The sequence below is a fragment of the Streptomyces sp. NPDC107521 genome (assembly GCF_055598485.1).
The window spans coordinates 171147-218181 of record NZ_JBVKAT010000014.1 but is presented as its reverse complement, the minus strand read 5'-3'; the positions used below and the strand labels follow the sequence as shown (position 1 = coordinate 218181).

43 protein-coding genes and 4 pseudogenes (1 of these 47 running past the window's edge) are annotated in these 47035 nt (G+C 73.7%); 24 read left to right on the top strand and 23 right to left on the bottom strand.

The features are described 5' to 3' along the window. From ACZ7LB_RS21725 to ACZ7LB_RS21715, 3 genes and pseudogenes are all read right to left on the bottom strand, one after another. A pseudogene (locus ACZ7LB_RS21725) lies at window positions 1-85 on the bottom strand (TrkA family potassium uptake protein); the annotation flags it as partial. 38 nt (window positions 86-123) lie between these two features. Continuing rightward, on the bottom strand, window positions 124-327 hold the full coding sequence (locus tag ACZ7LB_RS21720) for a DUF5999 family protein (RefSeq protein ID WP_471470387.1): 204 nt from the start codon (window positions 325-327) through the stop codon (window positions 124-126). Window positions 328-652: 325 nt separating this feature from the next. Continuing rightward, window positions 653-1237, bottom strand: coding sequence for a hypothetical protein (locus tag ACZ7LB_RS21715; protein WP_471470385.1), 585 nt, complete (start codon window positions 1235-1237; stop codon window positions 653-655). Between the two features lie 564 nt (window positions 1238-1801). Between ACZ7LB_RS21715 and ACZ7LB_RS21710 the strand changes: the two genes are divergently transcribed. Then, on the top strand, window positions 1802-3319 hold the full coding sequence (locus ACZ7LB_RS21710; protein WP_471470384.1) for a glutamate-cysteine ligase family protein: 1518 nt from the start codon (window positions 1802-1804) through the stop codon (window positions 3317-3319). A 362-nt stretch (window positions 3320-3681) separates the two neighbouring features. After that, the gene (locus ACZ7LB_RS21705; RefSeq protein ID WP_471470406.1) at window positions 3682-4422 is read left to right on the top strand and encodes a CPBP family intramembrane glutamic endopeptidase; all 741 of its coding nucleotides are present in this window, start codon (window positions 3682-3684) and stop codon (window positions 4420-4422) included. 155 nt (window positions 4423-4577) lie between these two features. Here the strand turns inward: ACZ7LB_RS21705 and ACZ7LB_RS21700 are convergent, their stop codons facing one another. Further along, on the bottom strand, window positions 4578-5387 hold the full coding sequence (locus ACZ7LB_RS21700; RefSeq protein WP_471470382.1) for a PhzF family phenazine biosynthesis protein: 810 nt from the start codon (window positions 5385-5387) through the stop codon (window positions 4578-4580). A 240-nt stretch (window positions 5388-5627) separates the two neighbouring features. Here ACZ7LB_RS21700 and ACZ7LB_RS21695 point away from each other — a divergent pair, with 240 nt between their 5' ends. The 3 genes from ACZ7LB_RS21695 (at window position 5628) to ACZ7LB_RS21685 (ending at window position 7935) form a co-directional block, all read left to right on the top strand. Next, window positions 5628-6326 carry a HEAT repeat domain-containing protein gene (locus ACZ7LB_RS21695; protein WP_471470404.1) on the top strand — a complete coding sequence of 233 codons (699 nt, stop codon included), beginning with the start codon at window positions 5628-5630 and terminating at the stop codon, window positions 6324-6326. A gap of 6 nt (window positions 6327-6332) precedes the next feature. Then, complete coding sequence (locus tag ACZ7LB_RS21690) at window positions 6333-7337, top strand: MerR family transcriptional regulator (RefSeq protein ID WP_471470381.1); 1005 nt, start codon at window positions 6333-6335, stop codon at window positions 7335-7337. A 175-nt stretch (window positions 7338-7512) separates the two neighbouring features. After that, window positions 7513-7935, top strand: coding sequence for a VOC family protein (locus tag ACZ7LB_RS21685; protein WP_471470380.1), 423 nt, complete (start codon window positions 7513-7515; stop codon window positions 7933-7935). A 470-nt stretch (window positions 7936-8405) separates the two neighbouring features. Here ACZ7LB_RS21685 and ACZ7LB_RS21680 read toward each other — a convergent pair whose 3' ends face one another. After that, on the bottom strand, window positions 8406-8831 hold the full coding sequence (locus ACZ7LB_RS21680; RefSeq protein ID WP_471470402.1) for a VOC family protein: 426 nt from the start codon (window positions 8829-8831) through the stop codon (window positions 8406-8408). A 183-nt stretch (window positions 8832-9014) separates the two neighbouring features. Further along, a pseudogene (locus ACZ7LB_RS21675) lies at window positions 9015-9266 on the bottom strand (GNAT family N-acetyltransferase); the annotation flags it as partial. Window positions 9267-10671: 1405 nt separating this feature from the next. Between ACZ7LB_RS21675 and ACZ7LB_RS21670 the strand changes: the two are divergent. Further along, complete coding sequence (locus ACZ7LB_RS21670; protein ID WP_471470379.1) at window positions 10672-11229, top strand: DUF3291 domain-containing protein; 558 nt, start codon at window positions 10672-10674, stop codon at window positions 11227-11229. Window positions 11230-11383: 154 nt separating this feature from the next. Here ACZ7LB_RS21670 and ACZ7LB_RS21665 read toward each other — a convergent pair. Then, window positions 11384-11673 (bottom strand): annotated as a pseudogene (locus ACZ7LB_RS21665) (transposase); the annotation flags it as partial. A 96-nt stretch (window positions 11674-11769) separates the two neighbouring features. Then, window positions 11770-12360: a DUF2199 domain-containing protein gene (locus ACZ7LB_RS21660; RefSeq protein WP_471470378.1), complete on the bottom strand. Its 591-nt coding sequence runs from the start codon at window positions 12358-12360 to the stop codon at window positions 11770-11772. A 359-nt stretch (window positions 12361-12719) separates the two neighbouring features. Here ACZ7LB_RS21660 and ACZ7LB_RS21655 point away from each other — a divergent pair, with 359 nt between their 5' ends. The 3 genes from ACZ7LB_RS21655 to ACZ7LB_RS21645 all read left to right on the top strand — a co-directional run bounded on the left by ACZ7LB_RS21655 (window position 12720) and on the right by ACZ7LB_RS21645 (window position 15629). Continuing rightward, on the top strand, window positions 12720-13355 hold the full coding sequence (locus ACZ7LB_RS21655; RefSeq protein ID WP_471470377.1) for a PadR family transcriptional regulator: 636 nt from the start codon (window positions 12720-12722) through the stop codon (window positions 13353-13355). A gap of 657 nt (window positions 13356-14012) precedes the next feature. Beyond that, window positions 14013-14552, top strand: a complete 540-nt coding sequence (locus ACZ7LB_RS21650; protein WP_471470375.1) for a Clp protease N-terminal domain-containing protein — start codon at window positions 14013-14015, stop codon at window positions 14550-14552. Between the two features lie 72 nt (window positions 14553-14624). Then, the gene (locus ACZ7LB_RS21645) at window positions 14625-15629 is read left to right on the top strand and encodes an EamA family transporter (protein ID WP_471470374.1); all 1005 of its coding nucleotides are present in this window, start codon (window positions 14625-14627) and stop codon (window positions 15627-15629) included. 514 nt (window positions 15630-16143) lie between these two features. On the opposite strand, the gene ACZ7LB_RS21640 is transcribed toward ACZ7LB_RS21645, so the two are convergent. Next, window positions 16144-16923, bottom strand: coding sequence for a pyridoxamine 5'-phosphate oxidase family protein (locus tag ACZ7LB_RS21640; RefSeq protein ID WP_471470372.1), 780 nt, complete (start codon window positions 16921-16923; stop codon window positions 16144-16146). A gap of 35 nt (window positions 16924-16958) precedes the next feature. Between ACZ7LB_RS21640 and ACZ7LB_RS21635 the strand changes: the two genes are divergently transcribed. Beyond that, window positions 16959-18290 carry an aminotransferase class I/II-fold pyridoxal phosphate-dependent enzyme gene (locus ACZ7LB_RS21635; protein ID WP_471470371.1) on the top strand — a complete coding sequence of 444 codons (1332 nt, stop codon included), beginning with the start codon at window positions 16959-16961 and terminating at the stop codon, window positions 18288-18290. Window positions 18291-18335: 45 nt separating this feature from the next. On the opposite strand, the gene ACZ7LB_RS21630 is transcribed toward ACZ7LB_RS21635, so the two are convergent. Next, on the bottom strand, window positions 18336-19502 hold the full coding sequence (locus ACZ7LB_RS21630) for a DMT family transporter (RefSeq protein ID WP_471470370.1): 1167 nt from the start codon (window positions 19500-19502) through the stop codon (window positions 18336-18338). Between the two features lie 51 nt (window positions 19503-19553). Here ACZ7LB_RS21630 and ACZ7LB_RS21625 point away from each other — a divergent pair, with 51 nt between their 5' ends. Next, window positions 19554-20456 (top strand): LysR family transcriptional regulator, encoded by a 903-nt coding sequence (locus tag ACZ7LB_RS21625; RefSeq protein WP_471470369.1) that lies wholly within the window; start codon window positions 19554-19556, stop codon window positions 20454-20456. A gap of 112 nt (window positions 20457-20568) precedes the next feature. Here ACZ7LB_RS21625 and ACZ7LB_RS21620 read toward each other — a convergent pair whose 3' ends face one another. The 7 genes from ACZ7LB_RS21620 to ACZ7LB_RS21590 form a co-directional block, all read right to left on the bottom strand. Continuing rightward, window positions 20569-21084 (bottom strand): lytic polysaccharide monooxygenase auxiliary activity family 9 protein, encoded by a 516-nt coding sequence (locus ACZ7LB_RS21620; protein ID WP_161226699.1) that lies wholly within the window; start codon window positions 21082-21084, stop codon window positions 20569-20571. A 946-nt stretch (window positions 21085-22030) separates the two neighbouring features. After that, entirely contained in the window at window positions 22031-22384 is a 354-nt protein-coding gene (locus ACZ7LB_RS21615) for a hypothetical protein (protein WP_471470368.1), read from the bottom strand. Then, complete coding sequence (locus ACZ7LB_RS21610) at window positions 22381-23025, bottom strand: DUF6232 family protein (RefSeq protein ID WP_471470367.1); 645 nt, start codon at window positions 23023-23025, stop codon at window positions 22381-22383. Before ACZ7LB_RS21610 ends, ACZ7LB_RS21615 begins: the two co-directional genes overlap by 4 nt. Before the next feature lie 336 nt (window positions 23026-23361). Beyond that, window positions 23362-24117: an iron ABC transporter ATP-binding protein gene (locus ACZ7LB_RS21605; RefSeq protein WP_471470366.1), complete on the bottom strand. Its 756-nt coding sequence runs from the start codon at window positions 24115-24117 to the stop codon at window positions 23362-23364. Continuing rightward, window positions 24114-25172, bottom strand: a complete 1059-nt coding sequence (locus ACZ7LB_RS21600) for an iron chelate uptake ABC transporter family permease subunit (protein ID WP_471470365.1) — start codon at window positions 25170-25172, stop codon at window positions 24114-24116. Before ACZ7LB_RS21600 ends, ACZ7LB_RS21605 begins: the two co-directional genes overlap by 4 nt. Further along, entirely contained in the window at window positions 25165-26196 is a 1032-nt protein-coding gene (locus tag ACZ7LB_RS21595) for an ABC transporter permease (protein ID WP_471470364.1), read from the bottom strand. Before ACZ7LB_RS21595 ends, ACZ7LB_RS21600 begins: the two co-directional genes overlap by 8 nt. 144 nt (window positions 26197-26340) lie before the next feature. Beyond that, entirely contained in the window at window positions 26341-27348 is a 1008-nt protein-coding gene (locus tag ACZ7LB_RS21590) for a siderophore ABC transporter substrate-binding protein (RefSeq protein WP_471470363.1), read from the bottom strand. Between the two features lie 576 nt (window positions 27349-27924). On the opposite strand from ACZ7LB_RS21590, the gene ACZ7LB_RS21585 reads away from it, so the two are divergent. The 8 genes from ACZ7LB_RS21585 to ACZ7LB_RS21550 all read left to right on the top strand — a co-directional run bounded on the left by ACZ7LB_RS21585 (window position 27925) and on the right by ACZ7LB_RS21550 (window position 35084). Next, window positions 27925-28680 carry a HipA family kinase gene (locus tag ACZ7LB_RS21585; protein ID WP_471470400.1) on the top strand — a complete coding sequence of 252 codons (756 nt, stop codon included), beginning with the start codon at window positions 27925-27927 and terminating at the stop codon, window positions 28678-28680. Continuing rightward, on the top strand, window positions 28677-29060 hold the full coding sequence (locus ACZ7LB_RS21580) for a DUF3037 domain-containing protein (RefSeq protein ID WP_471470362.1): 384 nt from the start codon (window positions 28677-28679) through the stop codon (window positions 29058-29060). Before ACZ7LB_RS21585 ends, ACZ7LB_RS21580 begins: the two co-directional genes overlap by 4 nt. 170 nt (window positions 29061-29230) lie before the next feature. After that, entirely contained in the window at window positions 29231-29725 is a 495-nt protein-coding gene (locus ACZ7LB_RS21575; protein WP_471470360.1) for a hypothetical protein, read from the top strand. Between the two features lie 384 nt (window positions 29726-30109). Next, complete coding sequence (fabG, locus tag ACZ7LB_RS21570) at window positions 30110-30871, top strand: 3-oxoacyl-ACP reductase FabG (RefSeq protein WP_471470359.1); 762 nt, start codon at window positions 30110-30112, stop codon at window positions 30869-30871. Between the two features lie 12 nt (window positions 30872-30883). Beyond that, entirely contained in the window at window positions 30884-31651 is a 768-nt protein-coding gene (locus ACZ7LB_RS21565; protein ID WP_471470358.1) for an SDR family oxidoreductase, read from the top strand. Window positions 31652-31826: 175 nt separating this feature from the next. Beyond that, window positions 31827-33413, top strand: a complete 1587-nt coding sequence (locus tag ACZ7LB_RS21560) for an ABC transporter substrate-binding protein (RefSeq protein ID WP_471470356.1) — start codon at window positions 31827-31829, stop codon at window positions 33411-33413. Between the two features lie 127 nt (window positions 33414-33540). Beyond that, complete coding sequence (ung, locus tag ACZ7LB_RS21555; RefSeq protein ID WP_471470355.1) at window positions 33541-34224, top strand: uracil-DNA glycosylase; 684 nt, start codon at window positions 33541-33543, stop codon at window positions 34222-34224. A 236-nt stretch (window positions 34225-34460) separates the two neighbouring features. Then, window positions 34461-35084, top strand: coding sequence for a hypothetical protein (locus ACZ7LB_RS21550; RefSeq protein ID WP_471470353.1), 624 nt, complete (start codon window positions 34461-34463; stop codon window positions 35082-35084). A gap of 246 nt (window positions 35085-35330) precedes the next feature. On the opposite strand, the gene ACZ7LB_RS21545 is transcribed toward ACZ7LB_RS21550, so the two are convergent. After that, a complete protein-coding gene (locus tag ACZ7LB_RS21545; protein ID WP_471470352.1) occupies window positions 35331-35828 on the bottom strand; it encodes a hypothetical protein in 498 nt (165 codons plus the stop codon). A gap of 115 nt (window positions 35829-35943) precedes the next feature. Then, complete coding sequence (locus ACZ7LB_RS21540) at window positions 35944-36456, bottom strand: DinB family protein (RefSeq protein ID WP_471470350.1); 513 nt, start codon at window positions 36454-36456, stop codon at window positions 35944-35946. 777 nt (window positions 36457-37233) lie between these two features. Between ACZ7LB_RS21540 and ACZ7LB_RS21535 the strand changes: the two genes are divergently transcribed. After that, window positions 37234-38139: a Gfo/Idh/MocA family protein gene (locus ACZ7LB_RS21535; RefSeq protein ID WP_471470349.1), complete on the top strand. Its 906-nt coding sequence runs from the start codon at window positions 37234-37236 to the stop codon at window positions 38137-38139. On the opposite strand, the gene lnt is transcribed toward ACZ7LB_RS21535, so the two are convergent. Then, entirely contained in the window at window positions 38063-39637 is a 1575-nt protein-coding gene (lnt, locus tag ACZ7LB_RS21530) for an apolipoprotein N-acyltransferase (RefSeq protein WP_471470347.1), read from the bottom strand. The two genes, ACZ7LB_RS21535 and lnt, sit on opposite strands and share 77 nt — an antisense overlap. Before the next feature lie 250 nt (window positions 39638-39887). Here lnt and ACZ7LB_RS21525 point away from each other — a divergent pair, with 250 nt between their 5' ends. Beyond that, entirely contained in the window at window positions 39888-40628 is a 741-nt protein-coding gene (locus ACZ7LB_RS21525; protein ID WP_471470346.1) for an SDR family oxidoreductase, read from the top strand. 31 nt (window positions 40629-40659) lie between these two features. Here the strand turns inward: ACZ7LB_RS21525 and ACZ7LB_RS21520 are convergent, their stop codons facing one another. Next, a complete protein-coding gene (locus ACZ7LB_RS21520; RefSeq protein ID WP_471470344.1) occupies window positions 40660-40839 on the bottom strand; it encodes a hypothetical protein in 180 nt (59 codons plus the stop codon). Window positions 40840-41040: 201 nt separating this feature from the next. Here ACZ7LB_RS21520 and ACZ7LB_RS21515 point away from each other — a divergent pair. After that, a pseudogene (locus ACZ7LB_RS21515) lies at window positions 41041-42318 on the top strand (IS256 family transposase). Between the two features lie 364 nt (window positions 42319-42682). Here the strand turns inward: ACZ7LB_RS21515 and ACZ7LB_RS21510 are convergent. Continuing rightward, complete coding sequence (locus ACZ7LB_RS21510; protein ID WP_471470342.1) at window positions 42683-44476, bottom strand: LuxR C-terminal-related transcriptional regulator; 1794 nt, start codon at window positions 44474-44476, stop codon at window positions 42683-42685. 112 nt (window positions 44477-44588) lie between these two features. On the opposite strand from ACZ7LB_RS21510, the gene ACZ7LB_RS21505 reads away from it, so the two are divergent. Together ACZ7LB_RS21505 and ACZ7LB_RS21500 are read left to right on the top strand one after the other, a co-directional pair. After that, window positions 44589-45455 carry a nitrilase-related carbon-nitrogen hydrolase gene (locus tag ACZ7LB_RS21505; protein WP_471470341.1) on the top strand — a complete coding sequence of 289 codons (867 nt, stop codon included), beginning with the start codon at window positions 44589-44591 and terminating at the stop codon, window positions 45453-45455. A 46-nt stretch (window positions 45456-45501) separates the two neighbouring features. Then, window positions 45502-46350 carry a polysaccharide deacetylase family protein gene (locus ACZ7LB_RS21500; RefSeq protein ID WP_471470339.1) on the top strand — a complete coding sequence of 283 codons (849 nt, stop codon included), beginning with the start codon at window positions 45502-45504 and terminating at the stop codon, window positions 46348-46350. A 61-nt stretch (window positions 46351-46411) separates the two neighbouring features. Here the strand turns inward: ACZ7LB_RS21500 and ACZ7LB_RS21495 are convergent, their stop codons facing one another. Next, window positions 46412-47035 carry the 3' portion of a helix-turn-helix domain-containing protein gene (locus tag ACZ7LB_RS21495; protein WP_471470338.1) on the bottom strand. 480 nt of this gene lie beyond the right edge of the window, so the window shows 624 of its 1104 coding nt (coding positions 481-1104); the start codon falls outside the window, past its right edge; it ends in the stop codon at window positions 46412-46414.

The following is a 47035-nucleotide window of genomic DNA, read 5'->3' as shown; positions in this document are numbered from 1 at the left end:
GGCGGCGCAGCATCTGGTCGGACGTCCAGCGCACGGTGGCGACCGTGGGGATGCCCAGCCGCTGGTAGACCTCGGCGCGGCGGGGCCCTCACCCGTTCGGCGTGCCGGGCGGGAGCCCGGTGTTCAGGCGGCGGTCACCAGCCCCGTGCCGAGGGGCCGGTGCGGGGCGATGGCCCGTCCGTCCGGCAGCAGTTCGCCGGTGTCCTCGAAGAGGACGACCCCGTTGCACAGCAGGCTCCAGCCCTGTTCCGGGTGGTGCGCCACGAGGCGCGCGGACTCCCGGTCCGCGGAGTCGGCTGTCGGGCAGGCTGGCTGGTGCTGGCACATGGGCGGGATCTCTCGCTCCGAGGTGATGGGTGGGTGTGCTGTCCGGTCCGTTCCGCGGCGTGAAGCGTCGTTCATGGCCGCCACCCCCGTGGTGATGAGTCGGTCGGAACCCCAGTGTTGCCCCGCGGGCGCCGATCCGCAGGCATTTCGGCGGACCGCCTCCCACCCGTGGGGAACGTGTCACCCCGGCGGGCGTTCCGGTCCCGCCGTATCCTCCGTCCGGGTGGTCCGGGATGGCCCGGAGGGACTACGCCAGGCGGTCCGCCGGCCGCCGGGGACGTCGCCCCGCCGGCCGGCGCCGTGACCGGATCACCTCACCGCGGGCTCAGGCCGGGGTGTGCAGCAGGGGGGTCCGGGTCACCCGGTGGGTCAGGACCGGCAGCAGCTCGGCGACCTGGTGCGGCCGGTGGGCGGCGATGCCCGGAGGGGCCGGCGCCAGCGGGACGAGCAGGTCGGCGGGGGCGGGGCGGCCGGTGCCGGCGTCGGTGGCGCAGTCGCCGTGCAGCCACAGCGTGAGCATGTACAGGCCGGGCACGGACAGCAGCCGCGGCTGGTAGGGCTGGGGCAGCGACTCCGCCTGGCGCAGGGCGTGTTCGGTCGAGGTGACGTAGGGGCCCTCGAAGAAGTGCGAGAACCTCCAGCCGTCCGCGGTCAGGACGGTCTCCGCCGCCGCCACCGCGACCTCGCCCCGGCGGAGCAGGAAGCGCCAGCCGGTGAGCCGGGTCCGGGTCACGCCCTCGGCGGTGGCCGCCTCCAGGACGTGGACGGGCAGGGCCAGTTCGGGCACGGCCGGGCCCCGGCCGTCGAGCAGGGCGGGGGTGCGGGCCTCGCGGGCCGCGGCGGGCGACGTGAGCGCCGTCTGGACGGTGCGCAGGGCGGGCGCGGGAGCCGGGGGTACATGCAGCGGCATGATGGGTCGCCTCTCATTCGAAGGCACGGCGGCACGAGGGGAGAGCGGGGCGGACGACGCTGTCAGCTCACGAGGTGGGGACGGGAGGAGCCCGGGTCCGGGAGAGCGAAGGGGGACGGGGCCTGCCGGGCGCCGGTGCCGTCGACAGGATCGGTCCCTCGACCGCGGACGCCGGTCTGCTGCCGTATGCGCGAAGTTTATACGACACGTGTTCGGAACGGGTTTCGGGTAGCCGTTCCCGGTAAGGAGAACAAGTGCGTATCAGGTCGTCGATTTGCGGGATAAATCCAGATTTCTGAACGGGTGCGAGTCGATGACCTCGGGGAATGTTCACCGAACGGTCGGCCGAATATCGTCGGCTTTTTCCGCGGTTTACGGGTCGGGACCCCGGAATCCGCATCCCCGTCATGCCCGGTGAATGTGCCACCGGTCACCCGGACACAGCGTAGCGGCTGCCGGGGCCGCATGGGGACGTTATCGATCGCCCGGGCTGGGCATCATCCACCCTGACCGGCGCACCGGCCGCCGGATCAGCCCCGCACCGTCAGGAGAAGGGACGCTTCCATGGGCGAGAAGGTCGTGGCGGGTCAGTTCGACCTGTCCGATCGACAGCGCTACCGCGACAAGCTCCAGCGGTGCCTGACGGGTCTGGAACGGCTTCTGGCGGAGAAACGATTCGACCGCCCCAGGAACCTGATGGGGCTGGAGATCGAACTGAATCTCGTCGGCGCCGACGGGATGCCGAGAATGTTGAATGCGCAAGTCCTCGAACGGATCGCGAGCCGTGACTTCCAGACGGAACTCGCGATGTTCAATCTGGAAGTCAACGTGGCACCGCACCGGCTCGGCGGCCGGGTATTCGACCGGCTCGCCGAGGAGATCCGCACGTCACTGGCGTATGCGGACCGGAAGGCCGGGGAGATCGACGCGGGAATCGCGATGATCGGAATTCTGCCGACCCTCGACCGGGACGACCTGGTCTCCTCCAACCTCTCCGCCGTCGACCGCTACGCCCTGCTCAACGATCAGATGGTGGCGGCCCGCGGAGAGGAATTCACCCTCGACATCGACGGCATCGAGCGCCTCGTCTGCACATCGAAGTCCATCGCCCCCGAAGCCGCGTGTACCTCCGTACAACTCCATCTCCAGGTCACCCCCGACCGCTTCGCGGACGTGTGGAACGCGGCGCAGGCCGTCGCGGGCCCGCAGATCGCCCTCGGCGCCAACGCGCCGTTCCTGTTCGGCCGGGAGCTGTGGCGCGAGTCCCGGCCGCCGCTGTTCCAGCAGTCCACCGACACCCGGCCGCCGGAGCTCCAGGCCCAGGGGGTGCGCCCGCGCACCTGGTTCGGCGAGCGCTGGGTGACCTCGGCGTACGACCTGTTCGAGGAGAACCGGCGGTACTACCCGGCGCTGCTGCCGATCTGCGACGACGAGGACCCGCTGGAGGTGCTGGACGCGGGCGGCGTCCCCCGGCTCGCCGAACTCGTCCTGCACAACGGCACGGTCTACCGCTGGAACCGCCCGGTGTACGACATCGCCGACGGCGTGCCCCATCTGCGCGTCGAGAACCGGGTCCTGCCCGCGGGGCCGACCGTGGTCGACGTCATCGCCAACGCGGCCTTCTACTACGGCGTCGTGCGCGCCCTGGCGGAGGAGCCCCGGCCGGTGTGGACCCGGCTGCCCTTCGAGGCGGCGGCCGCCAACTTCGACGCCGCGTGCCGCCACGGCATCGAGGCCCGCTTCGAATGGCCCCGGCGGGGCAGGCTCGGCGGCACCACCCGGGTCGACGCGGCCGTCCTGGTCCGTGACGAACTGCTGCCGCTGGCCGCCGCCGGGCTGGACGCCTGGGGCGTGGAGCCCGCCGACCGGGACCTCTACCTCGGGGTGATCGAGGAGCGGTGCCGCCGCCGGGTCAACGGCGCGACCTGGCAGGCGGCCACCTTCCACCACGCCCGGGAGACCGGGCTGACCAGGGAGGACGCGCTGGCCGCCACGACACGGCGGTACCGGGAGCTGATGCACGACGGCGCGCCGGTGCACCAGTGGCCGGTGGGCGTCTTCGAGACGACCCCGTCGGGCTGAGGGCGGGCGGCGGGCGCGCGCCGCCCGGGGGCGGATGCCGGGCCCGTCCGCGCCCCCGCCCCCATGCCCGTCCCCGCCCCGCCACCGCACCCGCGCCTGGGCTCCGGGGCGGGCGCGGATGGCGCCCGGACGGGCCGCGTCGCCGGAGAGGCGCCCGGTGGCCCGGCCCGGCCGCGCCCTCGCGGGGCGGTGCCGGTGCGTTTCGCCGGGGCCCGGTGTCCGGCGGCCCATACTGATCGGGCAAGCTGTGATGCCCGGACGAGGCACGTGCGCATGGCGGAGGCGGAACGGTGGCGGAAACATCCCCTGGGCGGGCGTACCCGGAGGAGTCCCTCCCCGTGGACGGGACGGCCCGGCGCCGGATGCTGCGCGACGAGACGGTGCTGGTGCTGGCCCTCTCGCTCGGCGCGAGCGGCGTCTCCGCCCTGATCAGCTTCATCGGCTCGGTCACCCGGCCCGGCGGCCTCAAGGACCAGGCCGCCACCCTCAACGCCTCCGCCGCCCCGGGCCGCCCCTGGCTGGACCTGGCCTGGCAGCTGTTCGGGATCACCACGGCCCTCGTCCCCGTCGCGCTCGTCGCCCACTTCCTGCTGCGCGAACGGCAGAGCCTGCGCACCCTCGGCTTCGACCGCACCCGGCCCCGGCCCGACCTCGGCCGGGGCGCGCTGGTCGCCGCCGCCATCGGCAGCACCGGCATCGCCTTCTACCTGGCCGCCCGCGGCCTCGGCTTCAACCTCACCGTCGTGCCCGAGGCGCTGCCCCCCGTCTGGTGGAAGTACCCCGTGCTGATCCTCTCCGCGGTGCAGAACTCGGTGCTGGAGGAGGTCGTCGTCATCGGCTACCTGCTGCGCCGCCTCGACCAGCTCGGCTGGTCGCCGCGCGCGTCGATGGCGGGCAGCGCGGTGCTGCGCGGGTCCTACCACCTCTACCAGGGCATCGGCGGCTTCATCGGCAACGTGGTGATGGGCGTCGTCTTCGTGTACCTGTACCGCCGGTGGGGCCGGGTGGGCCCGCTCGTGGTGGCGCACTCGCTGCTCGACATCGGGGCCTTCGTGGGATACGGCCTGCTGGCCGGCAAGGTGGGCTGGCTGCCCACGGCCTGAGGGGGCGGGGCCGGGCGGCCGGCGGCGGGCCCGGCGGGGCGCGTACGGGCCCGCGGTGCTCCCCGGGGCGTACGCGCCGCACCGGCGTACGCCCCGTGCCCCGTTCACGGGTCCAGGGCTCCCGTCCCGCCGCCCGGCCCCTGCGGGGACGGCGCTCAGGCCAGGAGTTCGCCGTCGATGACCGTCACCGCGTGCCCGCCGAGCAGGGTGCGGTCGCCGCGCACCTCCGTGCGGACCCGGCCCGTGCGGGCCGAGAGCTGCACCCCGGTGAGCACCGGGCGGCGCAGGCGCTGGGACCAGTAGGGGGCGAGCGCCGTGTGGGCGCTGCCGGTGACGGGGTCCTCGTCGATGCCGACCTTGGGGAAGAAGCAGCGGGAGACGAAGTCGTGGTCCCCGGCGGGGTCCTGGGCGGCGGCGGTGACGATGACTCCGCGGTCCGAGAGCACCGCCAGCGCCCTGAGGTCCGGCGCCAGACCGCGCACCGTCCGCTCGTCCGCGACCTCGACCAGCAGGTCCCCGACGCCCGGCCCGGTGTCCAGGACGGTGAGGGGCTCGGCCCCCAGCGCCCCGGCGAGGCCGGGCGGTGCCGCGACGGGGGTGAGCGGGGCGGTCGGGAAGTCGAGGGTGATCATGCCGTCGTCCCCGGGGAGGGCGGCCACCACACCGCTGCGGGTGGCGAACCGCACCGGGCCCTCGTGGACGCCGGTGGTCCGCAGTACGTGGGCGGTGGCCAGCGTGGCGTGGCCGCACATCGCCACCTCGGTGACGGGCGTGAACCAGCGCAGCGCCCAGTCGGCGTCCCCGCCCTCGGGCAGACGGTGGGCGAACGCCGTCTCGGCGTGGTTGACCTCCCGCGCGATCCGCTGGAGGCGGTCGTCGTCGGGGAAGCCGTCCAGGAGCAGGACTCCGGCGGGGTTTCCGGTGAAGGGCCGGTCGGTGAAGGCGTCGACGATTCGAATGCGCATGCCCTGACGCTAGAGCCTGCGCGGCCGACCGTGCGGGGGAGGGTGCGTCCTCGCGCGTCCGGGGGTCCGGATCAGGCCGTGCGGCGCGGTCCCGTGGGCGCCGGTTGACCCTGACACCGTGACAAGGCCTTCACTGGGGTCCAGGAGGTGGTCCCGATGACCATGCCCCCACGGGGCCCGCGCCCGGACACCCGCACGGACCCGGACACGCACCACCGCACCGACTCGGACACGCACCACATGACCGGCACGGACACGCGGCGGGGCACTCCCGCGCACCGCCACACGGACGCCGACGTCCGGCGCGCGCTCCGGGCACTGGAGCACGGCGACCCGTCGGTCCGGCTGAAGGCGGCGATGGCGGTGGGCACCGCGCCGGACCCGCGGTTCGTGGAACCGCTCGTCGTCCGGTGCGGGACCGAACCCGAGTTCTTCGTGCGCGAGACCCTGACCTGGGCACTCACCCGGCACGCCGACGAGTCGACGGTGCCCCGGCTCATCACCGAACTCGGCTCGGACCGGCCGCGGGCGCGGAGCCAGGCGCTGCACACGCTGTCCAAGATCGGGGACCGGCGGGCCTGGCCCGCGCTCACCCGGGAACTGCTGGCCGACCCCGACGAGGAGGTGGCGCGGGCCGCCTGGCGCGCGGCGGTCGCCCTCGTGCCGGAGGGCGGGCAGGCGGAACTGGCCGGGATCCTCGCGACACGGCTGGGACGCGGGGAGCACCGGACGCGGGCGGGCCTCAGCCGGGCGCTGGTCGCCCTCGGGGAGGCGGTGCTGCCGCTGCTGGCCGCCGCGACGGCCGACCCCGACCCCCGGGTGCGGCGCCACGCCGTCGCGACGGAACGGCTGTGGCACGATCCCGAGACGGGGTTCGAGGCCGCCGTCGAGGAGGCGAAGCGCGTCGTGGCCCTCGGCGGGACCGGACGGGAGGAGTGACCGGGCGTGCTGATCGGTGAGGTGGCGCGGCGCTCCGGGGTGAGCGCCCGGATGCTCCGGCACTACGAGTCGCTGGGCCTGGTGCGGCCGAGCGGACGCACCGGCGGCGGCTACCGCGAGTACTCCGACGAGGACATCCGGCGGATCTTCCACGTGGAGAGCCTGCGGTCGCTCGGGATGTCCCTGCGGGACGTCGGCCGCGCGCTGGACGATCCCTCCTTCGAACCGTCCGCGCTGGTCGGCGACCTGGTCCGGCGCACGGCCGAGCGCGTCGCGGCGCAGACGGAACTGCTCGCCCTGCTGCGCCGGATCGACGCGGCCGGGCCCACGGGCTGGGAGGACGTCCTGCGGAGCGTCGCCCTGCTCCGGGCGCTGGACTCGGGGAGCGCAGGGACGCGCCAGCGCGCGGCGCTGTCCTCGGCCGGCGAGGCGTCCGTACCGGTGGAGGCCCTGGCCCAGGCGCTGCTGGGCGAGGCGGACCCGCATGTCGCCGGGGCGCTGCGGTGGGCCCTGGCGCACGGGGGCGGCGATGCGGCGGCCGCGCTCGCCCGGGGCCTCGGCTCGGCCCGGGCGGAGGTGCGCGGGCGGGCCGTCCGGGCGGTCGTCGGGATCCCGGGTGCGGAGGCGACCGCGCTGCTGCGCGGGGCCCTGGCCGATCCCGACCTCACGGTCCGGGGGCGGGCGGCGCTGGCGCTCGGCGCGCGCGGGGCGGCCGAGGCACTGCCGGTGCTCGTCGAGCTGGTGGTGGAGGGTGTGCTCGACGTCGACGCGGCCGACGGACTGAGCGCCCTGGCGGCCGATCCGGCGGTCGCGGAGCGCGTCGCCACCGCCCTCGTCGGCCGCCTCGCCGAGGACACCGCCGGGCCGTCGGTCCGACGGCGGCTGACCCAGGCGCTCGCGGACGTCCCCGGCCCCACGGCGTCCCGCGCCCTCGCCCGTCTGTCCGGCGACGCGGACCGCGCCGTCGCCCTCACCGCGGCGTACGTCCTGCGGCTGCGGGAGACCCGCTGACCGGCGCGTGGCGGTGCGCGTGGCGGGGGCCGAGGGGGCTGCGCGGCTGCGGGACGGTGGGCCGCGGGGCCGGGCCCGGTGACCGGCGGGGACGCCGCCCCGGCCCGCGCTCCCGGGCCTTCCGGCGGCGGGAAACCCGGTGCTGCCGGTGGTCCCGCGCCACTACGGTGGGGCCATGGACTCGGTCAGGCAGTTCCAGGTCACCTTCGACTGCGCGGAGCCCGCACGGGTCGGCCGCTTCTGGTGCGGGGTGCTGCGGTACGACCCCGCGGTGCCCCGGGGATTCGACTCCTGGGAGGCGTACGAGGGCTCGCTGCCGGCGGGGGAGCGGGGGGCGTGGTTCGCCTGCGCCGACCCCACCGGGGCGGGACCGCGCCTGTACCTCCAGCGCGTTCCCGAGGGGAAGACGGTGAAGAACCGGCTGCACCTGGACGTGCGGGTCGGCACCGGCCTGGTCGGCGAGGAACGCGTCGCGGCACTGGAGGCGGAGTGCGCCCGGCTGGGCGGCGAGCGGGTGCGGCTGCTGCTCGCCGACGAGGAGAACGAGTCGTGTCTCGTCATGCGGGACGTCGAGGGCAACGAGTTCTGCCTCGACTGACGTGGAGCGGGCGCGGACGGTGCCGGGACCGGGGCCGGGCCTGTCCGGACCGTAGGGGCACCGGGACGTGGTGGGACCCCGAGCGGTGCGCCGCCGGGGCCATGACCCCGGAGGGAGCCGCGACGGGCACCTCACCGTGGGGGCCGGAAGGCCGGGGCTCTGCTTCCGCCGGCTTCCGGTGCCGTCGTTCGTGGCCCGGGACCCGAGGGCGGAACGGGCGCCGTGGTCGTGCCGGTCGGCTCGTCGCGGCGGGAGCGGCACGGCTGCCTGCTGCTTGTCGCCCGCTCCCCGCCGCACACGAGTCGGGCCACTCACGGTGGGTGGGTGCGCCCGACGCCCGACGGGGGCGGGGAGGCCCCGGTGAGAACGCCGTCGGCCGTCACCGTGCGCGCCGGAGCCGCGGGGCCCGTCGGGCGGACCGTCGCGGACCTCCCCTGCCGGGGCGGGCGTTCGCGTCCGGATTCCCACTCTCAGTCGAGGCAGAACTCGTTGCCCTCGATGTCCAGCATCGGAATGCACGCGTCATGGCCGTCGTACAGCGTGCGGACGTGGACCGCGCCGAGCGGGACCAGCCGGGCGCACTCCGCCTCCAGCGCGGCGAGGCGTTCCTCGCCGACCAGGCCGGTGCCGACCCGCACGTCCAGGTGCAGCCGGTTCTTGACCGACTTCCCCTCCGGAACGCGCCGGAAGTGAAGGCGCGGGCCCAGGCCGGCGGGGTCGGCACAGGCGCACCACGCGTCCCGTTCCCCGGGCGGTCGCGTGTCCCGGTAGGCGTCCCACGAGGCGAATCCCTCCGGCGGGGCGAGGACGTATCCCAGCACCTCGCACCAGAACCGCGCCAGGCGTGTGGGTTCCGCGCAGTCGACGGTGACCCGGAACCGCTCGATCGACGTCACCGGACCAGCGTAGGGGCGCCGTCCCGGCGCTGTCCCGGCGTTGGACAGGGCCGGGGACGGTGTCCGCGACGCCCGGACGTCCCGTCGGCTCCAGGTCATGTTGATCTCACCGCCGAAGGCCACGTACCCGGCACGCCGGAAGGCGTTGGCCATCGGGACGTCGCCGAGGTCCGTGGACGCGCGGACACGGGGGACGTTCCGTTCGGCGAGGACGCGGGTGCCCTCGGTGAGCAGGTCGTCGACGTGGCCGTTCCCGCGGTGGGCGGGGAGGACGGCGATGCAGGCGATGATCGCGTTGCGGCCGTTGTGCGCGGGCAGGACGTACCCCACCGGTTCCCCACCTGGCAGTGTCGCGATCCGCCACCACTCCCGAGGGCTCGTGTACCGGGCGAGTTCGTCCTGGTAGTGCCTGGTGGCCGCCTCCCGGGCGGACATCCGGGTCTGGTCGGCGCGGCCGCGCGCGTCCAGCGTGCCGTCCAGGACCAGGGCCGTCAGGGACACGAGTTCCCCGGCGTCGACGACCGGCCGGAAGGTGAGCCGTCCGGTGGCCCCGGGGACGGGTGATTCCCGACGCCACTCCAGACGCGGCCGTTCGACGAGGGGCCGGGCACCGGTCCGTTCCAGCAGGGTGGGGCGGTTCTCGACGGCCTGCCGGGACGGCGTGTCCCCGCGCCGGTCCGGCGGGACGAACCGGCTGTACTCCGGGGGAGGCGAACCCGGTACGAGGGCGGCGGCCAGCGCCGTGCGCAGGAGTCGTTCCCCGGCGTCCAGGCACGTGGAACGCGGGGCGCCGTCGTCGATGTCGAGGACGTCCAGGACGAGGGGGGTGTCGCTCTGCCGGGCCGGCTCCACCAGGCGGCCCTGGCCGCCAGGCGGTCGCCGCGCAGGGCGACCCACATCCATTCCGGACGCCGCCGGCCGGTGGCGAGGTCGTCCGGCAGCTCCCCGTTGAGGACGTAGGGCAGCCGGGAGAAGAGGCCGAGTTCTTCGCGTCCGGTGATCGGACGCGTGGTCAGGTCGTTCGGTTCCACGGTCGAGGCACGCTCCGGTTCAGGCGCCCGTCCGCTCCGGGGTGAGACATGGTCCGCGCCCCGGGAGGACGCGAGCGCGGTGGTCATGGAGGTCATCGGCCTCGTCCCTCCCCTCACTGTCGTGCCCCGCCTCTGCGGCAGGGGCTCCGTCGCAACGTCTGTCCGACCGGGGGCCCGCCGTGCAAAGCCTTTTCGGACCAACGCGGTTGGGCCGACGCCCGGGTGTGGCTGATGGGCCGGGCGCGGGTGACGGCGGGGGCGCCCCGGGAGCCTCGCACCGATTCGCGAGGGCGGACGAGCGGAACGGGGCGACGGGCCCGGACGGCGTCGCTCCCCTCCCGGACGGCGGACCCGCGCGCGGCGCACGGACGCGTCCGGCCCTTCGGGTACGGGGCGGACCGGTGGGGCCGGGGGACGGCGGCCGTCCGGGGCCGTGACGACGGATTCCGTTGCCGCGACGACGGATGCGGTGGGAGGACCGGTGCCCCCGGGTCGCCGCGGGCCGCTGCGGACGCCCGCGGTGCGGGCCGCGCAGCCGTCCCGGCCCTCGTGGGACCCGTCCGGGAGGCCACTCGGGCGGGGAGAACGCAACTTCGACAGGGCTCGCGAAGGCGGCTACCTTCACCCGCGTTCCCCGTCGACCGGGAACGGCCGCACCGGGTTCCCCCGGCCGCGCCGCCCGCGACGGGACGCGTCGGCCGCGCCCCGGGCGTCCTCGCCGCCGCACGAGCCGGAGCCGTTCGTGCCGTCCGAGCCTGCCCGGACTGCACCCGGCACCACCGGGCACCATCCGAACCAGGGAGATACCCATGCCCCGTCTCGCTCTGTACACCTTCGGCGTCCTGAAGTCGCCGCTCGCCGACCCCGACCCGCTCACGCGCGAGTTGCACGACAGGGGGGAAGTCGTCTACCGGACGATCGGCGGGCAGCCCGGGTATCTCGCCCACGCCGAACCGGCGGACGGCGCCAGGGGCACGCACTTCGAGCTGGACTGGGGCGCGTGGGGGGAGTTCGTCGTACCGGCCTGGTACGGCAAGGGCCGCACCGCGGCGACCACCGCCCTGGCCGCGACCCTCTCGCTCTGGACCGGCCCGCGCCCCGCCTTCCGCGCCGTGCACACCGGCCCGCACCGTGAGGCGCTGAACCGGCGTCACGACTGGTTCGTGAGGACGGGGCACCCGGCCCATGTGTGCTGGTGGGCAACCGACGACGGGACACCCACCTGGCAGGACGGCGTGTCCCGGCTGGAACACCTCCACGCCCACGGCCCCGCGCCGCAGGCCTTCACCTTCCACCACGCGTTCGCCCCGGACGGAACGCCGACCGCGGCCACGGGTGCCGGGCCGTGGGACGACCGCGGCCGCTGACCGGGAGGCCGGAACGGCCCGGGTCCGCCGTTCGCCCGGCCGGCAGGCGGCGAACAGCGGGCGATGCCCAGAGGGGTGACAAGTGACGGCGAAGATGGTCCGTTTGCCACTGAAGTTGGGCCAACGCCGTTTTGTGGCGGCGAGTTGGGCCGCTCAGGAGTGGCAAGACCCCTTCGACGGGGTTGAGGTCGGGTGCGTAGGGCGGGAGGCAGTAGATGGCCGACCGGTCCAGGGATGCGGCGAACTCCCGGAGTCCGGCGGCCTTGTGGACGTTGAGGTTGTCCCGGATGAGCACGATGGGGCCGTCGAGCTGCTGATGGGCGGCGATCAGGAGGTCCCGGTATCACGCCAGGAGAAGCTCCTGCGCCCGTCACGGTTGCCGTCATCGCGGCGAGGCCGGTGGACCAGTCCCGACCGGTGGCCGGGTCTGTGGCAGGTCGGCGCACAGTCGACGAGCCGTCAGCCCTTACGACTCCACGAGTTCAACCCAGGTAGCCCGAGCGAAGCCGTTTCATCGGGCGATGCACGGACCGGCTCGGATCAGGCGTCACCGCGGGTGGGGTGGAGAACAGCCTCGGCGATTTCACGAACGCGATCCTGCGTGATGCCATTGCGTTGTTCGACGGCGAGGGGATGGTCGGTGGGCTCCAGCTCGATGAAGGGGCGCTGACCGACAGGACGTATGCGGACGTGCGTCTTCAGGTTGATGGTGCTCGGCGAGTACGGCGAGAGTTCGGTGGACAACCACCCGAAGTACGGACTCTCGGCCTCGCGTCCGGGTGTCTCCCACATGTCTGCCGCTCGGGAGAAGTTCTCCCTGCTCAGGGACACCCGGACGGCCCATGAGAACACATCGTCACTGCCTATGACTGGTATCTCGACCAGCCCCTTGACGAAATAGTGCTCAGCCTTGATCACGCACTGGTCGGAGGAGAGCAGGCTGTCGTCCGTGTCGGTGTCGGTGTCGGTGGGGTCCCAGTAGTAGGGAGCCGTGGCCGAGTAGTTCATCGGCAGTTCTGCGTGCGACTGGCCGCAGCGTGAGCAGGTGAATCCGGGGGCGCTGGTCATGAAGAAGAGCCTCATGATCGGATCCGGCACCCTGGTGCCCGCCTCCGGCTCCTCAATCGGCACGACAAATCGACAGCGAGTGCGACGCACCTCGCTGTCAGGCCCCGCCTGAGTCTGCAGAGAGATCGGGGGAAAGTACGTGCGTCACCACCGTCACCCCGACAAGGATCCGCAGGTCAAGGTGCTAGTGCGGGCCTGAGACTGCGTCACCTGAAACCCCTCGCCAGAGCAGATTCGCTGAGACGAACGGTTGAGACGGCATATTCGCTGAGACGAAGTCGGATCCGAGCACCTTCGTTGAGACCTGCGCAACCTTCGCTGAGACAGGTCAACCGACGGCAGTGCTCAGGGTTGTCGATGAACAGTATCCGATATATCGTTGAAGCATCGCGACAGGTCGACGACTGAATGGAGTGATGACCATGCGCAGCCATGGATACGAGCGGGGGCACGGTGGGCACGAGTGCGGGGGCGGTCCCCATGGGCGGCGGTTCGAGGGTGGGCGCGCGGCGTTCGGGCCCTTCGGGCCGGGTGGCCCGGGCGGACCCGGAGGGCCCTTCGGGCCGGGCTTCGGTGCCGGGCCCTGGGGCGGCCGGGGACGTGGCGGGCCCAGGGGCAGGGCGCGGCGCGGTGACGTGCGCGCGTCGATCCTCGCCCTGCTCAAGGAGCGGCCCATGCACGGCTACGAGATGATCCGGGAGATCACCGAGCGCAGCGGCGGGGCGTGGAAGCCCAGCCCCGGTTCGGTGTACCCGACCCTCCAACTGCTGGAGGACGAGGGCCTGATCGTCAGCGAGAGCGAGGGCGGCAAGAAGCTGTTCTCCCTCACCGACACCGGGCGCACGGCCGCCGAGGAGGTGTCCGAGGCGCCCTGGGAGGAGGCCTCGCGCGGCGTCGACTGGGAGGCGCTGCACGATGTCCGGCAGGCCGGGTTCGGGCTGATGGAGGCCTTCGGGCAGGTCTGGAAGACCGGCAGCAAGGAGCAGCGGGAGAAGGCCCTCGCGGTCATCGGCGACGCCCGCAAGAAGCTGTACCTCATCCTGGCCGACGAGGACTGATCCGCCGGGGCGCGTGCCCTGGACCCGGATTCCGGGGCACGGTGTGCCGTGGCCGTGAGACGGCGGGACGGACGGTCGTGGTCCGCCCCGGATGGGGGTGTGGCCCCGGGCGGGTCCCTCCCTCCGGACCGCCGCCGCGTTCCCCGGAACGGGAGCGGAGCGGGAGGCGCCGTGCGCTTCCGGGACTCGAACGGGCCGGAGCGGCACGGGCCGGCGGGTGTCGGCCACCGCGCCGGTTCCGCGCCGTGGTGCCACCAGTCCCGGCCCGGCGCTCATGGCTCGTCCCCCAGATTCCGCACCTCCGCCTACGCGGCCCGCGCCCAGCCCCGAAGCGCCCCCCCGTGAACCGGGAACCCGGGTGCACTCCGGGTCCGCGAGCCGCCGTCGCCCGTCGGTGGCGCCCCGTTTCTCAGGACTCCCTCCCGCCCGGGAACCGGCCCTGTCCCGCCCCGGCCGGGGGCAGGCGGGATGTGCGCGGGGTCGTACGGGGAGTGGTGCCCGGGGGAGACGCAAGGCGGCGCGCGACCGTCGGAGGGAATCGGCGTGATCTCATCCGCGAGGAGGATATTCCGGACGGCCGGATCCCCTCCCCGTGGGACGCGCGAATGCTCCCCGCCGGGGATGTGCCGGGCCGGAAGGGCTGGTGAGGTGGGTGGTGTGCAACCCCGTATCCCCCGGCAGCCGGCCGTCGCAGAGGACGGCCCGCGCCCGGCAGGCAATGACGCCGATGTCCGGTTCGGTGCCGCACTGGCGCCCGTGGTCTCCGGTGCGCGCCGAAGAGCCGTGCGGGACGGGGACCGGCAGATCGACACGGCTCATCTGCTGCACTCCCTCCTGGAGGACGACCCCGAGGCCTGCGCCGTCCTCGGGGAGGGGCCGCGGCCGGCCCGACTCCTCGGCTATCTCGTGCAGCGCAGCATCGGCTACGGGCTCCGCTGGCAGAGCGCCGTGGAGGACTCCGGAGCCCTGCCCGTGGTGATCGGCGCCGACGGTTTCTCGCCACTGGCCGCCGCCGCCATGGAGTACGCGGCCGAGCGCGCCCGGGGCCGCGGGGCGGAGCGGGCCTGCGGCCTCGATCTGCTGGCCGCCCTCGTCATGGACCCGCAGGCGCGGGCCGTGGAGGTGCTCGGCCGGGCAGCCCTCGCCCCCGACGAGGTCCTGACCCGCGTCCTGGAGCGGCTCGAACCGACCCTCTGACCCGGCCCGGCGGGCCGCCGTGACGAGTCAGGTGCCACGAGGGGTGACGCTCATGTCGTCCCCTGTCATCATGTGCCCGTGCACATGTCTGACAGCGCCCGCGGCGGTCCGCGGAACGGCGTGGGGCTCGGCCTCGCGCTCGGGTCCGCGGTCGCGTTCGGCGGTTCCGGGGTGGCGGCCAAGCCGCTGATCGAAGCGGGGCTCGACCCCCTCCACGTGGTGTGGCTGCGGGTCGCGGGCGCGGCCCTGGTGATGCTGCCGCTCGCCGCGCGCCACCGCGCGCTGGTCCGGCGCTGTCCCGGACTGCTGGCCGGATTCGGACTGTTCGCCGTCGCCGGGGTCCAGGCCTGCTACTTCGCCGCGATCTCCCGCATCCCCGTCGGGGTCGCGCTGCTCGTCGAGTACCTGGCGCCCGCCCTGGTGCTGGGCTGGGTGCGGTTCGTCCAGCGGCGGCCGGTGACACGGGCCGCCGCGTTCGGGGTGGTGCTGGCGGTGGGCGGGCTCGCCTGCGTCGTGGAGGTCTGGTCCGGGCTCGGCTTCGACGCGCTCGGGCTGCTGCTCGCGCTCGGCGCCGCCTGCTGCCAGGTCGGCTACTTCGTCCTGGCCGACCGGGGCAGCGACGCCGGGGACGCGGCGCCCGACCCGCTCGGCGTCATCGCGTACGGGCTGCTCGTCGGGACGGCGGTGCTCACCGCCGTCGCCCGCCCCTGGGACATGGACTGGTCGCTGCTCACGGGCTCCGTCCCGATGGACGGCACCCCCGTCGTCGCCGGGCTGCTGCTGGCCTGGATCGTCCTCGTCGCCACGGTGCTCGCCTACGTCAGCGGCGTGCTCTCGGTGCGGCGGCTCTCGCCGCAGGTCGCGGGGGTGGTGGCGTGTCTGGAGGCGGTCATCGCCACCGTCCTGGCCTGGGTGCTGCTCGGCGAGCACCTGTCGGCGCCGCAGATCATCGGCGGCGGAGTGGTCCTCGCGGGCGCCCTCATCGCCCAGTCGTCGGCGCCCGCGCGGGGCTCGTCCGAGCCGGTGGCCGGAGGCGGGCCCGAACGGGAACTGTCCGGACGGGGCACGGCGGTCTGAGCGCGCCGCGCGGCGGGCCGTCGCCGGCCACCCCTCGTCGACTACGCCTCGGTCCTTCCTTGTGCCCGGGTCCTTCCTCGCTCGGATCTCTCCTCGCTCCGATCGCCTCTCGCGCGGTCGACCGGCATCGGCGGAGTGCTCCGGGCCGGGCGCGGCCCGGGAGTCCGGGTTCCCGGGGGCCGAACCGTCCTCCCGTTCCCCTTACGTCACCGAGACGCCGAGACGCCGGGCCGGCCCGACCGGCCGCCGGGCGCGGGCCACCGGCCACGACCGACCGGTGGCCCGGATCGACCGCTGGTCCCTCCGGCTCTTGGGCCCGACCAACCCTGGGCCACCACTGGCCGTAACCCGGGTCCAGCCCTGGACCACCACGGCCGTAGGCCGGGACCGGCAGTGGACCGTCACCAGCCGTGGGGCACCATCGGCTCCCCCGCCCCCGCCGCCGCGTCGACCCCCGCTCCCCGTCACCGCCCGCCCCGCTCCGGAGCCCGTGCCCCCGCCGGGAGCCCCCGGCTCAGTTCCCGCCGGAGGGGACCATCGCCGCCAGATAGTCCGGCACCGGGGTCCCGGGGGCCAGGCGGGGGTCGGGCACGGGGGTGCCGTAGCCCTTGCGCAGGGGCAGCAGTCCCGCCCAGTGGGGGAGGCCGTAGTCCTCGGGCTCGTCGTTCACCCCGCCGGTGCGGAGCTTGGCCGAGACCTCGTCCAGGTCGAGGCGGATGACGGCGGTGGCCGCCAGTTCCCTGCGGTCGGCGGGGCGGCAGTCGGCCGACCGGCCCGGCACCGCGTGGTCGACGAGGGCGTCGAGGGCGACGTTCCGCTCCTCGGGGTCGGTCACCTCGTGGGCGGTGCCGTGCACCATGACCGACCGGTAGTTGACCGAGTGGTGGAAGCCAGAGCGGGCCAGCACCAGCGCGTCCACGTGCGTCACCGTCAGGCACACCGGCAGCCCCGGGGCGGCCCGGCCGGTCATCAGCAGCGGGCGCGAGCCCGTCGAACCGTGCACGTAGAGGCGCTCGCCGACCCGGGCGTACAGCGTCGGCAGCACCACGGGCGCGCCGTCGCGCACGAAGCCGAGGTGGCAGACGTATCCCTCGTCGAGTATCGCGTGCACCACCTCCCTGTCGTAGGAGGCCCGGCCCGGCGAGCGGGAGGGCACCGTGCGGTCGGTGGGGGTGTAGGCGGCCGGTCCGGGCGGTGCCGCCCCGGCGCGTGGCGGCCGGGCGGGTGCCGGGTGTCCGTCGGGCGCGGTGCCGTCCGCGCGCGGGCCGGGTGCCGCCGGTTCCTGGGTCCCCATGGCATCCTCCATTGCACTAGTGCATAATGTTGTTTGTGCTAGGAGAGTATCGGATCACGGGTCGGGGCGCGGCGGAGATTTCCGCGAGCGTCGAACGAGCTGTGGGCGCGGGGCGGTTGGAGCCCGGGCAGGCCCTGCCGCCGATGCGGGAGCTGGCCGAGCGGCTCGGGGTGAACCCGAACACCGTCGCCGCCGCCTACCGCACGCTGCGCGAGCGCGGGGTCATCGAGACGGCGGGGCGGCGGGGCAGCCGGGTGCGGGCGAAGCCGGCCACCACCGGGCGGGACTTCATCCGCGTCGAGGTGCCCGAGGGGGTGCGCGACGTGTCCGAGGGCAATCCGGACCCGGCGCTGCTGCCGCCGCTGGGCCCGGCGTTCGCCGCGGCGGCGGCCGAGGGCGACCGCAGCCCGGTGCTCTACGGGCAGGAACCGGTGGAGCCGGCGCTGGCCCGTCCGGCCAGGGCCGACATGGACGCCGACGGGGTCCCGGACGGGCCCGTGGCGGTGGCGTCCGGTTCGCTGGACGCGCTGGAGCGGGTGCTCGCCGCCCATCTGCGGCCCGGTGACGTCGTCGCCGTCGAGGACCCCGGCTGGGGCGGCCTCCTCGACCTCGTGCCCGCCCTCGGCCTGCGCACGGCCGCCGTCGGTGTCGACGAGGAGGGGCCGCGCCCCGACGAGGTGCGCCGCGCGCTGGCCGCCGGTGCCCGGGCCCTCGTCGTCACCGACCGGGCGCAGAACCCGACCGGCGCCGCGCTGAGCGCCGCCCGCGCGCGGGCCCTGCGGCGGGTGCTGCGGGACCATCCGGAGACCCTGCTCATCGAGGACGACCACGGCCACCGGATCGTCGAGCTGCCCCTGCACCCCCTGGCCGGGACGACGCACCACTGGGCCTTCGTGCGCTCCGCCGCCAAGGCGTACGGCCCCGACCTGCGGCTCGCGGTGCTGACCGGGGACGCCGTCACCCTCGACCGGGTGCGCGGACGGCAGCGGCTCGGCCCGGGCTGGGTCAGCCGCGTCACCCAGCGCGCGGTGGCCCGGCTCTGGGCCGACGGCGCGGTGGACACCGGCGCGGTGGCCCGGGTGTACGGAGCCCGGCGGAACGCGCTGCTGGCGGCCCTCGCGGAGCGCGGGGTCGAGGCCCAGGGGCGCAGCGGGCTGAACGTGTGGGTCCCCGTGCCGGACGAGACCGGTGCCGTGGCCCGGCTGCTGCAGGCGGGCTGGGCGGTGGCCCCCGGCGCCCGCTTCCGGGTCGCCGCCCCGCCCGGCGTCCGGATCACCGTCTCCACGCTGGCCGAGGAGGAGGCCGGTGCCCTCGCCGACGCGGTCGCCTCGGCGCTGGGGCGGGGCGCGGGGCCGAGCCGCGTCTGACGGGCGCCCGGCGTGCGCCGGGCGCCCTTGTGTGCCGTGCGTCGGCTACGGCCGAGGGGTCGCGTGCCGGGTCTCCCGCTGCGCCGCCTGCCGGTGCGGTGCCCCCTGGCGGGGTACCTCCTGCCGCGTGCTCTCGGGGCGCGCCGTCCCGCGGCCGGGGCCCTTCGGGTCCGCCGCGTCCTGGTCCGGTGCGGCCTGGCGCGGTGCCTCCCGCCCGGTCGCCCGCTGCCGCGTCGCCGGTGCCGCGGGGGCGGCGGGGGCGCCGGGGGCGCGCCCGGTTCCGGGGCGGGCCTGGGTCAGGGCCGCGCCCGCGAGCACGACCGCCGCCCCGACCGGCGCGGACCAGGACAGCCTCTCACCGAGCAGCAGCACCCCGGCCGCCGTGGCGATCACCGGTGTGAAGTAGGTGACCATCTGCGCCGTCGTCGGTCCGACCTCGGCGACCAGGTCGTACTGGATCAGGAAGGCCAGGCCGGTGCCGAGGGCGCCCAGGGCCATGACCGCCAGCACCGGCGCCACCGGGAAGGAGTCCGGCATCGAGGTGAACAGGGGTGTCACCACGGCCAGTTGCCCGGTCGCCAGCAGCAGTTGCGCGCCCGACAGCGACAGATGGGAGTGGCGGGAGCCGGCCAGGGTGCGCCGCACGTAGATCCAGCCCACCGGGTAGCAGAACGACGCCCCCAGGGCCAGCGCGGTGCCCTTCGGGTCCAGGCCGTTGAAGCCCTGCCAGACGCCCAGCACCGTCAGCACCCCGAGGAAGCCGACGCCCAGCCCCGCCACCCGGACTCGGGTCGGCCGGTCCTCCGAGAGGGCGACCAGGGACAGGGCCATGCCCCACAGCGGTGACGTGGCGTTGCAGATGCCGGCGATCGAGGAGGGGATCGTCAGCTCCGAGAAGGCGAACAGGGAGAAGGGGAGCGCGTTCAGCAGGAACCCCGCGACCGCCAGGTCCGCCCAGGTCCGCCCGCCGCGCGGCAGCCGCTCCCGCTTCACCGCCATGGCCGCGGCGAGCACCGCCGTGCCGAAGGCCAGCCGGCCCAGCGTGACCTGGAACGGGGCGAAGCTGTCCGTGCCCACCTTCATGAACAGGAAGCTGAAGCCCCAGACGAGGGAGAGGGCGCCGAAGCGCACGCGCCAGTCGAGGAAGCGGCGGGGGAGGGCGGGGGTGGTGGTGATGCTGCTGGTCATGAGGGCAACGATGCGGCAAGCCATCTTCGTAGCACAATCGAATCTTCGCACCGGGTATCTCGTAGTATCGCTTATATGTTGAACCTGGAGCGCCTGCGCACCCTCGATGCCCTCTCCCGGCACGGCTCGGTCAGCGGCGCGGCCGAGGCACTGCACATCACCACGTCGGCCGTCTCCCAGCAGATGTCCAAACTGGAGCGCGAGGTGGGGCAGCGTCTGCTGGCGAAGAACGGCCGAGGGGTGCGCCTCACCGACGCGGGACGGCTGCTCGCCGAGCACGCGGCACGCATCCTCTCCCAGGTGGAGCTGGCCGAGGCCGACCTGGAGGCGCAGCGCGGACAGGTCGCCGGAGAGCTGCGGCTGGCCGCCTTCCCCACCGCCGCCCGCGGACTGTTCCCCGCCGCGCTGGCCGCCCTGCGCGCCGAGCACCCGGCGCTGCGCCTGCGCTCCAGCGAGCTGGAACCGGAGCGGGGGGTGGCGGGCGTGGTGCGCGGCGACTTCGACCTGGCGGTCGTCCTGGACTGGTACAACAAGCCGATGCCGCTGCCCGACGGGCTGGTCAAGGCGCCCCTGCTGGACGACCCGGCCGATGTGGCGATGCCCGCGGGCCACCGGCTGGCCCACCGGGAGGAGGTGGACCTCGCGGAGTTCGCGGACGACGAGTGGATCACCTGGGGCGAGGGGGAGTTCTGCCACGAGTGGCTGATGTTCACCCTGCGGTCCCGGGGCATCGAGCCCATCCTCGGACACCGCGCCGCCGAGACGCACACCCAGCTCGGGCTGGTCGCGGAGGGGCTCGGGGTGTGCATCGCCCCGCTGCTCGGCCGCCACCCGATGCCCGCCGGGGTCGTCACGCTCCCGCTGCGCCAGCGGGTGCGCCGGCACGTGTACGTGGTCTGGCGGGCGGACGCCGACCGGCGGCCCTCGATCCGGGCGGCGGTCGGGGCGCTCCAGGCCGTGGCCGGGCGGCTCGGCTGACCGCCCCGCCGGGAGAACGCGGGGGCCGCACGCCCCGGCAGGATGTACGGCCTGCCGGGACGTGCGGCCCGGGGTGGGCGGCGGTCGGCCGCCGCAGGGTCCGCGCGGATGATCAGCGGATGTCGACGTCGATGCAGGCGTAGAAGGCGTTCGCGGTGTCGGCGATGTTCCACACCGCCAGGACCTTCTGCTTGCCCGTGATCGAGCCGAAGTTCACCTGGTGGGTGACGGTCGCGCCCGGCTGACGGCCCCCGTCGTTGAACTCGGCGACCTTGGTCGCGCCGACGTAGTACTGCCAGGTGCTGGTGGCGTGACGCGCCGTCAGGCGCCAGTTGAAGGCCGTGGTCCGGGAGACGGGCGTGACCTTCCAGCCCTTCGCGTCGTTGTCGAGGTCCGCGAAGGCGGCGTTGCCGCCGCTGCAGCTGCGCAGCCCCTTGGGACCCTCGACGCTCTGCGGCTCCCACTTGATGGAGCCGCAGGAGACGGTGCCCGCCGCGCACTGGGCCTGGCGGCTGGGGGGCGAGGTGATGTAGCCGTGCGCCTGCGCCGTGCCGGCCGACAGGCCGACCGTCAGGAGCGGGGCGATACCGGCACCCAGAACGATGGCCAGCGTCCTCTTGTTCCTCATGGGTTCTCCTTGGTGGGGGGATATGAGGTCTCGCACCGGGCGCGCCGTGGCGGCGCCCGACGGGAGGGCGGCACGTCCTGGGGACGGTCCGCCCGCGCGTGTCATACGTGGGGAGGGGGGTGACGACCGCGCGGTACTCCCGCTCCTTTCTTGGTCTAGACCATACGGACCGGAAAGAGGGGGTCAAGGGTGCCGGAGCGAAGGAACCCGTGAGGCGCCCCTTTCGCGTCAGCCGCCCACAGGGGGCGCGGACGGGGTTTAGGCGCAGGCCCGGCGGCGACCCCGCAGGGGCCGGCGCTCCCCGCGCCACCTCCCGAACACGCCGTCATCCGGCCGGAATTCATCCCTCCGATCCGAGCGCCGGAGGCCCCGGTGGCGACGGCCGGAGGAGGGTTCCCGGCCAACTGACCGGCCGGGCACGGTGGGTCCAGGGGCGGACCGGGTGAGCCGGCCGGACGCCGCACGGTGCCGCCCGGTCGCAGGGGGACCGCGCAGGCCGTCACGGGGAAGGGGCACGGGGGCAGGGCGACGGAGCCCCGCCCCTCCCGCGCCGAATGCGGGACGGCGAACGCCCGGCCCGGGCACCGGCGGCGCGGCGGACGGGTCGGGCGTGACGGGCGCCGTGGAGCCGTGCGGCCCGGGGGGACATGGAGGACGAGGCCGTACGGCCCCCACGAAGGGGTACCGCCGGGAGGGGCGCTTCCGGCCCTCGGCCCGCCCCGGAAGCGGCCGGCCTGGGGTCTCTCGTTTGGATCAGGCCGGACCCCGCGAGCCCGGCATGATTCAAACGAGAGACCCTGGTGACCTGAGTCAGAGATTCTTCGCCAGATCGCGGCCATCAGCCGGATGCCGTGCGGCCGGCAGGTCCGGCCCGGCCTGCTGACATTCGGCCTCCGGCACGCCGGGCAGCTCGTGAGAACTACCCGAATATCTCTGACTCAGGTCACTAGCCGCCCAGCAGTTCGATGACCGCCCGCACGGCGTCGGCCACCGGCTGGCCGACGGCTCCCAGGGTGCTGACGACACCGGCGACGGTCACCAGGGCCCGGTGGCGCTCCTGCGCCGAGACGGCGGCCGCGGGGTTGAGGGCGGGGAGCGAGTCGGCGACGAGTTGCGCGTTGGGCCCGTCGAGCCGGACGCGCAGGTCCTCGATCATCCGGTGGAGTTCACCGATGGCCGCGGCCACGGCGGGCGCCAACTGCTCGGCCCCGCCGCCGTTCTGGTGCTTGACCATGCCGATGCTGTCCCGGGTGCCGTGCATGTTCACGGAATCACCGTAGTAGTAGTGGTTGCCGCTCATGCTGCCTTCCCCACGTTTCCGCTGCCGCCGTACATGTTGACGTTGTCGCCGAAGTAGTAGTTGTTCGGCGAGTGGGTGATGCACTCCACCGTCACCCGGAGCTCCGTCTCGGGATGGTCGATGGCGTGGGAGATGTCGCCGACGAGCTGGTCCAGGTAGTGCGGGTGCACGCTCGTCACCAGTCCGGTGGACGCCCCGGCCGTCTCGACGGCGAGCACGTAGTAGGACTTGGCGGTGAGCACCGTGATCAGGTCGACGCCGCAGAACCCCACGACCCCCAGCGCGAGGAACCAGAGCCAGCCCAGCAACGGGCTGTTGCCCTCGCTGAGGGCGGAGCCTATCGCCGCGGGCAGCGAGATGATCACCGCCACGGCGACCGTCATGCCGACCCGCTTGACGAACCGCAGGACCGCCTCCTTGCGCTTCGGCCGCAGGGTGAAGGTGTAGACCCGGGCGATGTTGTGCAGCGGGTAGGCCGCCCGGCCGATCCACAGGGTCCGCTTGCTGATGCGCAGTTCCACGGAGGCGACGAGCCCCGAGGGCGGCGGGGGCGGGACGAGTCCCGTGGGCGGCGGGGGCGGTGGGGGCCCGGCGGACAGGGGCGGGTGCTCGGGGCGTTCGGGTGGTTGGACGGCCGCCATCCTTCCTCCTTGGGAAGAGGGCTGAGGGGACGAGTGGGGAAAGGGGCCCTCCGGCACCTCGACGGGTGGGAAGGAAGGCTCACAGTACGCCACAAGTACCGTGCGACGGCGGGGAGTTGTTCGTCGCGGGCGGCCCGGGCGGAGCACCTTCCGGGTCGAGCGCGTACCGGAGGGGAGCGGTGGCCCGGGGCCCGCGGGCCGGGCGGCGTGGACGGGGCCCGGTCACCGGCGGCGCCGGAGGCCGCCCCCGGTGGGACGGCCGTCGCCGTGCCGTGAGCCCGCCCCGGCCGGTGCGGTCCGTGGACCGGACCGCCGTCGCGGACCCCGGCGGCGGAGTCAGTAGTAGACGGCGATCCGGCCCCGGGGCCCGTCGACGACCTCGACGGGGGTGTCGAAGATGTCCGTGAGGACCTCGTCGCGCATGATCTCGTCCGGGCCGCCGAAGTGGCACACGGTCCCGTTCTTGACCGCGCAGATGCGGTCGGCGTAGTGGCCCGCGAAGTTGATGTCGTGCAGCACGATCACGATGGTGCGCCCCAGCTCGGCGGCGGCGCGCCGCAGGTGCTGCATCATCTGGACGGAGTGCCGCATGTCGAGGTTGTTGAGCGGCTCGTCCAGCAGCAGGTAGTCGGTGTCCTGCGCGAGCACCATCGCCACGTACGCCCGCTGCCGCTGGCCGCCGGAGAGTTCGTCGAGGTAGCGGCCCTCCAGCTCGCCCAGTCCCAGGAAGTCGATGGAGCGGCTGACGACCTCCTCGTCCTGGCGGGTCAGACGCCCCTGCGAGTGGGGGAACCGCCCGAATCCGACGAGCTGGCGCACGGTGAGGCGGGTGACGAAGTGGTTCTCCTGGCGCAGGATCGAGACGATCCTGGCGAGGTCCTTCGAGTCGGTGCGGGCGATGTCGTAGCCGGCGATCTCGATCGTTCCCGAGTCGATGCCCAGCAGCCGCCCGATCATCGTCAGCAGGGTCGACTTCCCGGCGCCGTTGGGCCCGACGAGCGCGGTGATGCCGCCGGCCGGGATGGTGAGGTCGACGGGGCCGATCGCGACCTCGCTGGTGTACCGCTTGGCGACCCGGGTGAGGGTGATCACAGCCGCCCCTTTCGCAGGATGTGGACGAGGAAGAACGTGCCACCGACGATCTCGATGATCACGCCGACCGAACCGGCCGCGTAGAAGAGGTGCTTGAGGACGAAGTAGGCGCCGCCCAGCACGACGACGCCGGTGAGCCAGGCGACGGGGAACACGTAGCGGTGGTCGTGGGTGTCGGCGAGCTGGTAGGCGAGCATCGCGACGAGGAACCCGAAGAAGGTCATCGGGCCGATGAGCGAGGTGGAGACGGCCATCAGGACCGCGACCAGCAGCAGCACCGCGATCGTCCGGCGGCGGTGGTTCAGCCCGAGGTTGGTGGCGGCCTCGCGGCCGAGCGCGAGCACGTTCAGCCGGCGGCTCCCGGCCCACAGCAGCCCGCCCGCGACGGCGGCGACCGGGAGCGAGACGGCCAGGTAACTGGCGTCGGCGTTGGCGATGCTGCCGATCAGGCGCGCGGTGAGCACGTCGAACTCGGTGGGGGTGAGCAGCCGTTGCATGAAGGTGGCCAGCGCCCCGAGACCGCCGCCGAGGATGATCCCGATCAGCAGCATGATCTGGAGGTTGCCGTACTTGCCCGACAGCAGCCAGCCGTAGAGCAGCGCGGCGAAGGCGACCATGAGCACGACCTGCGCCACGAACTGCCACACGCCCTGCACGACGGTGACCCCGGCGGTGCCGAGGAAGAAGACCGCGCCGGTCTGGACCACCCGGTAGAGGGACTCGAACCCCATGATCGAGGGGGTGATGATGCGGTTGTTCGTCACCGTCTGGAACGCGACCGTCGCCAGCGCCTGGCAGAACGCGACGACGACGATGATGACGACGCTCGTCGCCCGCAGTTCGGCGATGCGCCAGAAGCCGGGGGTGCCGAAGGGCATCGGGTTGTCCCAGACCAGGATGCCGATCACGACGAGCACACTGAGCGCGATCAGCGTGCCGAGGACGGCCCGGTACCGGCGCCGTGCCCGCGCCGTGGGCAGCGCGCCGGAGCGCCGGACCGCGCGGGGCGGGGCGGCGGGGACGGGGACTGCGGGGGCGATGGTCCGGTCAGCCATGGCGGCGCTGCCTCAGCAGGAGGGAGATGAACACGACCGAGCCGACGACCGCGAGGATCAGCGCGACCGGCACCTCGAAGGGCATGACGATCAGGCGGCCGATGATGTCGCAGACCGTCACCGAGGCGATGCCGGCCAGGCACACCCAGGGGAGGTTCGAGCGGAGGTCGTCGCCGCGGAAGAGGGAGACCACGTTGGGCACGATGAGTCCGAGGAAGGGCAGGTTGCCGACGACGACCGTGACGATGCCGGTGGCCAGGGCGATGAGCCCGGTGCCCAGCAGCACGACCCGGTGGTAGTTCAGGCCGACGTTGGTGGCGATGTCCTGCCCGAGCCCCGCCACGGTGAAGCGGTCGGCGGCGACGAACACGGCCACCACGACGACCGCGACCACCCACAGCGGTTCGTACTGGCCGCGCAGCACCGAGGTGAAGGAACCGAGGAACCACACGCCCATGCTCTGGAGCATGTTCGTGGACAGCGCGATGTAGGAGGAGACCGCGCCGACCACGGCGCCGAGCATCATGCCCACGATGGGGACGATGATCGAGGAGCGCAGGGTGATCCGGCGCAGGAACAGGAAGAAGACCATCGTCCCGGCGAAGGCGGTGACGACCGCGCCGGTCATCTTCAGCAGCAGCGACGCCCCGGGCGCGATGATCGTGATCAGCAGCAGCCCGAGCCCGGCCCACTCCGTCGTACCGGTGGTGGTCGGCTCGACGAAGCGATTCTGCGTCAGCTGCTGCATCACCAGGCCCGACATCGCCATCGCCGCTCCGGCCAGCACGAGCGCGATGGTGCGGGGGACACGGGTGATGGCGAACATCTCGGCCCCGTCCTCCCCGCCGAAGATGTCGTAGACCCCGATGAAGAGGGACAGGACGACCAGGCCCGCCGTGACGACCAGGCCGATCAGCAACGGCCAGGTGAACAGGCGGGCCTTGGGTACGCGGGCACGCGAGTGCCCGGCTTCCGGGCGCGGGGGGCGCTCGGCCGCCGGGGCGTCGTGGAGCGGGACGGTCATGCGGGTGCGCTCTCGGTCGGGGACGGGGAGGCCCGGCCGGGGCCGGGGGCTCGGAGCGGTGCAGGTGGCGGGCGGGCCGCGGGCCGGACCGGGCGCGGGTGCGCCGGTCCGGCCCGCGGCCCGACGGGGGTCGGGCCCGTCGGATCAGGCGTTGGCCTCGAGCTTGTCGGCGAGGCCGTTGAAGAAGGCCGTGTAGGTCTGGATGCCCTCGTTCAGGTAGGTGAGCTGCGGGAAGTACACGATGTTGCCGTTCTTGACGGCGGGGACGTTCTTGAGGGCCTCGGACTTCGCCAGCATCTCGTTGGCGGGGACGTAGGACTCCGACGTTCCCGCGTTGACGGCCGCGTCCCGGTCGAGGGCGATGATCACATCGGGCTTCGCGGCGGCGATCGCCTCGACGGAGATGTCGTCGCCCTGGTGGTCGCTGGAGCCGTCGGTCCTGATCGCGGGCGTCAGGCCGAGGATGTCGAAGACCGGGCCGACCGTGCGGCCGGTGCCCGGCGCGGCGTAGTTGATCTCGCCGCCCGAGGTGATCACGCCGATCACGCTGCTCTCGGGGTCGTAGACCTTCTTGACGCGCGCGACCGAGGCGTCGAAGTCGTCGACGAGCTTCTTCGCGTCCTTCTCGTGGCCGAAGACCTTCCCCAGGGTCTCCACCTGCCGCTTCAGCTCCTCGTCGAAGGGCTTGTCCTCGCGGGGGTCCAGCTCCACGACCGCCGCGTCGGGGGCGAGCTTCTTCAGGTCCTTGTAGTACGAGGAGAAGCGCTGCCCGTTGACGATCAGGTCGGGCTCGACCGCGACGACCGCCTCCAGGTCGGGCTCGTTGTGCGTCCCCAGGTTCACGATCGACTTGTCGGTCTTGTAGGGGTTGTCCGTCGCGATCAGGTCGACCGGGGCGGCGCTCAGTTCGATGCCCCAGTCGGAGAGGGTCTGGAACGTGCGGTTGTCGGTGGCGACGACGCTCTTCGCCGGCAGCTTCACCTTCTGCGTGCCGTGGTTGTCCTCGACCTCGACCGTCTTCGCCGCGGTCGCCTTGGCGGCACCCTTCGAGTCCTTCCCGTCGGAGTCACCGCCCGCGCATCCGGCAAGACCGAACGTCAGGACGGTCGAGACCGCGGTGACGGCGAGGAGGTGGCGGCGCTGGGTGAGCATGGTGCGGGAACTCCATTCCGGCGGGTGGCGTCGGTGCGCGGCGTGGCGACGACGGAACTCGGGGCAGACGCGAGCGTTCCGGTACGGAAGGGGCCCGCGTCGAAGTAAGCCTAGCCTTACCTTATCCGCGCTTTGGTGCGGGGTGGTAGCCCGGGTTCCGTTTCTGTCCGTCGGCGAGGACGGGCACGGCGGGCGGGGGCGGGGCGCGGCTCCGCCGGGGGTGACGCCGGGTGGGTCGGGGTGTCCCGTCCGGGGCCTCGGAGTGGGGGCGCCACGGTCATGTCCCGCAGGGGAGAAGGGGGAGCCTCCGCGGGGGAGCCGGAGGGGGCGTCAGGGGCCCCGGTGCGATGGCGCGGGCGCACCCCGCGGGTGATCACCCCCGGTTACTATGCTCACCTCACGCCGGAGGGCGGCGGCGGGCCGCGCGGCACCGGCGGCGGGTTGCCCGGGAGCGCGGAGGGGCGCGAGCCGTTCACCGCCCCCGGAGGCTCCCCGCGCCGTGGCCGACGGATCCCGCCCCCGCGTCCGGAGGCGTCCTCGCGGGTTGCGGGGCTGAAGAGATGGGTGGCCTCAGAAGTGTTGGACGATGTCGTGGCGACCCGTTATGTCGCGCCCCTGCGCGAGGGCGGCTCGCTCCCCGGGATCGTCGAGGCGGACGACCTCGGGCTGTACGTCCTGAAGTTCACCGGGGCCGGCCAGGGCCGCAAGACCCTCGTCGCCGAGGTGATCTGCGGGGAACTGGCCCGGTGCCTCGGCCTGCGGGTGCCCCGGCTGGTGACCGTCGACCTCGATCCCGTACTGGGGCTCGCGGAGCCCGATCCGCAGGTGCAGGGGCTGCTGAAGTCCAGCGGCGGCACCAACCTGGGCATGGAGTTCCTGTCCGGGGCCCTCGGCTTCGACCCGCTCGCCTTCACCGTCCCCCGCGAGGAGGCCGGGCGCGTCCTCTGGTTCGACGCGCTCGTCAACAACGTCGACCGGTCCTGGCGCAATCCCAACCTGCTGCGCCGGGACGGGGAGACCTGGCTGATCGACCACGGCGCCACCATGATCTGGCACCACAACTGGCCCACCGCCGCCGCCTCCGCCGCCCGCCCCTACGACGCGGGCGACCACGCCCTGCGGCGCTTCGCCCCGGACGTCCGCGCCGCCGCGGCCGACCTCGCCCCGCTCGTCACCGAGGAACTGCTCGCCGAGGTCACCGCCGCCGTCCCGGACGTCTGGCTGGCCGGTGAACCCGGCTTCGACACCCCCGACGAGCTGCGCCGCGCCTACGCCCGGCCCCTGCTGGAACGGGCCGCCACGATCCACGAACGCGTCCAGGGGGACCGATGAGCGAACGGCACGTCTACGAGTACGCGGTGCTGCGCGTCGTCCCCCGCGTGGAGCGGGGCGAGCGGCTCAACGCCGGGGTGATCGTGTACTGCCGCGCCCGGGAGTTCGTCGCCGCGCGCACCCATCTGGACGAGACCCGGCTGCTGGCGCTCGACCCCCGGGCCGACGTGGCCGGGATCAGGGCGGCGCTGGGCGCCGTCGAGGGGGTGTGCGCGGGCGGGGACGCGGCGGGCCAGGCCGCGCCCGACGGCGCCGGGCGGCGCTTCCGCTGGCTGATTGCGCCGCGCTCCACGATCGTGCGGCCGGGCCCGGTGCACACCGGGCTCACCACCGACCCGGCGGCCGAGACCGAGCGGCTGCTCGACCTCCTCGTCCGCTAGACCCGTGTCCCCGGACGGCGCCGCGGGCCGCCGGCCGGGAGCCGGCGCCCCCGAGGAAGAAGCGGACCGGGCGGAGAGCCCCGGTCCGGTCCGCGGGCGGCGCGGACCGCCGTCGGCGGCGCAGTACGAGCGCCGCGGCCAGGGCGGCGGCCGCGACGCAGGCCGCGCCGATGCCCGTGTCCCAGGCGCTCGGCCCGGTGCCGGTCCCACCGCCCACCCCGCCGTCCACGCCCCGCGTCGGCGCGGCACCCGCCGTGGCGTCGGCCGTGGCCGGCGGCGGGACCGACAGGACGGGCGGCGCCGATCCGGCCGGTGGCGGGGTCGCCGCTGCTGAGACCGTGGGCCGGGGACGCGAGGTGCTCGACGTGGTGGGCAGCGACGAGGACGGGGGCGGCGCCGCCCGGGCCGGACCGCCGCCGCTGCCCCGGTCCCCGGCGTCCGGGACGGGCGGGGCCGGTGCGCGCAGCGGGGCCCGGAGCGCCGGGCCGCCGCCCGGGACGGCCCGGGCCGTCCACGGGGCGGGGATGGTCCGGCCGGTCGGGGCCTGGGCGGGGGCGGCCGGAGCGGTGATCGCCGCCATCGCGATCACCATGCCGACGGCACCGGTGCGAGGGCGCATGGACGCCTCCTTTTCCGGCCGTGAGGGGCTCGCCCCTCGACGCTAGGACGCCCCGGCCCCGCACGCCGGTCCGGGCCGGACGGGTGCCGCCCGTCGCGGCCGGTCCCCGGCGGACCGGCCCGGCCCCGCCGCGGCGGCCGCGCGGCCCCCGTCGACCTGCGCCGATCCGCGCGCGCCGCCCCCGACGGCCCCGGAGCGCGGCGGATGCCGGGGGCGCGGTCCGGCGGCGGCGCCCGCGCTGGGCCGAACGGGGGAGGTCCCCGGCGGCTTTGCCGCGCCGCGCCGGTGAAGGGGTCGCACCCGCCGGTGTCCCGTTGACACCGCGTGCCAGGGCTTCTAGCGTCACGTCTGCCGGAGGTACTAAGCGGTCGCTCACCGCAGGGCGCCCCCTGGGGTACCGGCCGCATCCCCGAGGACGAGGAGAAGCAGCATGTCCACCACTGAGCAGCGGGTCGCCGTCGTCACCGGCGCCGCGCGCGGCATCGGTGCCGCCACGGCGGTCCGCCTGGCCGCCGAGGGCCGGGCCGTGGCCGTGATCGACCTCGACGAGGCCGCCTGCGCGGACACCGTCGCGCGGATCGCCGCGGCGGGCGGCACGGCCCTCGCCGTCGGCTGCGACGTCTCCGACGAGGCGGCGGTGGAGGCCGCCGTCGCCCGGATCGCCGGGGAGCTCGGCCCGCCCGTCGTCCTCGTCAACAACGCGGGCGTGCTGCGCGACAACCTGCTGTTCAGGATGAGCGCCTCGGACTGGGACACCGTGCTGAACGTGCACCTGCGCGGCGCCTTCCTGATGACCAGGGCGTGCCAGAAGCACATGGTGGACGCCGGGTTCGGCCGGATCGTCAACCTGTCCTCCTCCTCCGCCCTCGGCAACCGGGGCCAGGCCAACTACGCCGCCGCCAAGGCCGGGCTCCAGGGACTCACCAAGACCCTCGCCAAGGAACTGGGCAAGTTCGGGGTGACCGCCAACGCCGTCGCCCCCGGCTTCATCGCCACCGACATGACCGCCGCTACCGCCGAGCGGGTGGGGATGGGCTTCGAGGACTTCAAGGCCGCCGCGGCCGCCCGGATCCCGGTGCAGCGCGTCGGCGAGCCCGAGGACATCGCCAACGCCATCGCCTTCTTCGCCGGCGACGCCGCCGGCTTCGTCTCCGGCCAGGTGCTGTACGTGGCCGGCGGGCCGCTCGACTAGGGGGCGGGGACCATGACTTCCGTACAGCCGCCCGAGCCGTCGGGCCGGGCCGCGCTCGTCACCGGCGCCAGCCGCGGCATCGGCTACGGCATCGCCGAGGCCCTCGTCGCGCGCGGTGACCGGGTCTGCGTCACCGGCCGCGACGAGGACGCCCTGCGGGCGGCCGTCGAACGGCTCGGCGCCGACCGGGTGATCGGCGTGCCCGGCAAGGCGCACGACGAGGCCCACCGGGCACATGCCGTCGAGCGGACCATGGAGGCCTTCGGCCGGGTCGACTTCCTGGTCAACAACGCCGGGACCAACCCGGTGTTCGGGCCCGTCGCCGACCTCGACCTGAACGTGGCGCGCAAGGTGTTCGAGATCAACGTCGTCTCCGCGCTCGGCTTCGCCCAGCGCACCTGGCACGCCTGGCAGAAGGAGAACGGCGGGGCGATCGTCAACATCGCCTCCGTCGCGGGGCTGTCGCCCTCGCCCTCCATCGCCGCCTACGGGGTGAGCAAGGCCGCCCTGATCAACCTGACCGCGCAGCTCGCCCACGAGTTCGCGCCCGGGGTACGGGTCAACGCCATCGCCCCGGCGGTGGTGAAGACCCGGTTCGCCGCCGCCCTCTACGAGGGCCGTGAGGAGGAGGCCGCTGCGGCCTACCCGCTGGGCCGGCTCGGCGCCCCCTCCGACATCGGCGGCGCCGCGGCCTTCCTCACCTCGGCCCAGGCCGACTGGATCACCGGCCAGACCCTGGTGGTCGACGGGGGGATCTTCCTCGACGCGGGGGTGGGCTGAGCCCCGGCCGGGGTACGGGCGCCACCGCCCGTACCCCGTTCCCTTGATCGTTAAGGTCAGGACAACGTAGTCGGCGGGTAAAAGATCAAAAAGGCGCGTTCGCAAGGGAGTTCAGGCGCACAGCGCTGCGGTATGGTCTGCCAACCCTTGGTATGGCGGATCGAGGAGCGTGCGCGTGTTCAACCGGAGACGATGCCTGCGGCGGGTGGCGGCCATCGCGTCCATATCGACATTGGTCAGTGGATGCGGCCTGCTGTCGTCCGGTCCCTCGGGGGACGACGAGCCGATCATCGTGGGGAGCACCAGCTTCCCCAGCACGCTCGATCCCGCGGCCTCCTGGGACAACTCCTGGGAGCTCTTCCGCAACATCTACCAGACGCTCCTGAGCTACCCCAACGGCGCCTCGGCGCCCCAGCCCGACGCGGCCGAGCAGTGCGGGTTCGCGGACAAGGCGAACCGCGTGTACCGCTGCGAGCTGCGCAAGGGGCTCAAGTTCTCCAACGGCGACACCCTGGACGCCGAGGCGGTCAAGCACTCCATCGACCGCATCCGGAAGATCGACGTCAACGGCGGCCCGGCCGGTCTGCTGGGCAGCCTCGACCGGGTCCAGGCGGCCGGTGACCGCGAGGTGATCTTCCACCTCAACAAGGCGGACGCCACCTTCCCCTTCGTCCTCGCCACACCCGCCATGTCGATCGTCGACCCCGCCGTCTACCCGGCCGACGCGCTGCGCGAGGACGGCAAGGTCGTCGGCTCCGGGCCGTACACCCTCCAGACGTACATGGAGGGGAAGAAGGCCGTGCTCGTCCGCAACGACCGCTACAAGGGGTACGCGGACCGCCGCAACGGGGCGGTGACGATCCGGTACTTCAAGGACTCGGCCGGCATGGTCGCGGCGCTGCACGAGAAGGAGATCCAGGTCACCTACCGCGGCCTGGCCGCCGACGACATCATCACCCTCCAGAGCAGCGCGGTCCAGGAGCGGAACTACCAGCTCGTGGAGAGCGCGGGCACGGAGATCAGCTATCTGGTCTTCAACCCCAAGGACCCCTGGGCGGGCCGCAAGCCCGTGCGCCAGGCGGTCGCCCAGGTGATCGACCGGGCCGCCATCGCCCACAACGTCTACCGGGGCACCGTCGACCCCCTGTACTCCATGGTCCCCAAGGGACTGGCCGGCCACACCACGGGCTTCTTCGACAACTACGGCGACCCCGACGTCCCCGCCGCGCGCAAGATCCTCACCGACGCCGGGATCACCGAGCCGGTGCCGCTCACCCTCTGGTACACCACCGACCGCTACGGCTCGGTGACCCGGGTGGAGTTCGAGGAGATCAAGCGCCAGCTCGACGCCTCCGGCCTGTTCACCATCACCCTCAAGAGCCGTCCGTGGAAGGAGTACGTGGAGGGCTACCAGAAGGGCGAGTACCCGGTGTTCGGCCGCGGCTGGTTCCCCGACTTCCCCGACGCCGAGAACTTCATCGCCCCCTTCGTCGGCGACCAGAACGCCCTCGGCACGCCCTACCCGGCACCCGAGATCACCGGGGTGCTGCTGCCCGAGTCCCGCCGCGAGACCGACCGCGCCAACGTGGTCAAGGAGTTCCGGCGGGCGCAGCAGATCCTCGTGGACGACGCGCGGCTGCTGCCGCTCTGGCAGGGCAAGCAGTACGTGGCGGTGAGCCCGGACATCTCCGGCGCGGAGCGGGCCATGGACCCCTCGATCCTCATGATGATGTGGCAGCTCTACCGCAAGACGAGCTGGTAGTCGGCCGGTCCGGAGGGGCCTGCCCGGTTCCGGACCGCGGGCCGGGACCGGTGCCGTGAGCCGGTTGTCAGTGGGCGGCTGTAGGTTCGGGGGACCGGAACCAACCGCACATCGTAAGGAAGTTGACGTGACCGACATCGCCATGCTGCCCGAGTCCTGGCGCGACGTGCTCGGCGGCGAACTGCAGAAGCCCTACTTCAAGGAGCTGATGGAGTTCGTCGAGGAGGAGCGGGCGAACGGCCCCGTCTACCCCCCGCGCGAGGAGGTCTTCGCCGCCCTCGACGCCACCCCCTACGACCGGGTCAAGGTGCTGGTGCTCGGCCAGGACCCGTACCACGGCGAGGGCCAGGGCCACGGGCTGTGCTTCTCGGTCCGCCCCGGGGTGAAGGTCCCGCCGTCGCTGCGCAACATCTACAAGGAGATGCACGCCGAGCTGGACACCCCGGTCCCGGACAACGGCTATCTGATGCCGTGGGCCCGCCAGGGCGTCCTGCTGCTCAACGCGGTGCTCACGGTGCGGGCGGGCGAGGCGAACTCGCACAAGTCCCGGGGCTGGGAGCTGTTCACCGACGCGGTGATCCGCGCCGTGGCCGGGCGCCCGGACCCGTCGGTGTTCGTCCTGTGGGGCAACTACGCGCAGAAGAAGCTGCCGCTGATCGACGAGGACCGCCATGTCGTCGTCAAGGGCGCGCACCCCTCGCCGCTGTCGGCGAAGAAGTTCTTCGGCTCCCGCCCGTTCACCCGGATCAACGAGGCGGTCGCCGGGCAGGGCCACGAGGCGATCGACTGGACCATCCCGAACCTGGGCTGACCCGCCAGGCCCCCCGCCGGTGAGGGTCCGGGGTCCTTCCTCCGGCCCTCGCGCCGCCCGGGCGCGTTCCGTCCCGCCCGGTCGGGACCGGGCGGAGGAGCGGGGCGGGCGCGGAGCGTCGGGAGCGTGGCGCCGTCGCGGTGGTCGGGCGTGCCGGACCCCACGCCCTGCGGCACGAACCGGACGAAAGGCCCTAACGTCGGCGGGGACAGCCGACGAGTGGCACGGAGGACGCGGTGGCCCAGGGACAGGAGCAGGCGTCGGCGGACGCCGTGCTCACACGCATCGGTCAGGTCGTCATCCTGCACCACGCGGGTGACCGCGAGGAGGCCCGGCGGCGCTTCCTCGGGCTCTGGGCCGAGATCGGCGAGCACGGCGCCCCGCTGCACCGCTGCACCCTGGCCCACTACCTCGCGGACACCCAGGACGACCCCGGCGACGAACTGGCCTGGGACCTGAGGGCGTTGGCCGCGGCAGAGGAGCTGACCGGTGGCGACCGGCCCGCCGCCCCCGGCCCTGCCGCCGCCCCCGGCGTCCTCGCCGGGCGGCACGGTCCGCCGGGCGGGGGAGCGGTCGGCGATCAGGGGGCGCCCGGAGCCCCGGGCCACCGGGAGCGGCTCGCCGTGCGGGCGCTCTATCCGTCGCTGCACCTGAACCTGGCCGCCGACTACGACCGGCTCGGCCGCCGGGACGCCGCCCGGCTGCATCTGCGGCGGGCCCGTCGCGCGGCCGTCCTCCTGGCGGGCGACCGCTACGGCGAGGGCGTACGCGCCGGGATCGACCGCCTGGCGCGGCGACTCGGCGACGACGGTTCGGCGGCGGGGGAGCCGCCCTGGGGCCCGCCCCGGCAGCGACCGTAGGGTGCACGGCACGGGCGGTGCGTCCGGCACAGGCGGTGGCTTCGGCCACGTCCCGGGGCCGGTGACCTGGAAGGTGCGGGGGCGTGCGTGCCCCCGGGCGTCCCGGGTGCCCCGGACACCGGGGCCCCTGGGGGCGGTCCCCCGGTGTCCGGAACCGCGCCCCGGGCGCCCCGGTGTCCGCGTTCCGGGGCCGGTGCCCCGGCCCGCCGGTTCCCGGCGCGGGCTCCCGCCTCGACCCGCCCGGGGTCAGTGGCCGTACGCCTGCTCGCAGATGGCCGCCTCGGGGCTGCCCGGCCGCCAGCCGCCCAACTGCCTGCCCAGGGCGCACACGTCGCCGTTGCCGCCGGAGGCCCCGCCGGTGCCCGGCAGCGCCGGGGGAACCACCCCCGGATGGCCGTCCGTTCCCGGCTGCCACGGCACCCCGGGCACACCGGGGCGGGGCAGGGTGCCGGACCGGCCGGCCGGGGAATCCCCGGGCAGGGGCGCGGCCGGGGGCACCGCGCCCCCGGCGCCGCCGCCCGAGGCGCGCCGCGGCGCGGGCGCGGGGGCGGACGGTGCCGGGGTGCCGCCCGCCGGGGCGCGCGTTCCGCGGGGCGTGGCCGAGGCGTCCGGGTGCGGACCGGACGAGTGGGCACCGGTCGCCGGCGGTCCGGACCCCGGGGAGGGCCGGACCGTCATGCAACCGGTCAGGGCCGGGAGGGCCACGGCCACCAGGAGTGCCGAGGCGAGGGTCGTTCGATGCACCCGCGTCACTCTGGCGGTTCGGGCGCCCGGTCCGGTGGCGGACCGGGCGGAGGATGCCCCGCACGGGTGATCTCAGGCCCCGTACGGAGTCCCCGGGGGCGGTCCGGGCTGACGGTCAGACGCCGGTGGTCCCGTCCAGGCACTCCCGGATCAGATCGGCGTGCCCGTTGTGCCGGGCGTACTCCTCGATCATGTGGGTGTGGATCCAGCGCAGGGTGGACGGCGTGCCGGTGCGCCGGTGCCGGCCGCGGGAGGGCTCGTCGAGCCGGAACTCCGCCGCGACGGCCCGGGCCGCCTCGATCTCGCCCTGCCAGACCGCGTACACCTCCTCCCAGGTGTCGGTCGGGGCGGCGCGGAAATCCGCGTCCGGGTCGGCGTCGGTGTAGTAGAGGGGCGGGCTGTCCTCGCCGGCCAGCACCCTGCGGTACCAACTCCGCTCGACGTCGGCCATGTGCCGGACCAGCCCGAGCAGGGACAGCCCGGACGGCGGCACGGCGGCCACCCTGAGCTGGGTGTCGGTGAGCCCCTCGCACTTGAGCGCGAGGGTCGACCGGTGGAAGTCCAGCCAGCCCTCCAGCATGTCGCGTTCGTCGGCGTCGGCGGGGGGCATGGGGCGTTCGATGGTCATCCCCGCATCCTGACCGACCCCCGGCCGGACCACCACGCGATTTCCGCGCCGGGCGCGCCCCGTGGCCCCGCCGTCCGCGGCATCGTCGCCCGCCGTCCCGGCGGCCGGTCCGCCCCCGCCCGCGCTCCGCTCCAGTGGGCCGGGTGGGACACGGCGGGACGTACCGTGCCGGGGCGTGTGAGGCGCAGGGAACCGCGCGGGTCGGGCGTGGCGCACGGGCGTCGAGACGGGGGCAATGCCGTGGCCCCCGCCCGTCCCGCCGTCCGCGGCATCGTCGCCCGTCGCCCCCGGCGGCCGGTCCGCCCCGCCCCGCCCCGTCCCACCGGGTCGGTCGGGTGGGACACGGGGGACGGGCACCGCGCGGGCGCCCGAGTGGGGCACAGGTGACCGGGCCGTTCCGGGACGCGGCGTACGGGTACCGAGACGGGTACGGCCCCGCGGTCCCATCGTTCCGCCGGCCCCACGGCTCCGGCCTTCCGGCGGCCGCTCCTCCGCTCCCGCCCGCCCCGGGGTCCACCGGGCCGGGCGCGGCACGGCGGGGCGGGCACCGCGCCGGGGCGCGCGTGAGGCGCACGGGACCGCCCGTCCCGTCACGGGACCGCCCGTCCCGTGGCGCGGCCCAGGGGCACCAGGACGGCCTCCGCGCCCGCTCGCCCCCGGCCGTCGCAGGGCCGCGGGCCCCGGGGGCGTGGCGGTGGCCCGGCCCGGCCTCCCCCGTATGCTTCGCACCAGCCCGCGACGGGCGGACGGTAGACCGGCGACAGAGGAGCACACCCCGTGAAGGTCGGCTGCATCGGACTCGGCGACATCGCGCAGAAGGCATACCTCCCGGTCCTCGGCGCCCTGCCCGGCATCGAACTGCACCTGCAGACCCGCACCCCCGCCACGCTCACCCGGGTGGCCGACGGGCTCCGCCTCCCGGCCGCGCAGCGCCACGCCGACCTGGACGCGCTGATCGCCCAGGGCCTCGACGCCGCGTTCGTCCACGCCCCCACCGAAGCCCACCCGCGGATCACCGAACGGCTCCTGGAGGCCGGGGTCCCCACCTACGTGGACAAGCCCCTCGCCTACGAACTCGCCGACGCCGAACGGCTGGTGGCGCTGGCCGAGGAGCGCGGCACCGGACTCGCCGTCGGCTTCAACCGCCGCCACGCCCCCGGCTACGCCCAGTGCGCCGAGCACCCGCGCGACCTGATCATCATGCAGAAGAACCGCACCGGGCTGCCCGAGGACCCCCGCCGGATGATCCTCGACGACTTCATCCACGTCGTCGACACCCTGCGCTTCCTGGCGCCGGGCACGGTCGACGACGTGAGCGTGCGCGCCCGGGTCGAGGACGGACTGCTCCACCACGTCGTGCTCCAGCTCGGCGGCGACGGCTTCACCGCGATCGGTGTGATGAACCGGCTCAGCGGCTCCACCGAGGAGATCCTGGAGGTCTCCGGGCAGGACACCAAGCGCCAGGTCCTCAACCTGGCCGAGGTCGTCGACCACCGGGGCCAGCCGACCGTGCGGCGGCGCGGGGACTGGGTGCCGGTGGCCCGCCAGCGCGGCATCGAGCAGGCGGTGCTCGCCTTCCTCGACGCCGTGCGGGCCGGGGAGCGGCTCAGCGCCCGGGACGCGCTGGAGACCCATGCGCTGTGCGAACGGGTGGTACGCGCGGTGCGGGAACCCTCCGCCTGATCCGCAGCGCCCCCGCGCCCTCGGACGCCCCCCAGACGGCCAGCACCAGCAGCGCCGCGCCCACCGCCCAGTCGCCGTGGCGGACGTACGGCGTGGTGCCCCGGGCGAGCGGCACCTCGTAGACCCGCGCCCCACCGGCCGCCGTGCCGAGCCGCGGACCGACCGGGGAGCCGTCCGCGTCGTACACCGCGGAGATCCCGGTCAGCGTCGCGTGCACCATGGGGCGGCCGGTCTCGGCGGCGCGCAGCGCGGCCAGCGAGGCGTGCTGCGCGGGCGCCCAGGAATGCTGGAACGACGAGGTCGCCGACTGCGCGAGCAGCAACTCCGCCCCGGCGGCGGCCAGATGACGGCTCATGTCGGGGAAGGCGCTCTCGAAGCACACCATCGGCCCGACGCGCGGCCCGCCCCGCGGGGTCATCACCACCTGCCCGGTGCCGCGCCGCCGGTCCTCGCCCGCCGCCCGGCCGACGGAGGTCGCCCAGCCCAGCAGGGCGCGGGCCGGGACGTACTCCCCGAAGGGCACGAGCCGCATCTTGTCGTACCGGTCGCCGGTGGGGCCCCGGGGGCCGACGAGCACCGAACTCTTGTAGATGCCCGGCCGGTCGGAGCGCCGCGCGTCCACGTTGACCAGGATGTCTGCGCCCGCCCGCCGGGACAGCGCGGCCAGCCGGCGGGCCAGGTCGGGCCGCTCGGCCAGGTCGAAGCCGACGCTGCTCTCGCCCCAGACGACCAGATCGACGTCCTGCCCCGCGAGCCGTTCGGTCAGCCGCTCCTCCAGGTCGAACCGCCGCTCCGCGCTCCGGGGCCCGTCGACCACCCCCGGCTGCACCACGGCGACCGCGATCCGCTGCCCGGTCCCGGGACGCGGCGACCAGACCCAGGCGGCCGACGCGGCGGCGGCGACGGCGGCCAGTCCCGCCACCGCGGGCACCCGGGCCCGGCGGACCGCGACCAGCACGGCGACGGCCACGTTGACCGCCACCACCAGCAGGCTCAGCAGCCACACCCCGCCGACCGAGGCCAGCCGCAGCGCCGGGGCCACCTGCCACTGCGCGGCGCCCAGCATCCCCCACGGGCCGCCGAGCCCCTGCCACGAGCGCACCAGCTCCACCGCCAGCCAGCCCGACGGCACCACCAGCAGCGCCGCCGCCACCCGGCCCCGGCCGGGCCTCCCGCCCAGCATCCGCCGCACCAGCATCCCCCACGGCGCCCACAGGGCGCCGAGCAGCGCGGCGAGGACGAAGAGGAAGACGTGCAGGCTCGGCAGCAGCCAGTGGTGCATCGCCAGCATGAAGCCGAAGCCGCCGCACCAGCCGTCGTACGCCGCGCGCCGCCGGGTCGGCGCGGACCGGACCAGCAGCAGCCACGGCACCAGCGCGACCCACGCCCACCACCACAGCGCCGGACCCGGGAACGCCGGTACGGGCAGCACCCCGGCGAGCAGTGCGAGCACCGAGCGGCGCCGGGGGGAGGTGAGCCAGCGGTCACGCGTCGTCATGACGCCTCCCTACCCCGTCGCGCGGGCGGATGTGCGCGCCCGGCACCCGCGCGTTCAGCTCATCACACCGCCAGCGGGTCGACCGGGGACGCCCGGCCCCGGAATACCGGTGGCCCCGGGAGCCGCCGCTGCCGCTCGGCGCGGGGGCGCTCGCGCACCGCGGCGGATGAGACGGCGCGAGGCCTGTGCGGGAGCGCGCCCCGCCCCTAGGATGATCGATCAAAGGCGCGGCATCGACGGAGGTATCCCCATGACCCGTCCCCTCACGGTCGTCACCGGCGGCAGCCGGGGCATCGGCGCGGCGACCTGTCTGCGGCTCGCGGCCGACGGCCACGACGTGGTCGTCGGCTACGTCCGGGACGGGAACGCCGCCGAAGAGGTCGCGGCGGGGGTGCGGGAGCCGGGCGGCCGGGCGTTCGCCGTCCGGGCGGACACCTCCGTCGAGACCGATGTGGACCGCCTCTTCGACCTCGCGGAGGAACGGCTCGGACCGGTCACCGGCCTGGTGAACAACGCGGCGGTGACCGGTCCCCTGGGGCGGCTCGCGGACAGCGACACCGCCGACCTGCGCCGGGTCCTGGACGTCAACCTGCTGGGCACGCTGCTCTGCGCCCGGCGCGCCGCGCGGCTGATGACGGCCCGGGGCGGCGGCGCGATCGTGAACGTCTCCTCGGGCGCGGCGACGCTCGGCAGCCCGGGGGAGTACGTGCACTACGCGGCGACGAAGGCCGCCGTGGACACCCTGACCCTGGGCCTGGCCAAGGAGCTGGGGCCGGACGGGGTGCGGGTCAACGCCGTCGCGCCGGGGGTCGTCGACACCGGGATGCACGCCGCGATGGGCGACCCGGGCCGGGCCGGACGGATGGGACCCACCGTCCCCCTGGGGCGGGCCGGGCGCGCAGAGGAGATCGCCGCGGCCATCGCCTGGCTGCTCTCGCCGGACGCCTCGTACACGACGGGCACGGTGCTGCGGGTGGCGGGCGGGCGCTGAGGACGGCCGCCCCGGGGCTGCGGGGGCCGGGTCAGGCCGCCGCGATCACCTCGCAGCGGATCGCCGCGGCCCACTCGACCACCAGCAGCTCGTACTCCACGCGCTCCTGGGTCGACAGGCAGCCGCCCGCGCGCCGCCAGAGGGCGCGGATCCGGTCGTTCAGCTCCGCTGCGGACCGCGCGGAACCAGGGCTCGCGACATCGGGGGACATGCGGGCAAGCCTAAGGGCAAGCACTGACACTGCGCTACCGGTCGGCTACCGGAGCCCCGGCCTCAGCCCGCGGACTCCTCCGCGTGCGGGCTCAGCGCGCCCGTCGCGATCAGCGCGAGGATCACGACGCCCAGCGCCGGGACTGTAAAACGTTCGGTGCAACTCCCGATCATGGAAGATGCATCGATGACGAGCAACAACATGACCGAGACCGAGTCCGTCGAGCCATCTGAGGCGGCGCCGGCAAAGTCGGTGGACGACCGGCTGATCGACGAGCTGGTGGGCCGGGCTCAGGCCGAGGGCCTTCGGCTGACCGGCGAGGGCGGGCTGCTCCACAGCAGCTGACCAAGCGGCTCCTGGAATCCGCTCTCGAGGGCGAGATCACAGACCATCTCAGCTATGACAAGCACGACCCGGCCGGGAAGAACGGCGGCAACTCACGCAACGGCACCCGTGCCAAGACCGTGCTCACCGACGTCGGCCCGGCCGGGACAGCCGTGCCCCGCGACCGGGAAGGCAGCTTCGAGCCGAGGATCGTCAAGAAGCGGCAGAAGCGTCTGACCGGCGTGGACGAGATGGTCATCTCGCTCGCTGCGAAGGGCCTGACCACCGGCGAGGTCCAGGCCCACCTTGCGGAGGTCTATGGCGCCGACGTATCCCGCCAGACGATCTCCACGATCACCGACAGGTCCTGGACGGCATGGCCGAGTGGCAGAACCGGCCGCTCGATGCCGTCTGTCCGGTGGTCTTCATCGACGCCATCCACGTGAAGATCCGCGACGGCGCCGTGGCCAACCGGCCGATCTACGTGGCCCTGGCCGTCACCGTTGAGGGCCGGCGCGACATCCTCGGGCTGTGGGCCGGCGACGGCGGTGAGGGCGCCAAGCACTGGATGCACATCCTCACCGAGATCAAGAACCGTGGCGTGAACGACGTGCTGATGCTGGTCTGCGACGGGCTCAAGGGCCTGCCCGAGGCGGTCGAGACGGTCTGGCCGAAGACGATCGTGCAGACCTGTGTGGTGCACCTGCTGCGGAACTCCTTCCGCTATGCCGCCCGCCAGGACTGGGACAAGATCGCTCGCCTCCTCAAGCCCGTCTACACGCGGCGACCGAGGACGCGGCCCTGGAGCGGTTCGCGGAGTTCGCCGACGCATGGGGCAAGAAGTATCCGGCGATCGTCCGGCTCTGGGAGAACGCCTGGGAAGAGTTCACCCCGTTCCTCCGGTTCGACACCGAGATCCGCCGCATCGTCTGCACCACAAACGCCATCGAGTCGGTGAACGCCCGGATTCGGCGGGCAGTCAAGGCTCGCGGGCACTTCCCGAACGAGCAGGCCGCCTTGAAGTGCGTCTACATGGCGATCATGTCGCTGGACCCGACCGGCAAGGGCCAGGCCCGCTGGACCATGCGCTGGAAGACCGCACTGAACGCCTTCGACATCACCTTCGACGGCCGCCTCTCCGCAGCCCGTCAGTAATCCTCAACCACCCTGGTTGCACCACTCGTTTGACAGACCCCCGCACGGTGCGACGAGCCGTCAGCCCCTACGACACCACGAGTTCAACCTCAGTAGTTGCGGAAATCTTTGGGTCGCCGGTCTCGACGAGTGGATTCTCACGGTGTGGCAGACAAGGCCCTCGTAGTCCCACACCTCCCTGGCGAGGCGGTCCTGGGTCATGGTGCCGTTGTCCGGCATGAAGAGGCGCACCTCGCTGGTCGCGGTGGGTTGGGCGAGGACTGCGTCGGTATTGAAGCTGAGGCCAGGGGTGCGGCTCCTTTCCTGTACCGCCCCTCGGTTCACCCGCTGTCGGCTCCGGCCCGGTCCGGAGGCGGTCGCGGTCTCAGGCCACCGGCCGGAAGGGCGCGGTGGAGTACGGCGTGGGGGCGATGATGTGATGGTGGCCGTCCTGGACCTGGTAGACGAGGTGGGCTTGCGCGATGGACGGGTCGGTCGTCTGGTCCGGGTAGACCAGGTTGGTCTGGTCGGAAGAGCCGAAATGGTAGGAGCCGTTGACCCCGCGATGGACGATGCGGCGCAGGACGCGGTTGACCTCTTCGGTGTCGTGGGGCGAGTCGCATTGTGACCATGCGGCGGCCAGTAGGTGGATCATGTCGTAGCGGATTCCCGCGCTGGACAATCCGGGTGTGCTCCCGAAGCGCCGGAGGAACCGTCGCTCGAATTGATGGGCGAAGTTGTCGCCGTACAGTCCGCTGACGGTCGCCCAGAGCATTCCCTCGGCGCGGCCGTCGGCCTGGTCGAGGAATTGGGGAACCGAGGGCGAGTACAGGGCGTACAGGAGGGTGTCGGACGGATCGCGCCGGAATTCGCGTACGAAGGCCGCCATCCGGGCCGTGGCGAAGTGGGCGATCATGACGGCGGCGGGGTCCAGGTCGCGGATCTGGCTGATGACGGTGGTCCAGTCAGGCGCGAAGGAATTGATGTGTTCGACGGCCGGCCGCCAGCCGGCTCGTTCGGCCGCTTCCATCGCGGAAGGGGTGAACGTGGTCATATCGGTGTCGTCGGTGTCGAAGACCTGGAGTCTGTTCGAGGCGGGGCGCCATGCTCCTGAGTCACGCAGCGTGGTGAGCATACGGACGAAGCCGGTTCCGTAGACGCTCTCCCGGCCGCACACCTGGAAGATGTTGCTGAACGTGTCGATCTCTTCGGCGATGAGATCGGCGGCGCTCGCCGACGTCGAATGGTGCAGTAGGGGAGAGCCCGCGGAGGCCGCAGGGAGGAACTGCGCGCTGAGTGAATCGCGGGAACGCTGGAGCGTGTATCCCGTGGTGATCGCGTCGACGTCCCCGCCGACGAGTCGTTCGATCGCGTGCTGTATCGCCCGGCCGTCCTGGATGTTGACCCGGAGCGGGATGTGCTCGATCCTGCGGCCGGCTACACCGCCGCGTTCGTTGATCTCGTCCACGGCGAGTCTGGTGCCCTGTTCCATCTTGAGGCCGTCACCGAGCCAGTCCCCGGCGGAGGGATAGACGGCGCCGATCAACAGGGGTCGCGGGCGGGTGACGCGCCGTCGTGGAGTGTCGGGGGTGGACGGGCTCCCGGGGTTGTCGCGTACCGCCGCCTCCAGCCTCAGCGGGCCGAGCGACGGGAGGCTCGCCAGCTCGCCCCGTACCGGGAGGGTGAACAGGTCACGGTCCAGCGTGATCGCTGTCGCCGCGGCGCGGCTGGTGACTCCCAGCTTGTGCAGAAGCCGCTCGACGTGGGTGGCGACCGTACGCCGGGAAACCGTCAGGCGGGTGGCGATGTCGGGGTTCGTCAGTCCGCAGGCGACCAGGGTCAGCACCTGGAGCTCACGCCCGGTGAGGCCGGAGCGTTCCTCCGGTGTGAACGGCCGGACCTCGACGTGACAGCCTCCGGACGGACGCCCGGCGGGTGCGATATGGACGCGCAGGATCTGGGGAGGGCTCGTGTCGGGCTCCTTGGGGAGTATGGCCGGGTCGGGGCCGGTGTCCCAGGCGAAACACACAGGGGCGGGCAGCCCGATGCGAGCCGCCGTGCGCAGATAGCGGGGAAGGCCGGCATGCACGGTGATTTCGCCGCGATGGCGCTCCCGGATCTCGCCCGCGCGGGACACCATGGCGATCACTGTGGAAAAACGGGGCGGATACGTGCTCATCAGGGCATCGTAACCGGGGGCTGCGTTGTCCGCTTGTCGGTCATTTGACCGACGAATTCTGGCGATTTCGCTGACAGCATGCGGGCATCGACCGGACTCGAGGGAGACCCTGATGCCCAGAATCGCCAGCTGTACTTCGGCGTTCCGTGAAGTCGCGGATTTCGAGGAGTTCGCCGTCCATCTTCGGGATCTGCTCGACCAAGCGGTCGGCGCCGACCTCGTCGTGCTGCCCGAACTGGTCACCTTCGAACTCATGACGGCCGTTCCCGGCTGGCGCGACGCTGTGGATCTGGAGCCTGTGGTCGAGACCGTACAGTTCACCGACCGGTACCGGGAACTCATGGCACGCGAGGCCGCGAGGCGCAGGCAGTACATCCTCGCCGGTTCGCATCTGGTCCGTACCGGGAATGGCGGCCTGCTCAACGTCGCTCCTCTTTTCGGGCCGGACGGAGCGCTGCTGCACGAGCACGCCAAAACCCACCTCTTCCCACTTGAAAATTCCCTCGATATCGGCGAGGGAGACGACATGGCGGTCGTGGAACTTCCCTTCGGCGTCGTCGGCGTGAATATCTGTTACGAGGCCGAGATCCCGGAGTGCTCCGCGTCGCTCGCCGAGCAGGGTGTGCAGATCGTCCTCGTCCCCTCGCTCACCATCACCGAGGCCGGGTTCTGGCGCGTCCGTCACTGCGCCGCCGCCCGCGCCATCGAGAACCAGATCTACACCGTGCACTCCGGTGTCGCCGGTCCCGCACGCGGGCCCTGGCCCGGGGCCTGGGCCCGCAGCGCAGTCCTGGGCCCGTGCGACGCGGGCTGGCCCGACAACGGGGTACTGGCCGAGACCGCCCCCAACGTCGACGCGGTCGCCGTCGCCGATGTCGATCTCCAGCGGCTCGCCGAGAACCGGAAGACGGGCGCCGCGACGACCTTTGCGGACCGCCGCCGGCGCGCGGAGCGCTACCGGGCCTGGCCCTCCCACTGAGTCCGCGTTCGGCCACCGACCATCCCGATCAAGGAGACGAGGACCCATGTCCAAACCGACCGTATGCCTGACCTTCGACTTCGACGCCATCTCCGTCTGGCTGGGCACTATGGGCCTGTCCACGCCGACGTATGTGTCGCGCGGCGAGTTCGCGGCGAACGTCGCGACCCCGCGCATCCTCGATCTGCTGGAGCGTGAAGGAGTCACGTCCACCTGGTACATCCCCGGCCTGGACGTCGACACCTACCCGGACGTGTGCAAGCGCATTCGCGACGCCGGCCATGAGATCGGCCACCACGGCTACGCCCATGAGGGGCCGACCAGCCTGGACGAAGCCGCCGAGTCCGAAGTGCTGGAGCGTGGACTCGACACTCTCGACCGGGTTCTCGGAGTCCGGCCGGCCGGCTACCGCTCGCCCGCCTTCGATCTCTCCCCGAACTCCACACGGCTGCTGTCGGACTTCGGGTTCACATACGACAGCAGCATGATGGGGCACGACTTCGAGCTGTACCGCTGCCGCACCGGCGACATCATCCACCGTGACCGGGCCGTGGAGTTCGGGCGCGAGCTGGACCTGGTCGAGGTGCCCGTCTCGTGGACCCTCGACGACTTTCCCTTCATGGAGTTCGCCCTCGCCCCGCCGATGTTGATGCCCGCCTCCACCGACGTCGAGGGGCTGGCCAACCGCTGGCTGGCAGATCTCGACTTCATGGTGGAGGAAGTTCCGCACGGGGTCTTCACCCAGACCTTCCACCCCCAGTCCATCGGCCGCGCCGGGCGCATCCGCATCCTGGAACGGATCATCCGCCGGGCCAAGGAACACGGTGCGCGGTTCTCCACCGTGAACCAGGCGGTCGGCGACTGGACCGCCCGGGCCGGCACCTGCAAAGGCTGACCCCACCGCGCACCCCGGTCGTGCGTACCGCTCCCCGAACAGCTGCGGCAGCCCCTCCGGATCACGGTCGGGGTCTCGGTGCCCACTGAAGTTCCCCCACTGAGCTGGACAGCCTGATACTGGGACGGATGATCCCGGAGGAAGCAGTCCAGGTAGTGAGTGGCAAGAGCAACATGAGCTTCTCGGGCGCCCTCGCGGAATGCGTCGTCCCGGCAGGCTCGGGCCTGCGTGTTACTTCTGCGCGGAGGGGATCCCCACCGTTCACGCCCGCCTTGCGGGCCGCGGCAATCGTGGCGGCGGACGGCCTGGTCTTGGTGAACTCGTCATGGCCGACCAGCGTCGACTTCGACTGGTTCGGCGGAGGTGGTGCCGGGCGTCTGCGGCCACTGGGTACGACTCGGCGGTCGGCAACGCCGAGAACCAGTACGTGGTCGGTGACCGGCCCGAGCAGGGCGAGGACGCGTGCCGCCCGTCCGGCCCGGGCACCTCGTACGGGCGCGTGGCCAAGGTGTCCGTGCGGGACTCGACCTCGCAGCAGTGCGGGCCCTCCGCCGTCAGCACGGCCATGTCCGTCCCCCCGGTGGTCGCGCAGCGCCGTCGTGGCCGGCCGGAGCGCGCCGGCCGGGTCGTCCCCCGGCGCGTCGGCACCGGCGGTCAGCCCCCGGTTCGCGGCGAACAGCGGATG

Coding starts and splice junctions, on each gene's coding strand:
- ACZ7LB_RS21720 (WP_471470387.1), bottom strand. CDS start 327: ATGTGCCAGCACCAGCCAGCCTGCCCGACAGCCGACTCCGCGGACCGG.
- ACZ7LB_RS21715 (WP_471470385.1), bottom strand. CDS start 1,237: ATGCCGCTGCATGTACCCCCGGCTCCCGCGCCCGCCCTGCGCACCGTC.
- ACZ7LB_RS21710 (WP_471470384.1), top strand. CDS start 1,802: ATGGGCGAGAAGGTCGTGGCGGGTCAGTTCGACCTGTCCGATCGACAG.
- ACZ7LB_RS21705 (WP_471470406.1), top strand. CDS start 3,682: ATGCTGCGCGACGAGACGGTGCTGGTGCTGGCCCTCTCGCTCGGCGCG.
- ACZ7LB_RS21700 (WP_471470382.1), bottom strand. CDS start 5,387: ATGCGCATTCGAATCGTCGACGCCTTCACCGACCGGCCCTTCACCGGA.
- ACZ7LB_RS21695 (WP_471470404.1), top strand. CDS start 5,628: ATGACCGGCACGGACACGCGGCGGGGCACTCCCGCGCACCGCCACACG.
- ACZ7LB_RS21685 (WP_471470380.1), top strand. CDS start 7,513: ATGGACTCGGTCAGGCAGTTCCAGGTCACCTTCGACTGCGCGGAGCCC.
- ACZ7LB_RS21670 (WP_471470379.1), top strand. CDS start 10,672: ATGCCCCGTCTCGCTCTGTACACCTTCGGCGTCCTGAAGTCGCCGCTC.
- ACZ7LB_RS21655 (WP_471470377.1), top strand. CDS start 12,720: ATGCGCAGCCATGGATACGAGCGGGGGCACGGTGGGCACGAGTGCGGG.
- ACZ7LB_RS21640 (WP_471470372.1), bottom strand. CDS start 16,923: ATGGGGACCCAGGAACCGGCGGCACCCGGCCCGCGCGCGGACGGCACC.
- ACZ7LB_RS21630 (WP_471470370.1), bottom strand. CDS start 19,502: ATGGCTTGCCGCATCGTTGCCCTCATGACCAGCAGCATCACCACCACC.
- ACZ7LB_RS21625 (WP_471470369.1), top strand. CDS start 19,554: ATGTTGAACCTGGAGCGCCTGCGCACCCTCGATGCCCTCTCCCGGCAC.
- ACZ7LB_RS21620 (WP_161226699.1), bottom strand. CDS start 21,084: ATGAGGAACAAGAGGACGCTGGCCATCGTTCTGGGTGCCGGTATCGCC.
- ACZ7LB_RS21615 (WP_471470368.1), bottom strand. CDS start 22,384: ATGAGCGGCAACCACTACTACTACGGTGATTCCGTGAACATGCACGGC.
- ACZ7LB_RS21610 (WP_471470367.1), bottom strand. CDS start 23,025: ATGGCGGCCGTCCAACCACCCGAACGCCCCGAGCACCCGCCCCTGTCC.
- ACZ7LB_RS21600 (WP_471470365.1), bottom strand. CDS start 25,172: ATGGCTGACCGGACCATCGCCCCCGCAGTCCCCGTCCCCGCCGCCCCG.
- ACZ7LB_RS21595 (WP_471470364.1), bottom strand. CDS start 26,196: ATGACCGTCCCGCTCCACGACGCCCCGGCGGCCGAGCGCCCCCCGCGC.
- ACZ7LB_RS21590 (WP_471470363.1), bottom strand. CDS start 27,348: ATGCTCACCCAGCGCCGCCACCTCCTCGCCGTCACCGCGGTCTCGACC.
- ACZ7LB_RS21580 (WP_471470362.1), top strand. CDS start 28,677: ATGAGCGAACGGCACGTCTACGAGTACGCGGTGCTGCGCGTCGTCCCC.
- ACZ7LB_RS21575 (WP_471470360.1), top strand. CDS start 29,231: ATGCCCGTGTCCCAGGCGCTCGGCCCGGTGCCGGTCCCACCGCCCACC.
- fabG (WP_471470359.1), top strand. CDS start 30,110: ATGTCCACCACTGAGCAGCGGGTCGCCGTCGTCACCGGCGCCGCGCGC.
- ACZ7LB_RS21565 (WP_471470358.1), top strand. CDS start 30,884: ATGACTTCCGTACAGCCGCCCGAGCCGTCGGGCCGGGCCGCGCTCGTC.
- ACZ7LB_RS21540 (WP_471470350.1), bottom strand. CDS start 36,456: ATGACCATCGAACGCCCCATGCCCCCCGCCGACGCCGACGAACGCGAC.
- lnt (WP_471470347.1), bottom strand. CDS start 39,637: ATGACGACGCGTGACCGCTGGCTCACCTCCCCCCGGCGCCGCTCGGTG.
- ACZ7LB_RS21525 (WP_471470346.1), top strand. CDS start 39,888: ATGACCCGTCCCCTCACGGTCGTCACCGGCGGCAGCCGGGGCATCGGC.
- ACZ7LB_RS21520 (WP_471470344.1), bottom strand. CDS start 40,839: ATGTCCCCCGATGTCGCGAGCCCTGGTTCCGCGCGGTCCGCAGCGGAG.
- ACZ7LB_RS21510 (WP_471470342.1), bottom strand. CDS start 44,476: ATGAGCACGTATCCGCCCCGTTTTTCCACAGTGATCGCCATGGTGTCC.
- ACZ7LB_RS21505 (WP_471470341.1), top strand. CDS start 44,589: ATGCCCAGAATCGCCAGCTGTACTTCGGCGTTCCGTGAAGTCGCGGAT.
- ACZ7LB_RS21500 (WP_471470339.1), top strand. CDS start 45,502: ATGTCCAAACCGACCGTATGCCTGACCTTCGACTTCGACGCCATCTCC.